At 58.2% G+C, this 56,996-nt stretch carries 48 protein-coding genes and 1 pseudogene (1 of these 49 running past the window's edge); 24 read left to right on the plus strand and 25 right to left on the minus strand.

Annotation, left to right across the window (positions count from 1 at the left end):
- The 4 genes and pseudogenes from ACQ4N7_RS22835 to ACQ4N7_RS22850 form a co-directional block, all read left to right on the plus strand.
- A pseudogene (locus tag ACQ4N7_RS22835) lies at window positions 1–143 on the plus strand (photosystem II q(b) protein); the annotation flags it as partial.
- Between the two features lie 119 nt (window positions 144–262).
- Entirely contained in the window at window positions 263–1,321 is a 1,059-nt protein-coding gene (locus tag ACQ4N7_RS22840; RefSeq protein ID WP_430713749.1) for a YgfZ/GcvT domain-containing protein, read from the plus strand.
- 92 nt (window positions 1,322–1,413) lie between these two features.
- On the plus strand, window positions 1,414–2,481 hold the full coding sequence (gmd, locus tag ACQ4N7_RS22845) for a GDP-mannose 4,6-dehydratase (protein ID WP_430713750.1): 1,068 nt from the start codon (window positions 1,414–1,416) through the stop codon (window positions 2,479–2,481).
- Between the two features lie 272 nt (window positions 2,482–2,753).
- Window positions 2,754–3,323: a DUF2996 domain-containing protein gene (locus ACQ4N7_RS22850; RefSeq protein WP_430713751.1), complete on the plus strand. Its 570-nt coding sequence runs from the start codon at window positions 2,754–2,756 to the stop codon at window positions 3,321–3,323.
- A 161-nt stretch (window positions 3,324–3,484) separates the two neighbouring features.
- Here the strand turns inward: ACQ4N7_RS22850 and ACQ4N7_RS22855 are convergent, their stop codons facing one another.
- A complete protein-coding gene (locus ACQ4N7_RS22855; RefSeq protein WP_430713752.1) occupies window positions 3,485–4,384 on the minus strand; it encodes an alpha/beta fold hydrolase in 900 nt (299 codons plus the stop codon).
- Window positions 4,385–4,492: 108 nt separating this feature from the next.
- On the opposite strand from ACQ4N7_RS22855, the gene ACQ4N7_RS22860 reads away from it, so the two are divergent.
- Window positions 4,493–5,716 (plus strand): DUF790 family protein, encoded by a 1,224-nt coding sequence (locus ACQ4N7_RS22860; protein WP_430713753.1) that lies wholly within the window; start codon window positions 4,493–4,495, stop codon window positions 5,714–5,716.
- Here the strand turns inward: ACQ4N7_RS22860 and recG are convergent.
- From recG to rpsB, 4 genes are all read right to left on the minus strand, one after another.
- Window positions 5,713–8,250, minus strand: coding sequence for an ATP-dependent DNA helicase RecG (gene recG, locus ACQ4N7_RS22865; RefSeq protein WP_430713754.1), 2,538 nt, complete (start codon window positions 8,248–8,250; stop codon window positions 5,713–5,715). The genes ACQ4N7_RS22860 and recG overlap by 4 nt on opposite strands.
- 143 nt (window positions 8,251–8,393) lie before the next feature.
- Window positions 8,394–9,596 (minus strand): hypothetical protein, encoded by a 1,203-nt coding sequence (locus ACQ4N7_RS22870; RefSeq protein WP_430713755.1) that lies wholly within the window; start codon window positions 9,594–9,596, stop codon window positions 8,394–8,396.
- A gap of 286 nt (window positions 9,597–9,882) precedes the next feature.
- Window positions 9,883–10,635 (minus strand): translation elongation factor Ts, encoded by a 753-nt coding sequence (gene tsf / locus ACQ4N7_RS22875; RefSeq protein ID WP_430713756.1) that lies wholly within the window; start codon window positions 10,633–10,635, stop codon window positions 9,883–9,885.
- Window positions 10,636–10,849: 214 nt separating this feature from the next.
- The gene (gene rpsB, locus ACQ4N7_RS22880) at window positions 10,850–11,629 is read right to left on the minus strand and encodes a 30S ribosomal protein S2 (protein ID WP_430713757.1); all 780 of its coding nucleotides are present in this window, start codon (window positions 11,627–11,629) and stop codon (window positions 10,850–10,852) included.
- 128 nt (window positions 11,630–11,757) lie between these two features.
- Between rpsB and ACQ4N7_RS22885 the strand changes: the two genes are divergently transcribed.
- Entirely contained in the window at window positions 11,758–12,645 is an 888-nt protein-coding gene (locus ACQ4N7_RS22885) for a UPF0104 family protein (RefSeq protein WP_430713758.1), read from the plus strand.
- Between the two features lie 12 nt (window positions 12,646–12,657).
- On the opposite strand, the gene ACQ4N7_RS22890 is transcribed toward ACQ4N7_RS22885, so the two are convergent.
- Window positions 12,658–14,085: an NADP-dependent isocitrate dehydrogenase gene (locus ACQ4N7_RS22890; protein WP_430713759.1), complete on the minus strand. Its 1,428-nt coding sequence runs from the start codon at window positions 14,083–14,085 to the stop codon at window positions 12,658–12,660.
- A 334-nt stretch (window positions 14,086–14,419) separates the two neighbouring features.
- On the opposite strand from ACQ4N7_RS22890, the gene ACQ4N7_RS22895 reads away from it, so the two are divergent.
- The 5 genes from ACQ4N7_RS22895 (at window position 14,420) to ACQ4N7_RS22915 (ending at window position 17,316) form a co-directional block, all read left to right on the plus strand.
- Window positions 14,420–15,055: a response regulator transcription factor gene (locus ACQ4N7_RS22895; protein WP_430713760.1), complete on the plus strand. Its 636-nt coding sequence runs from the start codon at window positions 14,420–14,422 to the stop codon at window positions 15,053–15,055.
- Window positions 15,056–15,122: 67 nt separating this feature from the next.
- Window positions 15,123–15,827: a GUN4 N-terminal ARM-like repeat domain-containing protein gene (locus tag ACQ4N7_RS22900; RefSeq protein ID WP_430713761.1), complete on the plus strand. Its 705-nt coding sequence runs from the start codon at window positions 15,123–15,125 to the stop codon at window positions 15,825–15,827.
- Window positions 15,828–15,968: a DUF2256 domain-containing protein gene (locus tag ACQ4N7_RS22905; RefSeq protein ID WP_106868355.1), complete on the plus strand. Its 141-nt coding sequence runs from the start codon at window positions 15,828–15,830 to the stop codon at window positions 15,966–15,968.
- 248 nt (window positions 15,969–16,216) lie between these two features.
- On the plus strand, window positions 16,217–17,170 hold the full coding sequence (locus tag ACQ4N7_RS22910; protein WP_430713762.1) for an isoaspartyl peptidase/L-asparaginase: 954 nt from the start codon (window positions 16,217–16,219) through the stop codon (window positions 17,168–17,170).
- A 5-nt stretch (window positions 17,171–17,175) separates the two neighbouring features.
- Window positions 17,176–17,316 carry a hypothetical protein gene (locus tag ACQ4N7_RS22915; RefSeq protein WP_430713763.1) on the plus strand — a complete coding sequence of 47 codons (141 nt, stop codon included), beginning with the start codon at window positions 17,176–17,178 and terminating at the stop codon, window positions 17,314–17,316.
- Window positions 17,317–17,491: 175 nt separating this feature from the next.
- Here ACQ4N7_RS22915 and ACQ4N7_RS22920 read toward each other — a convergent pair whose 3' ends face one another.
- The 3 genes from ACQ4N7_RS22920 to gndA form a co-directional block, all read right to left on the minus strand.
- A complete protein-coding gene (locus tag ACQ4N7_RS22920) occupies window positions 17,492–19,009 on the minus strand; it encodes an amidohydrolase family protein (RefSeq protein ID WP_430713764.1) in 1,518 nt (505 codons plus the stop codon).
- Between the two features lie 49 nt (window positions 19,010–19,058).
- Window positions 19,059–20,066 (minus strand): glutathione S-transferase family protein, encoded by a 1,008-nt coding sequence (locus ACQ4N7_RS22925; RefSeq protein ID WP_430713765.1) that lies wholly within the window; start codon window positions 20,064–20,066, stop codon window positions 19,059–19,061.
- Window positions 20,067–20,633: 567 nt separating this feature from the next.
- Complete coding sequence (gene gndA / locus ACQ4N7_RS22930; RefSeq protein WP_430713766.1) at window positions 20,634–22,058, minus strand: NADP-dependent phosphogluconate dehydrogenase; 1,425 nt, start codon at window positions 22,056–22,058, stop codon at window positions 20,634–20,636.
- 573 nt (window positions 22,059–22,631) lie between these two features.
- On the opposite strand from gndA, the gene ACQ4N7_RS22935 reads away from it, so the two are divergent.
- From ACQ4N7_RS22935 to ACQ4N7_RS22945, 3 genes are all read left to right on the plus strand, one after another.
- Window positions 22,632–23,018, plus strand: coding sequence for an ArsR/SmtB family transcription factor (locus ACQ4N7_RS22935; protein WP_430713767.1), 387 nt, complete (start codon window positions 22,632–22,634; stop codon window positions 23,016–23,018).
- Window positions 23,019–23,119: 101 nt separating this feature from the next.
- The gene (locus ACQ4N7_RS22940; protein ID WP_430713768.1) at window positions 23,120–25,117 is read left to right on the plus strand and encodes a heavy metal translocating P-type ATPase; all 1,998 of its coding nucleotides are present in this window, start codon (window positions 23,120–23,122) and stop codon (window positions 25,115–25,117) included.
- A 322-nt stretch (window positions 25,118–25,439) separates the two neighbouring features.
- Window positions 25,440–25,832 (plus strand): hypothetical protein, encoded by a 393-nt coding sequence (locus tag ACQ4N7_RS22945; RefSeq protein ID WP_430713769.1) that lies wholly within the window; start codon window positions 25,440–25,442, stop codon window positions 25,830–25,832.
- A 73-nt stretch (window positions 25,833–25,905) separates the two neighbouring features.
- On the opposite strand, the gene ACQ4N7_RS22950 is transcribed toward ACQ4N7_RS22945, so the two are convergent.
- Window positions 25,906–26,496 carry a TetR/AcrR family transcriptional regulator gene (locus tag ACQ4N7_RS22950; RefSeq protein WP_430713770.1) on the minus strand — a complete coding sequence of 197 codons (591 nt, stop codon included), beginning with the start codon at window positions 26,494–26,496 and terminating at the stop codon, window positions 25,906–25,908.
- Window positions 26,497–26,596: 100 nt separating this feature from the next.
- On the opposite strand from ACQ4N7_RS22950, the gene ACQ4N7_RS22955 reads away from it, so the two are divergent.
- Window positions 26,597–28,078, plus strand: a complete 1,482-nt coding sequence (locus ACQ4N7_RS22955; RefSeq protein WP_430713771.1) for an amidase — start codon at window positions 26,597–26,599, stop codon at window positions 28,076–28,078.
- 38 nt (window positions 28,079–28,116) lie between these two features.
- Here the strand turns inward: ACQ4N7_RS22955 and cutA are convergent, their stop codons facing one another.
- Window positions 28,117–28,443 (minus strand): divalent-cation tolerance protein CutA, encoded by a 327-nt coding sequence (gene cutA, locus ACQ4N7_RS22960; protein ID WP_430713772.1) that lies wholly within the window; start codon window positions 28,441–28,443, stop codon window positions 28,117–28,119.
- Entirely contained in the window at window positions 28,443–29,435 is a 993-nt protein-coding gene (locus ACQ4N7_RS22965; RefSeq protein WP_430713773.1) for a pentapeptide repeat-containing protein, read from the minus strand. Before ACQ4N7_RS22965 ends, cutA begins: the two co-directional genes overlap by 1 nt.
- A 265-nt stretch (window positions 29,436–29,700) precedes the next feature.
- Between ACQ4N7_RS22965 and ACQ4N7_RS22970 the strand changes: the two genes are divergently transcribed.
- Window positions 29,701–30,360 (plus strand): DUF2834 domain-containing protein, encoded by a 660-nt coding sequence (locus ACQ4N7_RS22970; protein WP_430713774.1) that lies wholly within the window; start codon window positions 29,701–29,703, stop codon window positions 30,358–30,360.
- Window positions 30,361–30,435: 75 nt separating this feature from the next.
- Here the strand turns inward: ACQ4N7_RS22970 and ACQ4N7_RS22975 are convergent, their stop codons facing one another.
- A complete protein-coding gene (locus ACQ4N7_RS22975; protein WP_430713775.1) occupies window positions 30,436–32,787 on the minus strand; it encodes a tetratricopeptide repeat protein in 2,352 nt (783 codons plus the stop codon).
- Window positions 32,788–33,267: 480 nt separating this feature from the next.
- Here ACQ4N7_RS22975 and ACQ4N7_RS22980 point away from each other — a divergent pair, with 480 nt between their 5' ends.
- Together ACQ4N7_RS22980 and ACQ4N7_RS22985 are read left to right on the plus strand one after the other, a co-directional pair.
- Window positions 33,268–35,121, plus strand: a complete 1,854-nt coding sequence (locus ACQ4N7_RS22980) for an NAD(P)H-quinone oxidoreductase subunit F (protein ID WP_430713776.1) — start codon at window positions 33,268–33,270, stop codon at window positions 35,119–35,121.
- Window positions 35,122–35,226: 105 nt separating this feature from the next.
- Entirely contained in the window at window positions 35,227–36,792 is a 1,566-nt protein-coding gene (locus ACQ4N7_RS22985; RefSeq protein WP_430713777.1) for an NADH-quinone oxidoreductase subunit M, read from the plus strand.
- A gap of 163 nt (window positions 36,793–36,955) precedes the next feature.
- On the opposite strand, the gene ACQ4N7_RS22990 is transcribed toward ACQ4N7_RS22985, so the two are convergent.
- Window positions 36,956–37,384 carry an NUDIX hydrolase gene (locus tag ACQ4N7_RS22990; protein ID WP_430713778.1) on the minus strand — a complete coding sequence of 143 codons (429 nt, stop codon included), beginning with the start codon at window positions 37,382–37,384 and terminating at the stop codon, window positions 36,956–36,958.
- A gap of 143 nt (window positions 37,385–37,527) precedes the next feature.
- Between ACQ4N7_RS22990 and ACQ4N7_RS22995 the strand changes: the two genes are divergently transcribed.
- Together ACQ4N7_RS22995 and ACQ4N7_RS23000 are read left to right on the plus strand one after the other, a co-directional pair.
- On the plus strand, window positions 37,528–38,823 hold the full coding sequence (locus ACQ4N7_RS22995) for a CO2 hydration protein (RefSeq protein WP_430713779.1): 1,296 nt from the start codon (window positions 37,528–37,530) through the stop codon (window positions 38,821–38,823).
- Window positions 38,824–38,983: 160 nt separating this feature from the next.
- Window positions 38,984–39,385, plus strand: coding sequence for a fasciclin domain-containing protein (locus ACQ4N7_RS23000; RefSeq protein WP_106903506.1), 402 nt, complete (start codon window positions 38,984–38,986; stop codon window positions 39,383–39,385).
- Between the two features lie 37 nt (window positions 39,386–39,422).
- On the opposite strand, the gene ACQ4N7_RS23005 is transcribed toward ACQ4N7_RS23000, so the two are convergent.
- The 4 genes from ACQ4N7_RS23005 to ACQ4N7_RS23020 all read right to left on the minus strand — a co-directional run bounded on the left by ACQ4N7_RS23005 (window position 39,423) and on the right by ACQ4N7_RS23020 (window position 42,658).
- Window positions 39,423–40,802: an FAD-containing oxidoreductase gene (locus ACQ4N7_RS23005; protein ID WP_430713780.1), complete on the minus strand. Its 1,380-nt coding sequence runs from the start codon at window positions 40,800–40,802 to the stop codon at window positions 39,423–39,425.
- Complete coding sequence (locus ACQ4N7_RS23010) at window positions 40,799–41,260, minus strand: DUF4126 domain-containing protein (RefSeq protein WP_430713781.1); 462 nt, start codon at window positions 41,258–41,260, stop codon at window positions 40,799–40,801. Before ACQ4N7_RS23010 ends, ACQ4N7_RS23005 begins: the two co-directional genes overlap by 4 nt.
- Window positions 41,261–41,615: 355 nt before the next feature.
- A complete protein-coding gene (locus ACQ4N7_RS23015; RefSeq protein ID WP_430713782.1) occupies window positions 41,616–42,074 on the minus strand; it encodes a hypothetical protein in 459 nt (152 codons plus the stop codon).
- A gap of 23 nt (window positions 42,075–42,097) precedes the next feature.
- Window positions 42,098–42,658 (minus strand): hypothetical protein, encoded by a 561-nt coding sequence (locus ACQ4N7_RS23020; RefSeq protein ID WP_430713783.1) that lies wholly within the window; start codon window positions 42,656–42,658, stop codon window positions 42,098–42,100.
- 503 nt (window positions 42,659–43,161) lie between these two features.
- Between ACQ4N7_RS23020 and ACQ4N7_RS23025 the strand changes: the two genes are divergently transcribed.
- Window positions 43,162–43,452 carry a hypothetical protein gene (locus tag ACQ4N7_RS23025; protein ID WP_430713784.1) on the plus strand — a complete coding sequence of 97 codons (291 nt, stop codon included), beginning with the start codon at window positions 43,162–43,164 and terminating at the stop codon, window positions 43,450–43,452.
- An 81-nt stretch (window positions 43,453–43,533) separates the two neighbouring features.
- Here ACQ4N7_RS23025 and ACQ4N7_RS23030 read toward each other — a convergent pair whose 3' ends face one another.
- The 3 genes from ACQ4N7_RS23030 to htpG form a co-directional block, all read right to left on the minus strand.
- The gene (locus ACQ4N7_RS23030) at window positions 43,534–43,827 is read right to left on the minus strand and encodes a DNA-binding protein (RefSeq protein WP_430713785.1); all 294 of its coding nucleotides are present in this window, start codon (window positions 43,825–43,827) and stop codon (window positions 43,534–43,536) included.
- A 3-nt stretch (window positions 43,828–43,830) separates the two neighbouring features.
- Window positions 43,831–44,169 carry a type II toxin-antitoxin system RelE/ParE family toxin gene (locus ACQ4N7_RS23035; RefSeq protein ID WP_430713786.1) on the minus strand — a complete coding sequence of 113 codons (339 nt, stop codon included), beginning with the start codon at window positions 44,167–44,169 and terminating at the stop codon, window positions 43,831–43,833.
- A 78-nt stretch (window positions 44,170–44,247) separates the two neighbouring features.
- The gene (gene htpG, locus ACQ4N7_RS23040) at window positions 44,248–46,227 is read right to left on the minus strand and encodes a molecular chaperone HtpG (protein ID WP_430713787.1); all 1,980 of its coding nucleotides are present in this window, start codon (window positions 46,225–46,227) and stop codon (window positions 44,248–44,250) included.
- A 321-nt stretch (window positions 46,228–46,548) separates the two neighbouring features.
- Here htpG and ACQ4N7_RS23045 point away from each other — a divergent pair, with 321 nt between their 5' ends.
- On the plus strand, window positions 46,549–48,153 hold the full coding sequence (locus ACQ4N7_RS23045) for an alanine/glycine:cation symporter family protein (protein ID WP_430713788.1): 1,605 nt from the start codon (window positions 46,549–46,551) through the stop codon (window positions 48,151–48,153).
- A 122-nt stretch (window positions 48,154–48,275) separates the two neighbouring features.
- Here ACQ4N7_RS23045 and ACQ4N7_RS23050 read toward each other — a convergent pair whose 3' ends face one another.
- Window positions 48,276–48,509 carry a hypothetical protein gene (locus tag ACQ4N7_RS23050; protein ID WP_430713789.1) on the minus strand — a complete coding sequence of 78 codons (234 nt, stop codon included), beginning with the start codon at window positions 48,507–48,509 and terminating at the stop codon, window positions 48,276–48,278.
- Between the two features lie 179 nt (window positions 48,510–48,688).
- A complete protein-coding gene (locus ACQ4N7_RS23055) occupies window positions 48,689–49,117 on the minus strand; it encodes a universal stress protein (protein ID WP_430713790.1) in 429 nt (142 codons plus the stop codon).
- Window positions 49,118–49,699: 582 nt separating this feature from the next.
- Here ACQ4N7_RS23055 and ACQ4N7_RS23060 point away from each other — a divergent pair.
- Together ACQ4N7_RS23060 and ACQ4N7_RS23065 are read left to right on the plus strand one after the other, a co-directional pair.
- Window positions 49,700–52,789, plus strand: coding sequence for an ATP-binding protein (locus ACQ4N7_RS23060; protein ID WP_430713791.1), 3,090 nt, complete (start codon window positions 49,700–49,702; stop codon window positions 52,787–52,789).
- On the plus strand, window positions 52,767–54,962 hold the full coding sequence (locus ACQ4N7_RS23065; RefSeq protein ID WP_430713792.1) for a two-component system response regulator: 2,196 nt from the start codon (window positions 52,767–52,769) through the stop codon (window positions 54,960–54,962). The genes ACQ4N7_RS23060 and ACQ4N7_RS23065 overlap by 23 nt, the downstream gene beginning before the upstream one ends.
- Here ACQ4N7_RS23065 and ACQ4N7_RS23070 read toward each other — a convergent pair.
- Window positions 54,959–55,552, minus strand: coding sequence for a YdeI/OmpD-associated family protein (locus ACQ4N7_RS23070; RefSeq protein WP_430713793.1), 594 nt, complete (start codon window positions 55,550–55,552; stop codon window positions 54,959–54,961). The two genes, ACQ4N7_RS23065 and ACQ4N7_RS23070, sit on opposite strands and share 4 nt — an antisense overlap.
- Before the next feature lie 141 nt (window positions 55,553–55,693).
- Window positions 55,694–56,996: the 3' portion of a chromosomal replication initiator protein DnaA gene (gene dnaA, locus ACQ4N7_RS23075; protein WP_430713794.1), read on the minus strand. Its footprint extends 113 nt past the window's final position; the window shows 1,303 of its 1,416 coding nt (coding positions 114–1,416); its start codon lies off the right edge, out of view — the gene reads right to left on this strand; it ends in the stop codon at window positions 55,694–55,696.

Genomic DNA, 56,996 nt, shown 5'->3' on the forward strand with positions numbered 1-56,996 from the left:
TGGATTCTCAGGGACGAGTGATTGGCACCTGGGCTGACGTCATCAACCGGGCGAACCTGGGTATGGAAGTGATGCACGAGCGCAATGCTCACAACTTCCCCCTGGACCTGGCCACTGCTGAGGCTCCCGAAATCATCGGCTAGGCTTTGCTAGTCCATTGATTGAGTAACGAAAAAAGCGCTCCCGACCGGGAGCGCTTTTTTCGTTTGGCACTGGCTACCGCTTTAGAATGGGGCTTAACAGAAAAGACTTAGACAGACACATGATGCAAGCACTTCGGGATTTACAGCAGACCCAGGGAGCCACCCTAACTAGTGACGGGGTTCCCATGTCGTTTGGGCAAGATACTGCTGCTCTAAAAGCGTTATCTACGGGTGCTGTTGTGGTCGATCGCAGCCACTGGGGGGTGATTGAGATGACTGGGCGCGATCGCCTCCGCTTCATCCATAACCAAACCACTAACACCTTTACCCAACGTCAGCCGGGGGAAGGCTGCGACACCGTATTCGTTACCTCTACTGCGCGCACCATTGACCTGACTACGGTCTACGTCACAGAAGAAGCGTTGCTGCTAATAACCTCTCCTGGCCAAGACCAGCGCCTGATCGACTGGATGGACCGCTACATCTTCCCAGCCGACCAGGTATCGCTAGCGAACCTGACCCAGGAGATAGCTGTATTTTCGCTGCTTGGGCCTGGCGGCGCTGGCATCCTAGAGAAATTAGGGATTGAGGTAAAGTCTGACCTGTCCTACGGTCACAATCGGGTTGTTGACTTTCAGAACGCGCCCGTGCGCTTGGCAGTCGGTAGTGGCCTGGGTCTGCCTGGGTATACCCTGCTGGTACCGACTGAGGCCGCAGCCCAGGTGTGGCAGTCGCTCACTGACACCGAAGCAATACCCATAGGAGAAACCCTGTGGCAACAGCTCAGGGTACAGCAGGGCCGTCCCGCTCCAAACCATGAGCTTACCGAGGACTACAACCCGCTTGAAGCAGGGCTGTGGCAGGCTATTTCCTTTGACAAGGGTTGCTACATTGGGCAGGAGACCATCGCTCGACTAAATACCTACCAGGGCGTTAAACAGCAGCTTTGGGGGATTCAGCTTAATGGCACGGCCAGATCTGGAGAACCCATCTGGAGTGGAGATGAAAAAGTGGGTTTGCTGACCAGCGTTGTCGAGGGCACGAATGGGTCTTTGGGGTTAGGCTACATTCGGACCAAAGCCGGTGGGGCTGGCCTAGAGATCACCGCAGGAGACGCTAAGGGGTTAGTTATTGACGTGCCTTTTTTGGCGCGAGGATATTTAACAGCGGGCAGTTGAACCATTGAGGGCATAGGCGGGTAGCCTAAGTGGACGTGCTGATTCTATGTAAACTTGGTAAGTCGAGTATTGCCGTACAAGATTAAATCCCTATGAGTCAACCCAAACGAGCCCTAATCACTGGTATTACCGGCCAGGATGGATCTTACTTAGCAGAGTTGCTTTTAGATAAAGGCTACGAGGTGCATGGCATCATTCGCCGCACCTCTACCTTTAATACCGATCGCATCGATCACGTCTATGTCGATCCTCACAGTGCTGAAGCTCGGTTGTTTTTGCACTACGGCGATTTGACCGACGGCACCATGCTGCGGCGCATTCTAGAGCAGGTGCAGCCTCAGGAGGTTTATAACCTGGGGGCACAGTCCCACGTGCGGGTGAGCTTTGATTCGCCCGAGTATACGGCTGACGCGGTAGGGATGGGTACGCTGCGAATTCTGGAAGCGATTCGCGACTATCAACACCGCACTGGACTAGAGGTGCGCTTCTACCAGGCCGGATCTTCAGAGATGTTCGGCAAGGTGCAAGAGATTCCGCAGAAGGAGACTACCCCCTTCTACCCTCGCAGCCCCTACGCCTGCGCCAAGGTCTTTGCCCATTGGCAAACCATCAACTACCGCGAATCGTACGACCTATTTGCCTGCAACGGCATTTTGTTTAATCACGAATCACCCCGGCGCGGCGAAACCTTTGTGACTCGCAAGATCACCAGAGCCGTGGCGCGCATTGTGGCAGGCCAGCAGAAGAAGATTTATCTGGGCAATCTCGACTCTAAGCGCGACTGGGGCTACGCCAAAGACTATGTGCGGGCCATGTGGCTGATGCTACAGCAAGACCAGCCCGATGACTACGTAGTAGCCACCAATGAAACCCACGCGATCAGCGAGTTTTTAGACATTGCCTTTAACCACGTCAACCTTGACTGGCACGACTATGTTGAGTTTGACCCTCGCTACCTGCGGCCTGCCGAGGTAGATCTGCTGATTGGCGATGCCACTAAGGCCAAGCAAAAACTCGGCTGGGAGCCCAGCGTTACCTTTGAGGAACTGGTGCACCTGATGGTTGAGAGCGACCTGGAGGCCGTGGGCATTTCCCACGGCAATGGGACTAACTCTGATACGGCCACCATTCGCAAAGCGCTGCTTAACCTAGCGCCTTAGAACTAAGCGATCGCCTCTAAGCAGGGGCTGTGCCAGGGCTGCTGACAACGGCTCAGGCGGCTAGTTTGAGCAGAACGAGGTGACACACCAGCACTATACGCTCAAGCGGGTTGTCAAACGCAAGACGGTATCTTCTCCAAGAGTAGGTACCGTTTTTTGTCGGTCAGGCCATGCGTTTTAGAAGCCTTTCCTCTACTATGAGAAAGAACAATTAGGCGTGTGGCTCAGCTCGCTGAGTTCTATCACTTGTTGCTGTTTTAGGTTTTCGGTTTATGGCGGACGAGAAGATGGCTGACGACAAAACTCCTTCGGCAGAGTCTGCTCCGGCAGAGGGCGCGCCTGCCTCAGCAGAGAAATCAGAGGCAGCGGCATCAACGCCTAAGGCGGCTGAAGCAAAGGCTGCCCCTAAGAGCCCTAAGGCAGACGCTGGGGCCGCACCCAAGGCGGCTAAGAAAGAAAAGCCTCCGGCGCTAGAAGACAAGCCGTTTACTGAGTTTATTGAGCAGCATTTTATTCCGTCTTTGGAAACAGCCCTCAAAGAAAAGGGGCTGGACGATATTCAGCTCACGCTTGATCAGCAGCCTCTGGGCGTGTTTGGCGTTAGCGATGGGGAAAGCTACTGGCACGTCAAGGGCAAATGGCGACGGGGCGATCGCCAGTTTAATATTGCCTTCACCAAAGACGACATCTCTAGCCCCAAGCTGTTCTACTTTGCCGACAAAGGCTCCCAGCCCAGCACGATCGAGCAATTCATGGGTGATGAGCGCAAGATTACCCTAGACTTGCTGGTGCTGTTTACCCTGCGGCGGCTCAACGGCCAGAAGTGGCTAGCGCGGAACTGAGTAGGCGGGTGAATGGGTAGACGGGTGAATGAGTGGATGGGTAGGTGAGTGAGCGGACTCGCCTGAGACACCGATTTTCACAGTTTGGACCTGGGTTGTATAGCGGCTTGTATCTAGCGCTTTGAGCATGTGCTGAATGGCCTAATTGCTCTGGCGGTGACTTAGCTGCTGTAGGTGACGAGGAACTGACGGAGCAGCCCGGTGACAACGGCGGGGTGCTCAACGTGCGGCAGCACGCCAGAGTCAGGGACTTCGATGACCTGCCGTACGGCTTTAGGGTTGAGGCTGGCCAGCCGCTTGACCATGGCCGGGGCCGAAAATCGTGACCCGGCCCCCAGAACAAATGTTGTGGGGGTTTGCAGCTGAGTGATGTAGCGCGATAGGTCAAAGCTAATGTCGCCACTGAGGGAAGCCAGGGCAGCGTATTCGGCATTGGGCTGTTGAGTACAGGCCAGGTAAGCCTGCACAATATCTGGGGTAATGCGGCGAGGGTCGGCAAACAGAAACGTCGAGAGAAACGATCGCACCGCCAGTTCATTCGCCGCCCCGACCTGATACAGCAGTTTGTCTACCCCAGGGGTGCTGGCTAAGATGGCGGGCAGGCTGGCTTTGTAGTCGCGGCCAAAGTCGCTGTTGCCGGAAGGTGAGACCAAAAACAGGCCCTTGAACAAATCGGGGCGCAGACCCGCCAGGCGAATGACGACTCCGGCCGTCAGGGAGGTAGCTGCGACCAAAGCTGGGGGTTCAGCGATCGCCTCCAGCAAGTGAGTGAGCATGCCAAAATAATCGTCCACCGAGTAGGTGCGAGCGGGGTGGGTCGACTGGCCCCAGCCGATCAGGTCGGGGGCGATGACTCGGTGGGTAGCGCCAAAGGCCGCATAGACCTTTGACCATTCAAAAGCAGAGGAGCCGCCTCCCAGACTGTGCAAAAACACCAGGGGCGGACGGGTAGTATCATCGTCTCGCTGCCAGGGCCAGCCGCCGGGCGTGTAGTAGGCCATCACCCCCAGGTCGGTGGCTAGGGCCTGCTGAATAAAGCCCAGGGGCTGGAAGTTGAGCATGGTCATATCCGGTAAGATTCAGGGCGACGGGGCAAGACGTAACGATTCTACAACCTGTCTCTGTGGTTCAATCTTAGGGCTATCTGCCCGCTCGAAGTAGTTTAGGGGGTGAGACTCACGTTACCGAGCGATTTACTAATTCATCGATTTCAAGGGGAGGGATTGCAGCCCAAGCGGCTGGCGCTGGATGGGGCCAATCGGGCGATCGCAGCCGATCTGATCCAGCTCTTTCAGCAGCAGGTGGGCCAAACCCAGGGCGACCTCAACCGCCAGCTTCAAGACCTGGAGGGCGAAGACACCAACTACCGCATCAAGCGCGGGCTGGCCCACATTTTGCGCAATAGCTTTGCCACCTTTGACGTCGTTAGCCCCCTGGAACCAATTGAGCTACGGCGGCGGGTGTTTGCGCTGGCGGCCCAGGGTGTTCCGTCTGCTGCTGCCACCCAGGCCACCCTGACAACCCTGGGACAACAACTCTCTGAGGAACTGGATCGCGAGGTATCAGTGGCTGACCTGCGCCAGGGGCTCTACGCCGATCGCCAGGACAATCACATTCTGATCGAGTTCGACGCTCCCACGCCCGACGCTCTAATTCACCGCTACAACCTGTCGCAGACCCAGGGGGTGTTTTACAAAGCCAGCGACCTGGTCATGCACCTGTACCGCAACGACCCCGGCCAGTACAAGCTCATGTTTCGCTACCTGAAGCTGTTTCGGCTGATGACCTATATCGAGGGCGACGCCGATCAGGGTTTTACCATCACCATCGATGGCCCCGCCAGCCTGTTTAAGCCCAGCACGCGCTACGGAGTCGACATTGCCAAGCTGATTCCTGCTATTCTGCACGTCAGCAAGTGGCGACTGACGGCGACCCTGCAAATGAAGGACAGCTACACCCAGCAGGTAAAGCCGCGCCAGTTTAGCCTCGATAGCGACTGCGGCCTGGTCACCCATTACCCGCCGGGCAAAACCTACGACAGCATGATTGAAGAGTCATTCGTGAGCCGCTGGCCCGCCAAAACCCCCTGGCGGCTAGAGCGGGAAGTTGACCTGGTGCCCCTGCCCGGCAGCGTCATGATCCCTGACTTTCGCGTGGTGCACCCCGACGGGCGCGAGTACTTGCTGGAGATTGTTGGCTACTGGCGGCCTGAGTATCTGCGCAAAAAGTTTGCCCAGGTGCGCAAGTCGGGGTGCGATAACCTGATTTTGGCGGTGTCAGAACGGCTCAACCTGGAGAATGCTGGGGTGGATATGGCCAACGTCCCGGCTCAGGTGGTGTGGTTTAAGACCAAGCTTCAGCCCAAGGTAGTGCTAGAGGTGCTAGGAGATTAGGTCATGATGGTGCCGCCCATCAGTTTTTCGTAGCGGCGCTGAAGTTCTTTGGCGAGTTTGGGCCAGCGGGCCAGTTCCGGATCTTCCTTCAGCAAGGCTTCCGCTGCCTCACGGGCCAGCATCAGCACGTCTTGGTCTTCAATCAAACTCGCCAGGGCAAAATCGGGCAGGCCCGACTGACGGGTGCCCAGCACTTCCCCAGGGCCGCGAAAGCGCAGGTCCATCTCGGCGATAAAGAAGCCGTCTTGGGATTGCTCTAGCACCTTGAGCCGTTGCAGGGCCTGTTCGCTGCGACTGCTGCTGAGCAGGAGGCAAAAGGATTGCGCTGCCCCTCGCCCCACCCGGCCCCGCAGCTGGTGCAGTTGAGACAGGCCAAACCGTTCGGCATGCTCGATCAACATGACTGAGGCATTGGGCACGTCTACCCCGACTTCCACCACCGTTGTAGAGACTAAAATGTGCGATTCCTGGTTGCGGAAAGCGGTGATAGCGTCATCTTTCTCAGCGGAAGACATCCGTCCGTGGAGCAGGCCAACGGTAAACTCAGGAAAAATGACCTCCGCCAGCCGCTGGTGCTCCTCCACGGCAGATTTGAGATCCAGCTTTTCGGACTCCTCGACCAGGGGCAGCACCACGTATACCTGGCGGCCCTGGGCGATCTCGCGCTTGATCAGGTCGTAGGCGTGGGGGCGTTCTTTGCTGGTCAGCAGCGTGGTTTGAATGGCTTTACGCCCAGGCGGTAGTTCATCAATTTGGCTGACATCCAAATCGCCGTGCATGGTTAGCGTCAGCGTGCGGGGAATGGGGGTAGCGGTGAGGGTGAGCACATGGGGGTTGGTGCCTTTTTGGGTTAACCTAGCCCGCTGCTGCACGCCAAAGCGGTGCTGTTCGTCGATTACCACCAGGCCGAGGTCGCGGAACTGGACTGGGTCTTCGATCAGGGCGTGGGTGCCGACGAGGATAGGGAGTTCTCCGGTCGCTAGCTCGCCCAGCATTTTGCGGCGCTTGGCGGCGCGGGTGGAGCCGGTGAGCAGTTCGACCGGCAGGTGCAGCTGATTGAACCACTCCACCAGCTTGCGGTAGTGCTGTTCGGCCAGCACCTCGGTGGGAGCCATAATGGCGGCTTGATAGCCAGACTGAATGGCGGCGAGGGTGGCGACAACAGCGACAACGGTTTTACCAGAGCCGACATCTCCCTGCACCAGGCGGTTCATAGGGATGGGTTTTTGCAGATCGGCGAGAATGTCGTTGACGACCCGCTGCTGCGCCCCGGTGAGACTAAAGGGAATAATGCCGTAGAAACTGTCGATCAGCGCCCCGGTGGGGGCCAGGCTGATGGCGGTCTGCTGGGCCTGCTGCTGCTGGCGGCGGCGCAGCAACCCGAGCTGGAGGTAGAGAAATTCGTCGAACACCAGGCGGCGGCGGGCCTGGGCCAGGGTTTCTTCGTCGTTGGGAAAATGGATTTGAGCGATCGCATCCCCCACCTTAATCAGCTCATACTTCTGCCGCAGATCCGCAGGCAGGGGATCTTGCAGCTCTGGCACCGCCGGTAGGGCGGCGGCGACGGCTTTGCGCACCAGGTCGGCGGGAACGCCTTCGGTGAGGGCATACACCGGCACCATGCGGCCAATGGTGAGCGACTCAATGCGATCGCTCATACTGTCCAAAACCTCCAGGTGCGGATCTTCGAGCGTGACCCCAAATTTGCCGTCTTTGACCAAGCCCGAAGCGGCCACGATCGCCCCCTGGGGGTACTGGCGCTTTTGCTGCTGCTGCCAGCTCGGGGTGGCGTAGCGGTTGCCGGGGTAAAAGCGGTTGAGCTTGAGGGTGCCGCTGCCGTCCGAGAGCTGTAGCTCAAAAATGGTCAGCTTTTTGTTGCGGGGGCTGGTGAAGCAGTTGACCCGCTTGACGGTGCCGACGATGGTGACGGTTTCGCCCGCTTCGAGATCGCGAATTTTGACCTGCTGAGCGTAGTTGATGTGGTCGCGGGGGTAGTAATAGAGCACATCCTGCACGGTGAACAGGCCCAGCTTGGCGAGGCGATCGCTGTTCTTGGGGCCAATGCCCTTCAGGTAAGTGACCGGCTGATCGAGGCCAAAGCGAAAGCTGCCCGTACCAGTCGCCTCCGCTAGCTGAGTCGTTTTAGGGGTAGCTTTAGAGGACTTAGAGACCTTGGACGCAGCAGATTTTTGACCGTCTGCAGCGCTACCTTCCCGAGCCCGCAGAGATTTAGTCTCGGCAAACTTTTCCAGCAGGCGCTGGGTGCTGTGCAAAAAACGGCGGGTTTCGGCCACCAGGTGCTGGCGCTGGGCAAAGCTGAGATCGCTGTAGCCGTCGTACTTTTGGGCCAGGTTTTGCCAGGCCTGCTGCTGGTCAGCGGCAAGAATTCCAGGGGGCTGTTGCAGACTGTCGCGCAGAAACTCGCTAAAGCTCTGCTGCTTGCCCACCAGATTGTTGAACCCGGTATCGGCCTCAACCGAGAGCGCCCGCTGAAGGCGCACCCAGTCAGCCGGAGGAGATTGTGTCTCGGTCATGCGTTCTTCCCCAGCCCTAGGGTGTTTCATCAATTCCGGCCAGGATATTTAGGATACCAGCGCTGCCCCGCCCGACGACAAAACTTGGCTAGGGACGGTAACGGCTGATCCTTAGACTGCCAACGGTTGATTAATGACAGCCTCTAGCGGGAATTGTCGTCGTACCAAACCGATCGCCAGGCTTGTTCAGCTTGAGCGATCGCCAGCTCCCGCTCGGCCTGCTGGTACTGCTTGCCCAGCTTGCGCAGGCGGCCAACCGCCGTTCGCAGTTTGCTGCGCCAGAGAGCCGACTGCACGTCGCTAAACTCGATATCGCCCAGACGCAGGTGAACAGCGGCCAGGTGAGTCATGGTGCCTTCGAGGGCCTCTTCGTCCTCCTCAGAAATTTCTGTGATTTCGGCCTCGGCCTCCTCGCCGTCTTGCTCAGCGCGCTCCAGCTCCGAGGCCACATCGCTCGCCATCGCCACCAGCACGTTCAGCACGTTGGGCACCGATCGCCCTTTAGGAGCCGCTACATCAGCATCTGAAGCGACCTCTAGCACCGATTCGGGCAGGTCGGGAATAACTTTGGCCTTTCTCAACAAGTTATTGGCCTTTTTAGACACTCGCTCCAGCACGGCGCGAATCATCTGCTCCAGAATGAGGTGGTGCTTGGCCACCAGAGCGGGCGTCAGCGGATCGCCCGTAAAGGGGCGATCGCTAAAAGTCTCCTCAATCTCGTTGGCCATTGCGGCCATAATTACCGACTGCATCAGCGCTTTGGGATCAATTCCGGCGGCTGGCTCAGTCTCGCTATCGGCTTTGTCGCGGCCCGATTCTGGCAAAGTGTCCTCTAGGGGCAGCGGAGAAGGATCTGAAGCGGCGGGAGCGGCTTCAGCTGCGCTCCCAACAGCCCTGCTCTCATCACCCTCATCACCCTCATCACCCTCACCGCCCCCAACCCCAGGCTCTGCCGAAGCCTCACCCGCCCCTGACGGCTGGGCCATAGAAACCAGAGCAGCCTCTAAACGGTTGAGATCCTCAGGGTTGAGGCGCTGGGTAAGGTCAATCTCCGCAGCCGTTTGACCAGGTTCCATGAGCTGCTCTAGCCAGCCCTGGGCTTTGTGCCCCAGGTTTTGCATCGCCTGCTGCAGACGAGTGCGATCGCTCACGGTCAGCGCCAAAAAATCTTCAGGATAAACCTGGGTACAGAGGTGGTAGGTAGCCATAATCACCTGCTGCCGCATGGCCTGGCCCAGCACCGACAGATAGGTCGAGTAAAGTTGGCTAAACTCTGCGGCTAGCGTGGCGGTAGCACCCTCTAGCGTGCTGAGATCTTTGCGAATGCTTTCAACTGGCCTTACCATGCCTCTCTACCCATGCCATACCTGATTATAGGAATATTCCAAGTCCCGCTTAGGATTTGTAGGTTTCCATTGGCAAAACTCTACCTCTGGACTTGAATTTGGTCTATAGCCATCGCCACAGCGGTTAGGGCCTCTCGTATCCTTCTAAAGCGATGGCTATACGCCATGGCGCTGTCCCAGTTTTGGCCGTGGTAGGGGCCACGTTCTGAGTGCCACGGCCAGAGCTATCTACAAAAACGGGGGCGCAATAACAGCACCCCCGTCCCCTAGCCTACGAAGGCTGTACTTACTTTTTCTTCTTCTTTTTTGCCGGTTCTTTGGCGGGTTCTTTGGCCGCTTCTGGAGCGGCGGGTTCAGGGGCGGGCTCTGGTGCAGCTTCCTTCTTCATGCCAGTCTGGGCAGCAACTTCATCGGCAAAGTTGGTCTCTTCTTTTTCGATGCCCTCACCCAGCACAAACCGAGAGAAGCGGCGCACCTGAATATTTTCGCCCAGCTTAGAGATTGCCTGCTTAATCAGCTCTTCCACCGAGATATTTTGATCTTTGATGAACGGCTGATCCATCAGAGACAGCTCTTTTAACCGCTTTTGAATGCGGCCTTCGACAATCTTTTCCTGCATGGCGGCAGGCTTATTGGCGATATCGTCGCGGCCCATTTCAATGGATTTTTCTTTCTCAGCCACATCAGCGGGAATGTCGCTGACGCGCACGTACTCCACGTTGGGGCAGGCGGCAATCTGCATGGCCACATCGCGCACCAGAGTTTTGAATTCGTCGCGGCGGGCGACGAAGTCGGTTTCGCAGTTCATCTCTACCAGCACACCGACCCGGCCACCAGTGTGAATGTAGCTGTCAACTAGCCCCTCAGCAGCAACTCGGCCCTCTTTCTTAGAGGCAGACGCAATACCTTTTTGACGGAGCCATTCAACGGCTTTTTCAATGTCGCCGTCATTTTCTTTGAGGGCTTTTTTACAGTCCATCATGCCTGCGCCGGTCTTATCGCGCAGGTCTTTAACGAGCTTTGCAGAAATTTCTGCCATGGTGATTTAACGTCCTAACGCGCTGTCGTCGAACTCAATACAAACAAAGGGGAAATACCTTAGTTCAGCTTAAACCCCTGAGGCCCCTTTCGGAGGATGCTTCGTAGTAACCCTACCCCCCTTGAACCAGGGGGGTATTGGGGAACCCGCTGAGCAATAGGATGGCGAGAATAGCCTTCTCTTCAGGCCAAAATAGAGCCGAAGATACTAAGCCCTAATCTTCGTCGCTATCGGCCGCAGGAGCATCGTAGCCGTACTCGTCATCTTCGGCACCATCGTAGTCGTAGTCGTCGTCATCGCCGCTCGACTGACCGCCGTGGGAGCCCTCGTAGATGGCGTCGGCCAGCTTACCGAGGATCAGCTTAATCGAGCGAATGGCGTCGTCGTTACCAGGGATGGGCACATCCACCAGGTCGGGGTCGCAGTTGGTATCTAGCAGCGAAATGATGGGAATGCCGAGCTTGTGGCATTCTGAGACGGCGTTGTATTCGCGCTTGATGTCGACAATGATGGCGACATCGGGCACCTTACGCATGGTTTTAATGCCACCCAGGTACTTTTGCAGCTTCTCCAGTTCACGGCGCAGCACGGCGGCTTCTTTTTTGGGGCGCAGGTCAATGGCACCCATCTCTTCCATGCGCTCCAGCTCTTTCAGGCGGTTGGCGCGAGATTTAATCGTCTCCCAGTTGGTCAACATGCCGCCCAGCCAGCGCTGGTTGACGTAGTGAGACCCGCAGCGGCTAGACTCCTGGGCCACAATACCGGCTGCCTGGCGCTTGGTGCCAATAAACAGAAACTTTTGGCCCTGCTCAGCGGCGCTGCGGACAAAGCTGTACGCCTCTTCCATCAGCTTGGCCGTTTGCACCAGGTCAATGATGTGAACCCCATTGCGGGCGGTGAAGATGTACTGATCCATCTTCGGGTTCCAGCGGCGGGTTTGGTGGCCGAAGTGAACCCCAGACTCAAGTAGCTCGGGTAGAGTAATAACGGGCATTTGGTTTTGACTCCTTTCGGGTTAATCCTCCATTCGAACGTGCTTTCCCAGCGGGAAAGACCCGAAAATTCGAATGTGCGATTTTGACAACTTTACTAGGTTATCACAGTGGGAGCGCGGTTGTAGCCTTGCTGAAACGTTATCTGCGCTGGGTGATTGTGGCTGCCGCGATCGCATTTCTAGCCCACACCTTGGCCAGTCATTGGAGCGAGGTCACCGCCATTCGTCTCCGCACCAACGGCTTTGCCCTGCTGTCGTCGGCCCTGGGGGTTACGCTGTTAGCTCATTGCTGGTCGGGCTGGGTCTGGAGCTGGATTTTGCAGGCGTTGCAGCAGCCGGTGTCGGGCACCTGGAGCACACCGGTCTACCTCAAAACCAACTTACTGAAGTACCTGCCCGGTAATGTCTGGCACTTCTATGGCCGGGTACGTGCGCTGGGAGAAATCGGCGTGGCTCGGGGGCCAGCGATTGTCGGCGTAGCGCTAGAGCCACTGCTGATGGCCGCCGCCGCCCTGCTGCTAGGGTTGGCTAGCCCCACCCGCTACTGGCCAGGACAGATTGCGGTGCTGGGCTTTGTACTGGCAGCGGTTCACCCCCGCTGGCTCAACCCAGTTATGAATCGTCTGGGTCAGGCCAAGGTCAAGGATCAGAACCCGGAACCGCTTCCCCCCGCCGCACTGCACCGCTATCCCTTCAAACCTTTGGTGGGCGAACTGGGCTTTGTACTGCTGCGGGGACTGGGGTTCGCACTGGTGGTAAACGCAATCAGTCCGCTACCGCAGACCATGTGGCTCCTGGTTGTGAGCCAGTTTAGCCTGGCCTGGCTGGCGGGGCTGGTGATCCCCGGTGCACCGGGGGGGCTGGGGGTGTTTGAGGCGATCGCCGTCACCCTGTTGCAAGATGCTCTATCAACGGGGGTTATTCTCAGCGCAGTGGCGCTGTACCGCCTAGTGGGCACCCTGGCCGAGGCCCTGGGGGCAGGGCTGGCCGTGGTAGGCGATCGCGTGAAACTGTAGGGTAACCTGTTCTCAATCCTCGAAGTGACGGACGATCGCCTCGGCAAACTCCGAACACTTCAGCGGCGGGTTGACCGGCGGCTCCATCAGGCGGGCCAGGTCATAGGTGACTTCGCGGGAGGCGATCGCGCCCCCAATCCCCTTCTTAATCAAATCAGCCGCTTCCTGCCAACCCATGTACTCCAGCATCATGACGCCGGAGAGAATTACCGAGCCGGGGTTGATGCGATCGAGGCCAGCGTGCTTGGGGGCGGTGCCGTGGGTGGCCTCAAAAATGGCGCAGGTGTCGCCAATGTTGGCCCCTGGCCCCATGCCCAGCCCGCCGACGATCGCCGCTGCCGCATCCGATAGATAATCGCCATTCAGGTTCATAGTGGCCAAAATGGAATACTCATCGGGCCGGGTCTGGATCTGCTGGAAGATGCTGTCGGCAATGCGATCATTGACCATGATTTTGTCCTTCCACTGGCCGTTGCCGTGGGTGTCCCAGATGGCGGCGAGAGTGCCCTCGACTTCGGCATGGATGGCCGCTTTTTTCTCAGGGGTGAGGGCGTCGTAGCCGGGCTCAATCTGGCGGGCGTTGTCTTCGGTAGAGAGGTCAGGGTTGGCCTCTTTGTTGCCCAAAATCCACGACTCGCGCTCGGTCACGCAGTCGGCTCGAAACTCGCTGGTGGCTAGCTCGTAGCCCCAGTCGCGGAAAGCCCCCTCGGTATATTTCATGATGTTGCCTTTGTGCACCAGGGTGACCTGCTGCTTGGCTTTGGGCAGGCGCAGGGCGTGCTTCATGGCGCGGCGCACCAGACGCTGGCTGCCGGTTTTGCTGATCGGTTTAATGCCAATACCCGAGTCGAGGGGAATCTGCTTTTTGCCGTGTTCAGGAGTGGCTGGGATCAGCTCAGTATTAAGGTATTTGATGAGCTGGTCGCCGAGCGGGTCACCTTGCTTCCACTCGATGCCCAGGTAAATATCTTCGGTGTTTTCTCTATAGACAATGACGTCGAGCTTTTCGGGGTTGCGGTGGGGAGAAGGGGTGCCAGCATAGTACTTGCAGGGGCGCACGCAGGCGTAGAGGTCGTTAATTTGCCGCAGGGCCACGTTGAGCGATCGAATGCCGCCCCCCACAGGCGTTGTCAGCGGGCCTTTAATGGCCACGCCATACTCTTGAATCGCCTTCAGCGTGTCGTCGGGCAGGTACTGGTAGGTGCCGTACTGTTCACAGGCTTCGTCGCCAGCATAGACTCTGAACCAAACAATCTCGCGTTTGCCGCCGTAGGCTGCGGCCACTGCCGCATCAAACACCCGCTGCGCCGCAGGCCAAATGTCTACCCCCGTTCCATCGCCACGGATGTAGGGAATGATAGGCATGTCTGGTACAACAGGTTCGCCATCTTTGAAGGTGATGCGTTCGCCTACTGCCGGGGGAGTGATCCGTTCGTACATCGCAAATTGCCCGCAAACGACAAAACAAACCATAGTCTAATGCGCTTTAACCCATATTTTTGCGCGTTGAACAACGAATTAGGTCTGGGCCTAAAATCCCTGAGCTGCGATGGGTCTATCACTCAGCCTGAACAGTGGATTGTAGCGAGTTTGACTCGGGTGCCTTCTATTGCGGTGATTCCCCCGGCCCTCCTTTGAGAGCCGTTATAGCGGCGCGGTGCTGTGTCCTCTCAGCTCAGGAGCTTTCGGTTTCGGATAGCCGGTTGTCCCTCTCGGTGGTTTTGCCTGCCCCCTTCTACTTCGCTGTCTTGTGTACCTATAGGGTTCTAGATCCATGAGCACTGTTCTAGTTGTTGACGATGACGCCACCATGCAGCTGGCCCTGACCCGACGCCTGCAAGATCAGGGCTTTGATGTGGTAAATGCGACCTCCGGGGAGGAGGCGCTAGAGCTGTTTACAACCAGGGTGGCCGATGTTGTGGTGTCAGACGTGATGATGCCGGGCATGAATGGGTTTGAATTTTGCCACCTGCTGCGCTCCAAACCCGAGGGCGAGATGGTGCCGTTTATCTTTCTCTCTAGTTTGGGAGAGTTGACCAATCGGGTGCAGGGCCACCTGCTGGGGGCCGACGACTACCTGGTGAAGCCATTCTCAGCCCAGGAATTAATTGCCAAGGTGAAGGGGGCGATCGCGCGATCGCAGCGTCTTCACAGCGCCCTTGAGCGCATGGTCGAAAAAACGAGCAAACCCGCTCCCCTACCCCTTACCCCCGCCGAAGAGCGCGTTTTTTGGGAAGTGGTGCAGGGCTTTACCAACAAGCAGATTGGTGAACGCCTCTTTCTCAGCCCTCGCACGGTACAGACCCACCTCAGCAACATGCTGACTAAACTCAACCTGGACAATCGATCGCAGATTGTGCGCTTTGCCTTTGAGCAGGGCTATCGCATGCCGGAGGGGGAAGGGGAGTAGGTGAGGGCCGCCACTGATGCCATATCATGGGTAAAGGGCACTCCTATGACTGACGTTAGCGGTATCTATGGTTTCGGACAGCGACACACTGGTGGATTTGCGCGATCGGTTGCGGGGCGATTCGCTTAAGAAGCAGCTTTCGGCGGTGCACGAACTGCTGGCCCTGGGGCAGGACGGTCTTGAGGTGTTGACCGCTACCCTGCTGGAGCGCAGAGATGAGCCAGCTACCATTTTAGACGGCAAGATTTTTCAGATGCTCTACGCTACAGAGCAGGAAAATCTACGCGGGTTGCTCACCCAGCACTGGCCCCAGGGACGGCTAGAGATGCCGTCGGAGCAGAGCATCGACTATAAACCGCTGCAAGATTTACTGATTAAGCAAGACTTTGAGGAAGCCGATCGCCTCACCCTGGCGAAGCTGTGTGAACTGGCAGGGCCGACGGCGATGAAGCGCAAGTGGGTCTACTTTACTGAGGTCGAGCAGTTTCCGACCGTCGATTTGCAGACCATCGATCGCCTGTGGCTGGTCTACTCCGAGGGCAAGTTTGGCTTCTCGGTGCAGCGGCGCATCTGGCTCAGCCTGGGCCAAAACTGGGACAAACTCTGGCCCCGGCTGGCCTGGAAAGACGACAACATTTGGACCCGCTACCCCGGCGGCTTTGTGTGGGATTTGAGCGCTCCCGATGGTCACCTACCGCTCTCTAATCAGCTGCGGGGCGTACGAATGATGGCTTCGCTGCTAGCCCACCCCGCCTGGACGGAGGAGGCGTAGGTGGCGAAACAGCGGGCCAAGGCCGACTTACCCACCAAGGTGTGCCCAGTGTGCCAGCGCCCCTTTACCTGGCGCAAAAAATGGGCCGACTGCTGGGATGAGGTGAAGTACTGTAGCGATCGCTGTCGCCGCCGCCGCTAGCCTAAAATTAAGCCATTCTCGCCAGGCTGAACCATGTCTACTAACAGCCTCTATGACACTGATTTTTATGCTTGGATGGTGGAGCAAGCTAACCTTCTGGGCGATCGCCACTGGGACAAACCAAGTTTTGGCTGAAGCTTTTTATTCGGGAGACCCCAGCCAGCTAGACTAGCCGCGCGATCGCCTACGCTACAGTCCTACAGCGACCAACCCCTTAAAATTAAAATGCATTTCAAGGGGCAGATACCATGACGCAGACGTTACCAAAGGTCATTATCCACGGGGGGGCTGGCAGCGCCCACGGCCACAGGGAGCGACTGGTAGCGCTGCGCGAAGATTTGTACAGCATTGTCAATCAGGTCTACAGCAAAGCTGAGGCTGGGGCTAGCGCCCGCGATTGTGTAGTGCTGGGCTGCCAGCTGATGGAAGATTCGCCCCATTTCAACGCGGGCTACGGCTCGGTGCTGCAATCCGATGGCCAGGTGCGCATGAGTGCGGGGCTGATGGATGGCGAGGCCCAGCGGTTTAGCGGCATTATCAACGTGTCGCGGGTGCGGCACCCAATTGACCTAGCGGCCTACCTGCAGCCCTTCCCCGATCGCGTGCTGTCTGATTTGGGGGCGGCTGAGCTAGCCCGCGAGATGGCGATCGCGCCCTTTGACCCGATCACCGACCTGCGCCTGAAAGAATGGATGCAGGAGCGGGCCAACAACTTTCAAAGTCCGATGGCCGGGGTGGTCGCGGAGGCCGTCGAAGTACCCGCGACCTCTGAGAGCCGACGGGGCACGATCGGAGTGGTGGTACTCGATATGGAGGGCCGGCTGGCGGCGGGCACCTCCACCGGAGGCAAAGGCCTGGAGCGACTGGGCCGCGTCAGTGACTCGGCCACCCCGGCAGGCAACTACGCCACGGGCGCGGCAGCAGTGAGCTGCACGGGCATTGGCGAAGACATTCTCGATGAGTGCCTGGCGGCCCGTATTGTCGTGCGGGTAACCGACGGCATGGAGATTGGCGCGGCCTTTGCCAAATCGTTTGCGGAGGCGGCGGAGCGGGGGCGAGATTTTGGCGCGATCGCCCTTAGCCATCAGGGAGAGATTGCCTGGGGCAAAACCAGCGAGGTACTGATCGCGGCCTACCATACGGGCGAGGGCATCGGCGATACCCTAGAGTTAGACTCAGGTACCCTAACTGGAGTGGTGTAACCGCTATGGCTGACCCCAATTCTCCCAAACGCAATCCGGCGGCGGCTGAGAAAAACGTGCTCAAAATCGACGTGCCGACCCTGATGGTCATTTTGACCGCGCTGATTTTGCTGCCTCTGCTGGCAACAGGGTTTATTTCCCAGTAGCTTTTCCCCAAGATCGGGTCAGTTCCCCCCCCCCATCCGGGTGCCCTAGCTCGGCCTGGCACCCTAGTTTTGGGGCTTTGCCGCTCATTTCTGCTGCTCAATTAAAGATGCAGCTCAGCCGAACAATCCAGTGCAGAGCCTTGAAACGAGGGGCAGCGAATATTGAACCAGCGTTCTAGGTGCGGGAGTTAAAGGCCATATAGGGCGTCAGAGGCGGTATTTCCCAGCGGCTATACCAGTTGGCCAGGTAGGGTTTTAGCTCGGTCACCAGGGCGCGGCGCTGATGCGGGGCGGACTGGGCCTCAAGCTCAGCTGCGATCGCCTCTCCGACCGCCTGCAAATCAAACCCCGTCGGCAACCCCGATCGCAGCACCACTTTACCCCCCACCAGCACTGTGTCCACATCCATCGCTTTAGCCCGCGTCAGCAGCAGGGAGAGCGGGTCAACATCGGGGGCCACCCAGGGCCAGGTGAGGCGATCGCAGTTGACCAGCACCACATCGGCCTGGTAGCCGGGGGCCAGCTTGCCAATGCGATCGGCTTGCCCCATTAGCTTGGCCCCGCCCGTAGTCGCCATTGCGAAAATATCCCGGTAGCTGGGGGCAGGGTGGCCCAGCTGTGGCTGGCGGTGCAGCCGAGCCGCCAGCCGCATTTCGGCAAACATATCCTCGTCGTCACCCAGGGTGTTGCCGTCCATCCCCAGACCCACCGTTACGCCAGCGGCCAGCATGGCGTTGAGGGGGGCAATTCCGGCCCGCAGCCGGAGGTTGGAGCTGGGGTTGTGGCTGACGGCGGCCCCGGTGGCGGCCATGATTTCAATATCGGCTTCGGTGAGCCAGGTGCCGTGGGCGATCGAAAATCGGGGGCTGAGCACGCCCAGCTCTTTCAGGTGAGCAATCAGCGACTGGCCGTAGAAGCGGGGGCCAATCAGCTTTTCGGGCAAGGACTCCAGAGCGTGGGTCTGCACCTGAGTTCCCAATCGTTCTGCCGCCTCGACAATGTGCACCAGCAGCGCGTCGCCCACCCACTGCGGCCCCGGCGGTCCAAACCAGACGTCAATGTGGGAATGAGCCTGGTAGCGCTTCACCAAATCGGTGATCAGCGCCAGATAATCTGCCGGGGCCAGAGTCTGAGTCATGGGCACCAGTTCTGTCAGCTGCTGCCGCAGTCCACTGGGCAGAGTCGCCAAAAATGCCTGATCTTCTTCGTGCACCAGGTAGCTCTGGTAGTTAGCGCCAGGATTCAGCGCTACCCGCATCCCGGCCTGCTCGTAGGCCTTGAGCCGAGCGGCTAAATCGTCAAAGCAGGCCTCAGCATCGCCCGAAATCCGCGATACGTCTACCACCGTTGTCACGCCGCTTTGCAGGAGCTGGGCAATGCTGAGCAGCGTTTTAAGCTGGGTATCCTGGTTCCTCAACCCCAGGTTGGCCAATAGCCACAGCTCTAAAAAGTCGTCGTCAATACCCTGGAGCGAATTGGGCACGCCATTGCTGTGGTGGTGGGCGTTAACTAGCCCCGGCATGAGCGCAAACCGCTCCGACCCCAGCACCTCGGCCTGGGGATACTGGGCGCTCAGCGCATCCCAAGTGCCAACGCTCAAGATCTTGTCGGCCTGAATAGCGATCGCAGCGTCAGTCAAAACGCTCTCGCCCGTCAGCACCCAGCGGCCTCGAATCAAGCGGATATCGGTCATCGGAGTAAGTTATCCCTGTTTGGGGTGAACTGCGTGGATGGGCGATCGCTCACAACGTCGGTAGCGCGTCAACCGGAGCCTTCAAATACGCCAAATCTGGCCCAGCGGGAATGATCCCGCCGGGGTTGAGCGGAAACAGGTTGCCGTAGTAGTCGCGCTTAACCGCCTCAATATCGCAGGTTTCCGCCACCCCCGGCAGCTGGTACAGACGCCGCAAATAAGGCCCCAGGTGGGTGTAGTCTTGAATGCGGCGGCGGTTGCACTTAAACAAACTGTAGTAGACCACATCAAAACGAAACAGCGTTGTAAACAGCCGCACATCCGCCAGCGTCACCCTGTCGCCACAGAGGTAAGGGCGATTCCCCGCAGGGGACGCTGCGCGATCGCCCAGCGCCCGTTCGATTGCATCCAGCTCGTCAAACAGCTCGCCCACAGCGCGATCGTAAGCCGCCTGAGTTTGAGCAAAACCGCAGCGATACACGCCATTGTTCACCGCCGAGTAGATGCGATCGTTCCACCGATCAATCTCTGTACTGAGGTGTTCTGGATAGAGATCTACCTCAGGGTGCGTCGCCCACTCGTCAAACGCCTCATTCAAAATCACGATGATCTCAGCGCTCTCATTGTTGACGATGCTCGCCGTCCGCGTATCCCACAGCACCGGCACCGTCGCCCGTCCGCCGTACCCCGGCTGCGCCTGACGATACAGCTCCGGCAGCGTGCGGCAGCCGCGAAACGACCTCTCAAACACCCAGCAGCCCTCATCGGGCGACGGACTGACCGGGATGATCGCGATCGCCCCCTCCAACCCCTTCAGCGCCCGCGTCACCAACGTTCGGTGCGCCCACGGACACCCCATCCCCACAATCAAACTGTAGCGATTGACCTCCGGCGGATACCCACCTCCCGGTTCGATCCGCTGGCGAAACTCACTCTCCGGCCGCTGATAGTCACCTCCCTTACTGCTCGGAGCCATCTGCCCCATCATTGTCTGCCACAGCGTCGTCCAGACCTGCTTAGCAGCACGAATCAGCAAACCCGGCGGAAGACCAGCCATAGCACTCTTGCGGTAGGGGATGTTTTTACTATAAAGAAGTTCGAGCGGTGCATCGCTGCGCGGATGCACCCTACAAAAGGCCCAAGCCTCTCAATCAACCTCAGCCACCAAAAGGTCAATGGGCAGAACAGACGTTTAAACCGATGACAGGTCCGTCCTTTCCGTGAGGTGAAGGACGGCGGAACGTCCTTCTCGTAGGCCGAAGGACGCGCGAAGCTGGGGGTCTGGGGCCAGCGAAATGGCCCCGGCAGTAGATCTGGCTTTTAGACCAGATTGTGCGCCGCGATGGTCAAAGACCCGCCCCAAAGGGCGATCGCCAACCCACGCTATCCGGCAAGTCCCTCCACAAAGCGTATTTCAGTAGGCGTGTTGCGGTGTCGAAAAGCCGTAATTTTGTGGTGGGCAGTGCCCACCCTACGCTGGATTTAAGCCAGAGATATTGCATTGGGCGAACACCCATATGCCTCGGGCATGGCTACGCCAACGCCCCTACGGCAAAAAATGCCGCCGACCCAAAAGGGATCGACGGCAACACTGTGAAGTGAGCGATTACCTACAGATAACGCCCTAAACCCGCGCCGGAGCCTTCGTCCATTCCGTATGGAACGTACCCTCCTTATCAACCCGCTGGTACGTGTGAGCCCCAAAGTAATCGCGCTGGGCCTGGGTCAAATTCTGCGGCAGGCGATCGCGCCGGTAGCTGTCGAAGTAATCCAGTGACGCGCTAAACGCCGGCACCGGAATCCCAAACGTCGCCGCCATCGCGATGACCTCACGCCAGGCCGACTGGCGATCGAGAATCGTCTGCTTAAACTCAGGGGCCAGCAGCAGGTTCGGCAGGCTGGGGTTCTCATCGTAAGCGTGCTTGATCTTGTTCAAAAAGCGCGCCCGAATAATGCAGCCCCCCTTCCAAATCCGAGCCGTCTCACCCAGGTTGACATCGTACTCATAGGCCTTAGACGCCGCCCCAATCAGCGCCATACCCTGGGCGTAGGAGCAAATCTTCGAGCAGTACAGCGCATCGCGAATTTTATTGATCATCGCCTTGGTATCGCCGTCAAAACTCGCCGAGGGGCCGCTCAGCTCCTTCGAAGCCGCCACCCGCTCTTCTTTAATCGACGACATAATCCGCGCATTCACCGCCGCCGTAATCGTCGGAATGCCCACCCCCAGCTCTAGGGCGCTCATCACCGTCCAGCGCCCGGTGCCCTTCTGGCCCGCCGCATCCATAATCAGCTCGACCAGGGGCTTGTTTGTATCGGGGTCGATATTGGTGAAAATATCGGCGGTAATTTCAATCAAAAAAGAATCCAGCTCTTCGGTGAGATTCCACTCGGCAAACACGTCAAAGAGCTGCTTGTGGTCGAGGCCCAGCACGTTCTTCATCAGGTCGTAGGCTTCGGCAATCAGCTGCATGTCGCCGTACTCGATGCCGTTGTGCACCATTTTGACGTAGTGGCCAGCGCCGCGAGGGCCAATGTAGGTGACGCAGGGGCCATCATCGACCTGGGCGGCAATTTTTTTGACAATCGGCTCGATCGAGTCGTAGGCCGCGCGGGTGCCGCCGGGCATCAGGCTGGGGCCGAGCAGCGCCCCCTCTTCACCACCGCTGACCCCCATGCCGATAAACCGCAGGCCGGTGGACTCCAGATCCTTGGTGCGGCGCTCGGTGTCTTCGTAGAGGGAGTTGCCGCCGTCCATAATCATGTCGCCGTCATCCAGCAGGGGGCGCAGCTGGTCAATCACGGCATCGACCGGGGCACCCGCCTTTACCATGACCAGAATGCGCCGGGGCCGCTCCAGCGACTGCACAAACTCTTCCAGGCTGTAGGTCGCCTTCACGTTTTTGCCCTGGGCTCGCTTTTCCATAAAGCGCTCGGTCACCGCAGCGGTGCGGTTGTACACCGCCACCGGAAAGCCCTTGCTCTCAACGTTGAGCGCCAGGTTCTCACCCATAACGGCGAGGCCAATTACACCAAAACTCTGTGCCATATCAATCTCTCGGTAACAGTTCGGTCAAACGTCGGAAACGGGTGTCTACGGAAAACTATGGAGGGTCTGGATGAATAGAACATTAATGGGACGCCGATAGCCCGTCGGGCCGGTTTACTCCCTTGGGGGCGGCTAAGCCAACGACCATCGCATCAAATCTGTCAACAGACTAAACAACTTTTTCCAGATGGCCATGCACTCAAAGGTTTTCTTTAGGTGTGAGGCCGAAAAGCCAGGAATCTCTGACCTTTGAGGGAATTTAAGTAACCTTAAGACGAAGAACTTCAGACCTTTGGCACCCGTCTATGATCTGTCCACAGGACGATGTGTGATTGCGTAGCCGAGCTTAGCTGCGCCCAGCCTAGGCGTAGCCTCGCCTACCGACCATCAAATCGTGTCTTCTAAAATACTGATTGATCGCTTGGGCGTAATCTCTCTTTTGAGCCAGGTCTAGCCCTGTCGAGGTTATTTCGGCGATCGCCCCTCCCAGGCCCTGACCTCCGACCATCCAGACAAATACTCGACCGTAACGATTGTCAGTACCCTAGAGATGGTGCTGTTATGGGTATTTGAGTGGCTAATTCGTATTCTTCAAAACCATACTCCCCGGATGCGCCCGCCTGCGCCGAGTCGCTGGTGCATTTAGACAACGTGCGCCAGGTGCAGCCCGAAGTGCTGAGCACCGAAAAGGCGCAGCGAATGGCGGAATTTTTTAGCGCCCTCTCTGACCCCCACCGGCTCAAGCTGCTGTCGGCTCTGGCCCAGCAGGAGCTGTGCGTCTGCGACCTGGCGGCAGCGGTCAAAATGGGCGAGTCGGCGGTGTCGCACCAGCTGCGGGTGCTGCGATCGCAGCGTTTAGTCAAGTACCGCCGCCAGGGCCGCAATGTCTATTACAGCCTGGCCGACGGCCACATTGCGGCTCTTTACCGCGAAGTGGCTGAGCACCTGGAGGAGAGTTAGCCAGGCCGAGGCTATCCATTTTTTGAATGGAATGCCGCCTGGAGATCATGTATCATCTGAATAATCGTTCAGATATTCAGAAGTTCTCGACAGGTATTTCTATGGCAGAGCCCAACGCCAAATCCAGCGCTCCGCGCGCCCACGGCTGCTGTGCCGACGACCACGGCACCAGCCAGAGCCCACCCCCTGTCGAGACCCACGACGACTGCTGCGGCCACGACCACGGCTCTGATGAGTTCAACCTGCGGCGCGAGCTGACCCCGATCGCGATCGCGGCGGTGCTGCTGGCGATCGGGCTAGGGTTCCACGAGGCATTGCACAATACCCCCTGGGCGATCGCCGAGTACGCCGTGCTGCTGCCCGCCTACCTGATCAGCGGCTGGGGCGTGCTGACCACGGCGGGGCGCAACATTCTGCGGGGCCGCATCTTTGACGAAAACTTTTTGATGACCATTGCCACCCTGGGGGCGATCGCCATTCACGAAATTCCTGAGGCGGTGGCGGTGATGCTGTTCTTTCAGGTGGGGGAGCTGTTTCAGGGCTACTCGGTGGGGCGATCGCGCCGCTCGATCAAAGCCCTGCTGGCGGTGCAGCCCGATACCGCCAACCTCAAGGTCGATGGCGACATTCGCCAGGTGACGCCCGATACGGTCAGGGTCGGCGACCTGATCTTGGTGCGCCCCGGCGAAAAAGTGCCCTTAGATGGCGAGGTTCTAGAGGGGTCGTCGCTGGTGGATGCCTCGGCCCTGACCGGAGAATCGGTGCCCTACACCGTCGCCCCCGGCGAGACCGTGCTGGCGGGAATGATCAACCAGTCAGGGTCGCTGACCGTGCGGGTGAGCAGGCCCTTCACCGAGTCATCGATCGCCAAAATCCTGGATCTGGTCGAAAACGCCAGCAGCAAAAAAGCCGACACCGAAAAATTCATTACCCAGTTTGCCCGCTACTACACCCCGGTGGTGGTGTTCCTGTCGCTGGCGGTGGCGCTGCTGCCGCCGCTGCTGATTCCTGGGGCCACCCGAGGCGAGTGGGTCTACCGCGCCCTGGTGCTGCTGGTGATCTCCTGCCCCTGCGGCCTGGTAATCAGCATTCCGCTGGGCTATTTTGGCGGCGTAGGGGGGGCGGCCCGGCGCGGCATTTTGGTCAAAGGCTCGACCTACCTCGACACCCTGGCTCAGGTCAAAACCGTCGTTTTCGACAAGACCGGCACCCTCACCCAGGGCAACTTTCGCGTCACCGACATCGTCACCCACAACGGCTTGAGCTCTGCCCAGCTGCTGAAGCTAGCCGCCCAGGCCGAAGCCCAGTCTAACCATCCGGTGGCCCAGTCCATTCGCCAGGCCTACGGCGAGCGCATTGACGAATCTGGCATTCAGGACTACGAAGAAATTCCTGGCCACGGCGTTCGGGCTCAGGTAAACGGGCGCACCGTGCTGGCGGGCAGCGATCGCCTCCTGCACCGCGAAGCCATTCCCCACGATGTTTGCGTAGTTGAGGGCACCGTCGCCCACCTGGCCGTCGATGGCGAGTACAGCGGCCACATTCTGATTGCCGACGAGCTGAAAGCTGACGCCGTCGCCGCCATTGGCGCTCTCCACGCCCAGGGCATCGCCACCGCCATGCTGACCGGCGACAGCCAGTCGGTCGCCGATCGCATTGCCCGCCAGCTGGGCCTCGACCAGTACCGGGCCGAACTGCTGCCCGAAGATAAGGTGGCGGCCCTGGAAGAATTTTTGCATCGCGCCCATCAAACCAGCGACAAAGTGGCGTTTGTGGGCGACGGCATTAACGACGCCCCGGTGATTGCTCGGGCCGACGTAGGCATGGCCATGGGCGGACTGGGGTCGGATGCGGCGATCGAAACCGCCGACGTGGTGATCATGACCGACGCGCCTTCTAAGGTGGCCGAAGCGATTCAAATTGCCCACCGCACCCGGCGGATTGTCTGGCAGAACATTGGGTTTGCGCTGGGGGTGAAGGCGCTGTTTATTGCCCTGGGCGCGATCGGCATCGCCACCCTCTGGGAAGCGGTATTTGCCGATGTCGGCGTGGCCCTGCTCGCCATTCTGAATGCCGGGCGCGTGCTCAGGCAGAGCTAAAAGAAGGCGGATGGTTTTTGGAGAGCAGTGTTGGCTGACCCAAATCACACAACCCGATTCCAATCAGGCGGCCTACCTGGGGGATAGGCGCAGCCAAAGCCAACGGCTTTACGGTGTTGGCCCAACCCAACCGGGGTCAATTAAGGCAGATTCGGCACCAGAGGATAGGGTTTGGCTACTACCCCAACGTTCTACCCTTGGGTAGATACTCTGCCGGTCTGGTCAGTTTTCTCCAGATTCTGTAGCCTTTGCAGCTGTCAGATCAGATGAGTACCGCAACAATAGCCCTACGTTGTGACGTTCTCTCTCTCTCAATTTGGCTATGAACCTCCTCTCTCGGTCTGCACTGGTGGCATCTGTGGCGGCGGCTGGTCTACTGGCTGTTTCTGCTGTGCCCGGCAATGGCGCAATGGGCTGTCCGTTCTCCAAGTTCGATGCGCCCCAGACCATGACTTGCGGCGATTTGCCGGGTGGGTGGTGGGCGTCATCTCCAGACGGCAACGTCCTGGGGGCGACGCTAGGTGGTTTGGCGGCAATGGTGGCTCTGCTGACGGGCGGCACTGTGCTCATGCGACAGCGCTGGCTGGCCCAGTCTGCCGCCGCTAATGACGCCGACCTAGACGCGGAGGCTGATTTGAGTCTAGTGACCGAAACCGTTTTGGTATCTGAGCCAGCCGAAATTGAGAGCGAGGTGGCCCTGGCCTACCGTCGTTAGAGCGTGATCGTGGTTAAAAATCTCCTTGAGTAGCTGAACAGAGGCTGGCCGTTGGTCAGCCTTTTTTTTGAGACTACGCAGAGCTTTGAATGTGCTCGATCGCAACGATCAGCCCCTCCAGCATGACGTCATAGCTCTGGTCAGTAGATTGCTCCAGGGTCATCAGACCGGCTTGCTCCAGGGCAATAAAGCCGTAGATAGCGGCATTGAGCATTCGCATGACGTCAACCAGCTGAGTACGGCTGAGGTCGTAGCCCTGGAGAGCCTGGTGCAAAAAGGCCAGCAGCTGCTGAATGATGTTCGCCGCCGCCGGATCGCTGGGCTGAAGCTGCACCTGCATCATCACCTGATAGCGGGCCGGATGGGTTTTGGCAAAAGTGCGGGTAAAGTGCCCCAGCTGTTTGAGCAGGTCGGTAGTGACCAAGCGTCCGTCAATCGCCTGCTGGCACTGAATAACGTACTGCTGCCAGAGGGCGATCGCGGTGGTCCGGCGCAGATCGGCACTGTTTTCCAAATGTTTATAGATGGCGGGAGGCTTGATGCCCAGCTGCCGCGCCACCCGGCTGACCCCCAAAGCGGCGGCCCCCTCAGTGTCGATACAGTCGATAGCGGCGGCTACCACAGCCTGACGAGACAGCGATTTTTCTTTTGGCGGGCGACCCATGGCTATAAATAGTTAATGCTTTTAACTAAAAGTGAATACAATTAACTTTATCAAGCTGCGGAGTTTACCGCCCTGAAGCCGTACTGGAGGAGATGGCTCGATGAGTGACCTGGTTTTTCGCCCCGCCCGCCAGCTGGCTCAAATGATTCGCGATCGCGAGGTTTCTGCTGTTGAAGTGCTGGAGGCCCACCTGGCCCAAATTGACAGCCACAACGCCAGCCTCAATGCCCTCTGCACTCTGGATGCTGACCAGGCCCGCGCCACCGCCCGCCGGGCCGATGCGGCCCTGGCCCAGGGCGAAGCCTGGGGAGCCCTGCACGGCGTGCCCGTTACGATCAAAGACATCTTTGAAACCGCCGGGCTGCGCACTACGGCGGGCTACATTCCGCTCAAAGACTATATTCCAGCTCAGGATGCTACTGTGGTAGCCCGCCTGCGGCAGGCGGGGGCCATAGTTATGGGCAAAACCAACCTGGCTGAGCTGGCGGGCGATTACCAGAGCACCAATTCTCTGTTTCCTCGGGTCAACAATCCCTGGAACTTGGACTATACCCCCGGCGGCAGTTCGGGGGGGAGTGCCGCTGCGATCGCCGCCGGGCTGTCGCCCTTCGATTTGGGCAACGATATTGCCGGCTCCATTCGTCAACCCGCGCACTTCTGCGGCATCTATGGGCTCAAACCCACCGATCGCCGCGTCTCTACCGCCGGGCAAATTCCTGAGGTGCCGGGTATGCCGCTGTGCCTGCGCCACATGATTACGGTGGGCTGCTTTGCCCGCTCCCTCGACGATCTGCGCCTGGGGTTTGAGCTGATTGCCAGGGCCGATAGGCGGCGGCCAGAGGTACCGCCAGTGCCGCTAGATGTGCCCTCCGGCAGGGCGCTGGCGAGCCTCAAGATCGCCTGGATTGACCAGTGGGAGGCCGTGCCGGTCGCCACCGAGATTCGCAGCGCCCTACAGTCGGTGGCCCAGCAGCTGAGCGATGCCGGTGCCCAGGTAGAAGCCTGGATGCCCAGAGACTTTGATTTGAGCAAGATTTTGCATCAGTACGGACGGCTGGCCGCCTACCTGAATATTTATGCTCAGCCGGTCGATCGCTATAACCTGCGCCGCAGCGTTGCCCAAATTTTTCGCACCGCTACCCAGGGCGATCGCGACCTGCGCCGGCTGGGCGATTTTAGCCGCCTATTGCCCGAACTCTTAAACCCCAGTTTGAAAGGCTACTTTGAGGCTCTGACTGAGCGCGACGTCTTTACCGCTCAGCTCGACGAGGCGCTGGAGCCGTGGGATGTGTGGCTAACGCCGGTAGCGGCCACAGCGGCCTTTACCCACCGCCCGGCCTGGAGCGCTGTCGACGTAGACGGCAGGCCCTATCCCCATGCGGTGGCCAACGGGGCCTACACCATGCCCTTCAACCTGAGCGGGCATCCGGCGGTGGTAATCCCGATCGGGCTGACGCAGCAGGGATTGCCCATTGGCCTGCAAATTGTCGGCCAGCGCTGGCGTGAGCTAGAGCTGCTGGCGATCGCCCAGGAGATCGAACGCGTGGTGGGCAGGTTTCACCATCCACCGGGCTACAGCTAGCGCCAAGAAATGCGCTGAGACCCTTAACTACAGACGGTTTAAGGCTCCTGCACCTGGGCCTGGAGCCAGCTCAGGTAGGCGGGCAGCCCCTCTACAATCGGCAGCGCAATCACCTCAGGCACCTCGTAGCTGTGGTGCAGGGCGATCGCCGCACTCAGCGCCTCAAACTGACTGAGATCGGTTTTGACAATTAGCTGCCACTCGGCCTCGCTCTGCACCTCGCCCTGCCAGCGGTAGAGCGATCGCACCGGCAACACGCTGACGCAGGCGGCCAGCCGCGAGTCTACCAGGTGGCGGGCCAGGCGATCGGCCTCGGCCTCGGAGCCAGCGGTGACCAGCACAACACCTAGGGATGGGGGCGACATTACTGCTGGGGAATGCGATCGACAAACTGCGACTGGTTCAGGGTTTCGCGGGCAGAGCGATGGGTCCAGCGGGTTTCCCCCTGCACCGTCTCGTAGAGGTAGGCGCGGGCTTCGGCGGGCAGCACCGACTCGGTAAACTCAGTGCCCACCACCACCGCCGCCTTCAGCGACGCCTCACCCAGGTGGGCGCGGGTGAGGTCGGCCCGCGACAGATTTACCCCATCTAGAATGCCGTTCCACAGCACGGCCCCGGTCAGGTCAGAGCCGCTGAGGTTGGCCCCTACCAGACTGACGCCGCGCATGGTAGTGCGGGCCAAATTGGCCGAGCTGAGGTTGGCGTGGTCGAGGTTGGCCCCGTTGAGCTTGGCCTCTTTAAGATTTACCCCGGCCAGGTTCATGCCGTGCAGGTCTAGCCCGTTGAGCCAGGCTCCTTCCAGGTTGGTCGCATCCATGCGGGTGCGCTCCAGATCGGCCCCGCTGAGCCGCGCCCCGGTCAGGTGCGCCCACGACAGGTTAGCGCCGCTGAGATTGGCTCCCCGCAGGTTAGCGCCGCTGAGGTTGGCCCCGCAGAGGTTAGCGCCCCGCAGGTCGGCCTGGCGCAGGTTAGCATGACACAGGTCGGCCCCGCTAAGCTTGGCGCGGCGCAGGTCAGTGCGCACCAAAAAAGCGCCTCGCAGGTTGGCTTTGGTCAAATCGGCCTGCACCAGCCGAGTTTCGCTCATTTTGGCGAAGCTCAGGTTGGCCCAGTTGAGGTCGGCGTGGTCGAGATTGGCCTGGGTCAGGAAGGAGCGGCTGAAGCTGGCCCCCCTGAGGCTGGCGCGGCTGAGATCAACATCGACCAGAATGTGGTGGCTGAAGTCGGCACCGGCCAGGCTAACGCCCGTGAAGTCGCGGTAACCGGCCTCGTATAGCTCCAGAAAGTACTGAATATGCATAATGCTTCGATGGTGAGCCGGAGAACTGGCGGACTCACGGGGGGCAGCTAAAGACACGGTGGGTTCCCTAATCGGGGCATATGAGCTGTGAGAAGGTATAAAAAACGACTTTAAATCGGAGATTTATGAGTGAAGTTAACGCTTCTTTAACTAAGATTCAGGAACATAAAGTTACAGTTCAAAATGTAGTTAATTATTTTTTAACAATTGCCTCTTTTGCAGGCTGAGTGGCTTGAATAAAGCTTATTTGCTTTTTTTGGGCCTGAGCGTCTTCGTTGCTTTTGTTTGATAATTTGGTGAGAAACTTAGCACTTGAGCGAGCATGAACCGATTCATTTTCTGGGGTCTTTGGCTGGGGCTTATTTTGTATGCATTTATACTTGCGCCACCCGATCGCCCCGATACGGCCGATCTCATTCTTCGCCTCTCCACGGGTGATTGGGCGGGCATTAATCCAATCGTTATAGCGCTATTCAACGCCATGGGAATCTGGCCCATGGTCTACGCCGCCCTGGCCCTGGTCGATGGTCATGGTCAACCGCTGCGCGCCTGGCCCTTTGTGCTGGTGTCGTTTGCGGTGGGGGCCTTTGCGCTGCTGCCCTATCTGGCCCTGAGGCAGCCCAGCTCCGGCTTTGATGGTTCCAAGAGCCCGTTGCTGCGGCGGCTGGAGTCGCGCTGGCTGGGCGGGGTGCTGGCGGCGGGGGCGATCGCCCTGGCGGCCTTTGCCTTACTTAAAGGAGATTGGCCCGATTTCTGGCAGCAGTGGCAGACTGGCCGCTTTATTCACGTTATGTCGCTCGATTTTTGCGCCCTGTGGCTGCTGTTGCCGGTGCTGCTGAAGGATGACATGGCCCGGAGAGGGCTGAATCAACCCTGGATCACGGCGGCGGTGCTAGCGCTGCCGCTGGTGGGGGCCTGCCTATATCTGGCGCTGAGGCCAGCTATGGAGGAGGAGGTGAGGCGTGAGGAAGCGATGGGGTAAGCGAAAGGCAAAATTCAAAAGGCAAAATTTTGAACTTTGAATTTTGAACTCCCCACTCCCCCACGCTCCACCTCCCTACGCCGTCATGCTCTGCAACCGACTCAGGGTGCGCTGCACCGACGACAGCGCTTGGCTGTCGCCCTGGGCCTCCAGGTAGGCGCTGGCCCGCTCCAGGTCGGCGATCGCCCGCGCCTGATCGCCCTGGCTCTGGTAGGCGGCGCTGCGGTAGCAGTAGGGCAGCGCAATCGGGTCGCCGCAGGCGATCGCGTCGCTGTAGTCGCGCACGGCCCCTTTCAGGTCGCCCAGCTTTTGCAGGGCGCTGCCCCGGTACACGTAGGCCATCGGCAGGTGGGGCTTGAGGGCGATCGCCTGGGTAAAGTCGGCGATCGCGGCGGCGTAGCGGCGCTGCTCCAGGCGCAGCCAGCCCCGGTTGCAGTGGGGGGCAAACAGCTTATTGTTTTGCAAGATTGCTTCACTAAGGTCGGCCTCGGCGGCCTCGGCCTGGTTGAGTTCGAGCTGGGCCACCCCCCGGTTGTTGAGGGCGATCGCGTGGTCGGGCTGTAGCTGAATCACCTGACTATAGTCGCTAATGGCACCGGGCTGATCGCGCAGATCGTGGCGGGTGGTGCCCCGGTTAAAGAAGGCCACCGCATCGCCGGGCGGAATCACCGGGTCGTGGAAGCGCTGCATCAGCGCCTGCACCACGGCGGGTTCGCTGGTGCGCAGCTTGGCCTCCAGGTCGGGGATGACGGCGCTCAGGGTGGGCAGCGCCTTGAGGCTAACGATGGCGTAGGTATGCCCAATGGCGTTTTCAGAGGGGGCGCTGCTGCCGCTGTCGCAGACCAGGTAGCTCTCGGCGGTGCCCATAATTCTAAACTTGAAGCGATCGGGGTAGTTTTCGCGCAGGGGCAAGAGCTGGTTGAGGGCCGCCTTGAGCAGCTGCAGCTGGCTCGACTCGGTGCCCCAGCGCTGGCTGATGCGCCAGGCCAGGCGACCATCGTGCTGGTCGCCCCGGTGGCACCAGCCAATTTCAAGCTGGCCGCCCCGCTCTAGCAGCTGGCTAAACCGCTGGAGCAGATTTTCATCAATGGTGACGTAGCTGGCCCAGGGCCAGACCAGCAGCACTCGCCGGGTGGCGGTTTCCAGCGCGGCTTCTAGAGCCTGGCGGCTGGGCATGACCTGGGGTTCGCTGGCGGTGTGTACCGGCAGGTCGATAATCCAGTCGGGCTGGGCCAGCGGATGACGGCTCGCTGGAGCCGCCTGAGCCGGAGAATCGTGGCGGGAGGTTTTGAGGTTGGCCTCCGTCTGCTGCACCCGGCGCGCTAGCTGAATCAGGGCTTTACGGTTGGCGGTGTCGGCAGGGGCCGTAACCATCTGGCTGGTGAGCTGCTGCTGCCGTTCGGAGAGCGATCGCGTTACCCCCTCCAGCTGGGCCACCTGGGCCTTGACCTGGCCCAGGTACTGCGACACCACCTGCTGCACCTGCTCCTGGGTGTGGCCTGCCGTTTCCTGACGGCTGACCTGCTGCTGGAGCTGCCGCACCTCGGCGGTCAGCCGCTCTAGCTCGGCGATGCTGGGGGCCGCCGGAGTTGAAGCCCCGCCCACGGGACCCACCGGAATTTTGGTCAGGGCCTGCTCCAGGCGAGTTTGCTGGCGGGTGAGATCTTTGACGTGGTCCACCAGCTGGCTAAATTCTGACTGGGGCACCAGCGCGGCCATCGCCTTCACCACTTCCCCCATTTCAGCTCGGTACTGGCCAGGGTTGCTGGTTTGGGGATACTCGTGCCAGCGGCGATCGATCTGCCCCAGGGCATCTTGCAGGTTGCTTACCAGGGTGCGGGTTTCTGAGCGCAGGTTTTCGAGGCTCACGCGGGTCTGCATGAGGTCGGTTTTGACCTGGGAGAGCTTGTTTTCGGCGGCTTCTACCCGAGGGGCCGTGGCCAGCCGCTGCATGTAGGTGTTGAGGTTTTCAAAGCTGACCTGGGCGGTTGCGGCCTGCTCTTGCAGCTGGGCAATCTGCTGATCAATGCCGGTCAGATCGGGGGTGGGTAGCGTTTCTAGCCGCTGGTTGAGGTGGGCTTTGAGGTCTTTAATTTCTCTTGAAAAACGAATAAACGAGTGGTTGTTGCGATCCATCACCGCGCGCTGAAAATTGGTCAGCGCCTCGGGGGAGGGCATGGCCGTCACCTGCTTGCTCAGGTTGGTCAGGCGGTGGCCGGTTTGACGATGCTGGCGGGCGAGTTTTTCCTGGGCTTCTTCGAGCTGCCGCTCGACTCGGGTGCGGTTGAGCAGGCCAACGGCAGCTAGCACCGTCAGCGGCGCTGACGCCAGAGCGATATTTTGAGCCGCAACCGATGCGACGGCACCGACACCAGACCCCACCACTAGAGCCCGTTCGGCCCGAGTCAACCAATGATTATCAGCCACGTTAATGTCCCCTGATGATTTTGCAGAAGCTTGGCTTTGCGGTAATGACTGAGGGGGCGTCAGGGGGGCTTTACCGCTGCTGATCTACTCTTCGCGGGGCGATCGCGTCATCAGGATAATTTTTGCTGAAAGGACTGAGCTAGGGACGACAAGGGGAACTTACACTGTTGCTCAGTGGGATTGCTCAGTGGGATTCAGCGGAGTGACGAGGCTGTTAGCCAGGCTTCCTGGAGAAGGCAGGGAATGCATTATTGAAGTTAATCAATCAGGAATAAAAAACAAATTGCATTTAATCAATTTACCCCTTCCTTTTTAGACCAAGCATTGGCTAAACTCTATTTCAAATAGGTCTAACTCTATCTAGCCCGTCTATAGATTGATCTAAGTCAATCCTCCCTTGAGACTGGAACTAACGGGTTAGGTTCTGCTTCTGCCCCGCCTGGCACCCTTTACCGTCCTTACTTGCCCAAGGTTTCGACTATGACCCCGATTCTGGCTCAAACCAGCTGGCTGATTCCCCTATATCCGCTGATGGGAGCGCTGCTGACAATTCCCTGGTCGCCAGCAATGATTAGCCGCACCGGCCCGCGTCCGGCGGGCTACATCAATATTGTGATGACGGCTCTGGCCCTGACCCACAGCCTGCTGGCGTTTCTAGCCTTTTGGGGCAAGTCGTCGCCCCAGTTTTTCTTTGCCCCCTGGCTGAACGTGGCCGGGCTCAATTTGACCATTCCCCTAGAGGCGTCAGCGATTACCCTGGGGGCCTGCGTGCTGATTACCACGCTGAATCTGCTGGCTCAGCTGTACGCCGTGGGCTACTTAGAAATGGACTGGGGCTGGGGCCGATTTTTCGCCATGATGGCCCTGTTTGAGGCCGGCCTCTGTGCCCTGGTGCTGTGTAACTCCCTGCTGTTTGCCTACATGCTGCTGGAGATTTTGACCCTGGGCACCTACCTGCTGGTGGGCTTCTGGTACAACCAGTCGCTGGTGGTCACCGGGGCGCGGGACGCCTTTTTGACCAAGCGGGTGGGCGACCTGGTGCTGCTGATGGGAGTGCTGGCGATTTATCCCCTTGCCCACACCTGGGACTTTCGCGAGCTGGCGGCCTGGGCACAGACGGCGAATGTGGATCCTGGTTTAATCACCCTAATCAGCATTGGCCTGATCGCCGGGCCGATGAGCAAGTGCGCCCAGTTTCCGCTGCACCTGTGGCTAGATGAGGCGATGGAAGGCCCGCTGCCCAGCACCATTCTGCGAAATGCGGTGGTGGTGATCACCGGAGTGTGGGTGCTGGTGGAGCTGGAGCCTGTGATTGCGCTATCTTCGACGGCCTCGGCCTTTGCGATCGCCGTCGGTACCGTCACCGCGATCGGCGCGACGCTGATCTCTGCCGCCCAAATCGACGTTAAGCGGGTGCTGTCGTACCTGAGCAGTGCCTACATGGGCCTGATGTTTATCGCGGTGGGGGCTCACCAGCCCGGTGCTGCCCTGCTGCTGGCCCTGGTTTACGCCCTGGGCATGGCAACCCTGGTGATGGGGGCAGGCTCGATCATTGTCAATGTCACCACTCAAGATTTGACCCAAATGGGTGGGCTGTGGGGCCGCCGGCCCGTCACCGCCATGGCGATGATGGCCGGGGCGGCTGGGCTGGTGGCGCTGCCGCCCCTGGGCGGGTTTTGGGCCATGCTGTCGCTGGTTTCGGGGCTGTGGAACGATCAGCGGGGGCTGCTGGTGGCGATCGTGCTGCTGGTCAACTGGCTCACTGCCTTTAGCCTGGCGCGTTTAATTGGCCTCATTTTTGCGGGCAAAACCCAGCAGATGACCATTCGCGCCCCCGAGCCGCTCTGGCTGATTGTGCTGCCGATGGCGATCGCAGCGGGCTTTACCCTCCACCTGCCCCTGGTGATGGGCCAGCTCCACCTGCTGCCCGCCTGGGCTGAGATCAGCCAGGACATGGCTCTGCTGCTGACCTGGTCGAGCATTCTTGGAGCTGTCATCGGCACGCTGCTCTATGTCAACCGCGTGGTTGAAGACCCCAGCAAGCTGATTCAAAAGCCCCTGCAAAACCTGCTAGCCTACGACTTTTACACCCCCAAGCTCTACCGCAACACCTTTGTGCTCGGCGTCGATATGCTGTCGCGCCTGACCGACTGGCTCGATCGCTACGTGGTCGATGGTCTGGTCAACGCGGTTGGTCTGGCCTCGCTGTTTAGCGGTGAAACCCTCAAGTACGGCAACACCGGCCAGCTACAGTTCTACGTGCTAACAATCTCCCTCGGCGTAGCGCTGCTTGGGGTGTTGATGAACTGGCATGCCCTATCGGCGCTGTTTTGAGTCTGAAATTCCAAAGTTCAAAACTCAAACCTGGCTTCCTGTTTTGCACTTTGAATTTTGCATTTTGAATTTCTCTCTGTCTCTCCATCCACTCAACCCACTGTCATGCTCACTCCACTCCTACTGATTCCGTTAATCGGCGCGATCGCGATCGGCTTCTGGCCTGGCCTGACCGGCAAGCAGGCCCGCACGGGTGCCCTGGTGGTTTCAGCCCTGCCCCTGCTGTGGACGATCGGGCTATTTACCCAGTTTGATCTGTCCTTTGGCGGCTTTCAGTTCCACGAGTTTTTGCCCTGGCTGCCCGCCCTCGGCCTCAACTACGAACTCAGCCTCGACGGGCTATCGCTGCTGATGGTGGCCCTCAACAGCCTGATCACCTGGATTGCGATCTGGAGTAGCGCCCCCGACATTGAGCGGCCCCGACTGTTCTATAGCCTGCTGCTGCTGGTGAGTGCGGGGGTGGCCGGAGCCTTTGTGGCCCAAAACCTGATGCTGTTCTTCCTGCTGTACGAAATTGAGCTGGTGCCCTTATACCTGCTGATTGCGATCTGGGGCGGTGAGAAAAAGGCCTATTCGGCCACTAAGTTCTTGCTCTACACGGCCCTGTCGGGGGCGCTGATGCTGGCTGGGTTTCTCGGTACCGTATGGCTAACCGGTGCGAAAGATTTTACCTACTACAGCGTGATGGGCCACGAACTGCCGATGGTGTGGCAGGTGGTGCTGCTGGGGCTGCTGCTGGTCGCCTTTGGCATCAAAATTCCGCTGGTGCCCTTTCACACCTGGCTGCCCGATACCTACGTGTCGGCCTCGACTCCGGTGGCGATGATGCTGGGCGGCGTGCTGGCCAAGCTGGGCACCTACGGCCTGTTTCGCTTTGGCCTGGGCCTGTTTCCCGACGCCTGGGCTGAGCTATCGCCCTATCTAGCGGTGTGGGCCGCGATCAGCGTGCTCTACGGGGCGATTACGGCGATCGCGCAAAAAGACATCAAGCGCATGGTGGCCTACAGCTCGATTGGCCACATGGGCTACGTGCTGCTGGGCGGTGCCGCCATGACTGACCTGGCCCTGACCGGGGCCGTCAGCCAGATGGTCTCCCACGGCATTATTTTGGCCATTCTGTTCCACCTGGTCGGCGTGATTGAGAGCAAGGTCGGCACCCGCGAGCTGGATGTGCTCAACGGGCTGATGAACCCGGTGCGCGGTCTGCCCATGGTCAGCGCCCTGCTGGTGCTGGGGGGCATGGCCAGCGCCGGTATTCCCGGCCTGGTCGGGTTTGTGACCGAGTTTCTGGTGTTTCAGGGCAGCTATGCGACCTACCCGGTGCAAACCCTGCTGGGGGTGATCGGTACCGGCCTGACGGCGGTGTACTTCGTGATTTTGCTCAACCGCACCTGCTTTGGCAAGCTGGACAACGCGATCGCCTACTTCCCCAAGGTCACCTTCTCTGAGAAGCTGCCCGCCTACGTGCTGGCCGGGCTGATTTTGTTCCTCGGCATTCAGCCCAACTGGCTGGTGAAGTGGGGCGAACCCACCGCCAGCGGCATGCTGGCGGCGATACCCATCGTCTCAGATGAGGTGGTGGCCGATGAGGTGATCGAAGCACTGCCCGTGGACGTGATGCCAGACGAAGTGATTTCCCTCCCCATCGCTACCCTGCCCACCCGGCCCTGAGCGATCGCCCCGTAGGGTGCATTAGCGTAGCAATGCACCGCCCTACCCCGCACCCGTCCACCACCCAAATTCTCGCAATGGTGCATTACGGCCAGGGCAGAAGGGAACGGCACAAGCACGGGGGATCTACGGCCTAATGCACCCTACGGGCGATCGGTTAGGGTCAGAGAAATTGCCAAATTTCCTCAGGTACCAGATAGTAGGGGCCATCGCGGAGTTCCGCAGGCGATCGCCATACCGCCTCAAACTGCCGCTTCCCCTCCATCGCCACCAAACTCTCCCGTTCGTACAGCGACCCATCCACAAACCGCCCGTCGTAGACAAACACGATCTCGTGTCCCGGCTCTCCCTCGTAGACGAAGATGTTCTCCACGATGCCCAGTAGCTTTACTTCGGTAACGTCCGCCCCCAGTTCCTCTTTGATCTCACGAATCGCCGCCTCGGCGCTGGTTTCGCCGAAGTCAATGCCGCCCCCCAAAGGCCGCGCAAAGCCCCGCTCCTTCACCGAGTCGTAGCTCTCATGCACCAAAATCTCCTCCCCCCGCCGCAGCAGACAAATCGAAATTGCCCGAATCCGCGCCTTTTTGCCCATGAATAGCCTCCTAAATCGCCCGTCTCAGCATAGAGAGAATTGAGAATTCAAAATGAACAATTCAAAGTTCAAAATGGCCAGTCAACTTTGAATTTTGAACTTCCCATTCACCCACCCACCCACTTTCCTACCCATCCACTCCCATGCCTACCCTCACCGAAACCAAAACCCTCATCCCCCCCTCGACGCATCCCCATGCCGATGTCATTCACCGGCTGGAGGCGGGCGGCTCGATGCTGCCCGATACGCCCGAAAACCTGATGCAGATCATCGGCATCTACAAGGCCTACGCCGTGCCGATGGATTTCTACTGGCGCGACCTGCTCTACATTGCCGAGCGGGTATTTCTCAACCCCGTGCCCGCCTTTAAGTACTTTTTGCCCCAGGAATACCTCGACCTGCACAACCACTACGCGGGCGACACCGCCGATCTGCGGATCTGGCGCGGCGAGGCCACGGCCCACCCCGAGCTGCTGGAGTTTATGGCCAAAGGGGAAACCAAGCGCAAGCTGCCCAAGCTGTTTCTGCACCTGTGGCACGATCGCGTCAACATGGAGTTTGCCGAGGCCTGCATGAAGGCCATGCTCTGGCACCAGGACATGGGCGGTCGGTTCAACGACTACCTGTACACCGATGAGTACAAGCAAGCGTGCGATCGCGCCATTGCCGCCTACTTCAAGGGCAACCCCGTCATGCTGGGGCTGCACAAAGCCTTCCCCGAGATGTTCTACGAAAAGTGCCGCGAACTCTCCTACTATTCCAACCTGGGCCTGTTCTGGGAAGTGATGGCCCCCGTCTTCTTTGAGATGAGCGACATCTATGACGAAGGCGGTTTCGCGGGCGTGCCCGACGCCATGGATTTCCTGGTCAACGGCATTTTTGCGGTCGCTGGTCGCCCTATCTACCACCACGTCTACGTCGGCGACGAGTGCTTTGAGCTAATCCCCAAGTCCTGCGGCTTTACCTGGCTCTATGAGGCGGCTCTGCCCTACGTCGAAGCCGTGTTCTACCGCACCGCGCCCTTCCGGGGCACCAAATCCTACAACGCCCAGGCTGGGCAGGTGCCCCAGGACCAGAACAACTTCCACTACGGCATTCTCTACGCCGATGTCTTCCCGGTCGGCAGCGCCGGTATTCCCCCCACCCTGCTGATGCAGGACATGCTGCACTTTTTGCCGCCGTATCTGCAGGAATACTACGACAAACACTGCCGGGGCGAAGACGACATCCTGATTCAGCTGGGGATTACCTTCCAGCGATCGATGTACAACGTCACCTCAGCGGTCATTCAGGCCCTGCGCACCGCGCTGCTGTATCCGCTAGATGACCAGAACCCTCGCCACCTGATGGCCAACCGCAAGTTCTTTGAAGCTCAGATGGATCGCTTTGTGCGCCCCGAAGCCCGCCTGCGCGACATTCAGCGCCAGGAATACCGGTAGATGGGTGGATAAGCAAGGGTTGGGAATGCAAAATTCAAAATGCAGAGTTCAAAATGAATTTCCTTTCTGAATTTCGCATCGATCATTTTGTATTTCTCCCGCCATAGGATCTTCACCCTCTACCCCCCTTACCCACCTACCCCCTTACCTATCCACCCCTATGCCTACCATCGTCGATATCGCCGTCAATAACGAAGGCTTCTCTACCCTGGTTGCCGCCGTTCAGGCTGCTGGCTTGGTCGAAGCGCTGCAAAGCCCTGGCCCGTTTACCGTGTTTGCGCCGAATGATGACGCCTTTGCCAAGCTGCCCCCCGGCACGGTGCAAACCCTGGTGCAAAACCCGCCCCAGCTGGGCCGCATTCTCAAGTTTCATGTGGTGTCTGGCAAGTACACCAAAGACGAGCTAATCAAGCTGGGTACGGTGGAATCGCTGGAGGGTGCGCCAATTCCGATCGACGGGACCGAGGGCTTTGAGGTCAAAAATGCCACGGTGCTCGCCGCAGACATTGAGGCCGACAACGGCATCATTCACGTGCTGGATAACGTGATTTTGATGGGGTGAGGGGGCCAATTCAGCCAAGCCAGACTAGTTGGCCTGGCTAGGGTGCTGGCTGCATGCCGCTTACAACCGTTGGCAGCAGCTCCGATACAGTGGGATGAATCGGGACCGCCCACTGCAGCGTGGTGTAGGGCTGATCGGCATTCATGAGATCGAGAATGCCGTGGATGGCTTCATCGCCGCCCGTACCCAAAATTGCCGCCCCCAGAATGCGCTGAGTTTCGGCATCGGCCACAATTTTCATTAGGCCCTGGGTCTCGCCTTTCTCGACGGCCCGACTCACCTGCGTCATCGGCCTGGTGCCGATCACCAAGGGTCGGCCCGAAGCACGGGCCTGGGTCTCGGTCATGCCGACGCGCCCGAGGGGTGGGTCGGTGTAGAGTGCATAGCCGAGAATGCGATCGCTCACCCGCCGCTCAGCCCCGTCGAGCAGATTGGCAGCCACAATCTCAAAATCGTTGTAGGAGGTATGGGTGAACGCGCCGCGGCCATTGCAGTCGCCCAAGGCCCAAATGCCCGGTACAGTGGTGCGGAGCTGATCGTCAACCGTGATGTAGCCGTGCTGGTCTGTGGCTACACCAGCGCGATCGAGGCCCAGATCGTCGGTATTGGGTTGCCGCCCCACCGCCAACAGCACGTGACTCCCTATGACTTCCGGCTCTCCCTCGGTGCAGTCAACCTGCACGACCACCCCTTCGGCATGGGGAGCAAAGGCAATGCACTCGGCTCCAGTGCGCACCTGCACACCCTCGGCTTCAAGCATGGCTCGAATCGCAGTGGATATGTCCTCGTCCTCGCGGGAAACCAGGCGCGGGCCTTTTTCGACAACCGTTACTGCGGCCCCAAAGCGGCGGTAAATCTGGGCAAACTCTAGCCCGATGTAGCTACCGCCCACCACCACCAAATGCCGGGGCAGGCTGTCGAGTGCCAGCATAGAAGTGTTGGTTAGATAGTCAATCTCGCCTACACCGGGCATCTCAGGCACCCGCGCCCGACCGCCCACGTTAATAAAAATTTGCGGCGCGCTCAGGAGTTCGTCGCCGACCCGCAGCGTGTTCGCGCTTTCAAACCGGGCCTGACCATGGAAAAGCGTCAGACGCTCCATACTGCCGAGCCAGTTCTCAAGGCCGCTGCGAGAATTTGCCACCACGGCCCTAGTCCGGGCCTTGACCTGAGCCATATCGACCGCGATCGCGCCCGAGATCACCACGCCATAGTCGGCGGCGCGGCGCGCCAGGTGGGCGGCGTAGGCGCTGGCGACCAGGGTTTTGGTCGGCGTGCAGCCGGTGTTAACGCAGGTGCCGCCCAGCAAATTTCGCTCAATCAGCGCTACGGTCATGCCCGCTGCGGTCAGTCGTCCGGCCAGCGGTGGCCCGGCCTGACCAGCCCCAATAATTACCGCATCAAAAGATTGAGTCATGACAGCAGCCCCACGACTAAAACGGCACCAACAATGGCGATCGCATCTTCGATCAGCGCCGCCGGTAGGTCACGGCCCAGGGCGGTCGCAAGCCGCGATCGCGCTGCCGCACCGCCCAATGTACCAATTACCGCACCCACCGCGCCCGCGATCAGCCCGCCCACCCAGGTGCCAACCGGTAGGGCGATCGCCGCCCCTGCGATCGCCCCACTGACAATGCGAGCGCCAAACTGGGCTGGCACCTTGCGACTGGGCGTAAAGGGCAGTTGATCGGTAACAAATTCGCCCAGCGCCAGCGCTGACAAGATCCAGGGGGTGAAGCGGTAGCCCAAAAAGGCGAGCCAGCTGCCGTCGAGGTTGAGGTAGCCCAGGTAGGCGGCCCAGCTAACGGCAGCGATCGCGGTCATGGTGCGTAGACCGGCAATGATGCCAATCAGCAGCGCCAGCAAGTAAACCATAGGGCAGTCTCACCTCTTGCATCCAGTTACATTTGCTTGACCACTGAGCGATTGCGCCCAAAACTCACCGACAGAACGGCGCTATCGATATAGCTATTGTCTATACCGCGTTTGTGAGAATTCTATTAGTCGAAGGTTAAAAGTCGGTTGGTCATCGCGGGTGCTGCGATGGCGAAATCATTGCATACATAGTTAGTGGCGTCAACGACTCCTACAGGGGAAGCCCAAAAAGTATGCTGCTGAGCGTTTAATTGTAGAGAATAGGCCGCTTCAGGTATCGAGGCGGCTGGGCGACGGCGACCTGGCGACCTGACCAAAGAATGTCGCTTAACGGGCTCGCCGCCGCTTTAAATTTTTAGCTGATAGACAGTTCTAGCGGGTTGTACTCGATTTCGACCCTGCTTCCATACTGGATATTTGGAATCGGCGGCGCAATGATTTCAAGGATGGATGGGTTTTGAAAGTTGCGTTCCTTGGTCTCTGGGTGGGGGTAGTAGATCCAGCTGTCGTAGGCTGAGCCTTGAAGCAAAAGCCGACAGCGCGAGAAGGAGAAATCTTCGGGAGGATGGCGATCGGTCCACTCGACCTGGCGAAAGGTGAATTCAGGATTCGTGAGCTGAAAAGTGCTGGGGCTAATAGAAATATTGAGCGTTCCTGGGAAATAGCCTGACAGGTCTAAGCCCAAAGCTCTGAAGAAAGGCGTTTGCATTTCAATGCTTCCAGCTGGATATGGGCCATCGAGAGCGGCCCCAGAGGCTACCTGATGCCCCTGCTGAATGATGCCGTTTACCTTTTGCCAAATGCGATCGTTCATCTGAAGAACTCATCCTTCCGTTTTTATGCTGTTGGTGTCGTAGAGTATTGATTTTCTGTCATTTTAATCCTTCTTACAAAGTTTCTTTCAGTAGCGATGCAGCTGTTTAACCGATTCAATATTTTTTCACGCACGTTGTATTCAATTCGATATTTCCGTTCCTTGTGTTTAAATATGGATATTTTGTCATTAAAAATAGTAGCTACTGCGTATACAAACTTTAAATCATGCAAGGATTCCACATTAGTGATTTGGATGGCCAGAAGCCTAAGCTGCCGAGCAAGTTCATGCGCTTGCTCCTCTGTCAGTCCATGATCTTGATAGTAAAAAATAATAACAGTGGCTAGCCATTGAGCATGTTTAGCCGCATCCTGAATTTCATATTGTGCTTTTTCAACAGGCGAAAGCAAACGGTCAAACAATAACTGCCTTGCGTACTCATCCTTCAAGCTTGAACTTTCGATAAGTTGCAACTCTTTCATTCGACGCTCGTGCTCACGCCTATCTTTTGCTCCAAGCTCATCAATAATAGAATCTAAAAGTCCTGCAATGACTGAGGCTGACATATTAAAATCTGCAACCATTTTTAGGACTCTCCATCGGCTTCAAAGTTACATTAAATAAAGTTCCCAATAGTTCGATGCTATTAACACTCTGCGCAGACGTCAATATTTTTTCTGGTTAAATTACTTTGGCTGACATCAGAAAGAGAGCTTTGTGAAGATACGTTTAGCAATGCTGATCGCGATTGCAGTACTGATTTTAAGCACCTATGGGTACAGAATGTAGAATCATCCAAGTATTCTTTTGAAGAAAACATATCCGCTAGATACAGCCCAGTAATCTTTCAGAACTAACAGGTATTCCTACAACCAAAAAAGGTGATGAATGCATCCATGATGTGACTATACCCATTCCATGGAAGTACTGTTCCTATGACCAGAGTATATTTATCTGGTGGGTGATTCCATTTCATAGTGATAACCATGAAGTGGAATTACCCTTCTAACCACTCACAAAACTCAAAGCCCAGTCCTTGGGCCTGGAAAACTTCAGGACTGGGCGACTCACTATGGAGCTAAAACCTATGATGACAGAGACAAGACAAAGCGATCGCCTACTTACCCCAGATCTAGCCGCCTTTCTGCCCGGCCCCGAGCCGCAGCAGCCCTTGATCGATCTGCGAGACCAGCCCTCACCCGACATATTGCGACTGCTGGCGATCGGCTCTCTCCCCGTGGTCAACGGCTGCGTGATCACTCTGTATCGCTTAGGCTACGCCCGCCCCGAAGAATGGTCGCGGCCATTGCCCACCGTCAACCCCAACGAAGTTATGCGCATACTGACCAAACGCATAACCCTGTTTGAGCAAGGGTAAGAATAGCTAAGGTCTAGCCTGTAGAAGCCAAAAGAACCCCGATTTCTTAGAGAAATCGGGGTTCTCTCTACTCAAACACACTCAAGCGGGCTTAAAGTCGATAGTCAACCCTACAGCGCTGAGTACAGCCACAAAAGTTTCGAGAGTGGGGTTTTCTCCCTCTGCCAAGACCCGTTGCAGGGGCTTGCCAGGGGCATCAGCACTGCTCTCTTGCGTAACCTGCCTGGCTTCGACCACGTTTCTTAGAGCCAACACAAAAGCTTCCCTATTGCCATCCTTCAGAGTTTCATCTAAAGCCGTCTTGAGGTATAAGGCCGCATAGTCTGGGTTAGACAGCCTCACCAGTAAGTCAGTTCGATAATCTTTAACTGGCATCATTCACATCTCCCGCTGTTCGTCTTGGTACATCGCCCAGAGCCGTTGCGCCATCTGAATGTCTTTATTCTGGCCTTTCTTATCGCCGCCAACCAGCAACAGCACAACCCGCATACCCGCTAAACCATAGTAGACCCGATAGCCTGGGCCAAAAAAGAACCGTAGCTCGTAAACCCCTGCGCCAATGCTTTTGCGATCGCCAAAATTTCCCAAACTTACCCGGTCAAGCCGAGCATCAATTCTGGCCTGGGTTTGGGCATCAAGATTTGCAAACCACTCGTCAAAGGGGCAAACTCCCTGCGAAGTCACATATTTTTGGAGTTTCCACTGCCCCTGACTCATAGATGCCCTAGTTCTTTCCCAATACAAAGATTCCCGATTTCTTTAAGAAACCGGGAATCTAACTACAGAAGGAGTTTTCTACCGCTCCGTTAATTTGGTCAGCAGTTTGTTCGATCGCTCCACATAGGCCTTCATGCCGTTGGCATCAAAGCCCTTTTGGGCCATCAGCGCCGTGTCGTAGATCTGGTTGCAGATCATCGTCGCCATATCGCCTGCTGGGGAGCTGCCGCCATCGGCCCCGATAATCGTGCTCTGGCTCAGGCCCAGCAGGTTTTGAATCAGCGGGTGGGCGGTATTCACCATCAGCACGTGGTCGTCGGGGAACTGCATTTCCTGCTGCTGAATCATCGCCATGGTTTCCTGCATGCGGCGGGCTTCTTCGGGCAGCAGCACCATCGCCGGGGGTGCATTTTCACCCTTCAGCGCCTGGGGTTTGACATTGACGCGGGGGCGGTTGATCGCCTTCTCAAACATTTCCTTGACCTGGTCGTCGCGAGTTTTGTTGGTGGCCGGGTCAACAATTTCACTCTGCTTTTCTTTGTCGAGCAGGGTGTCGTCGAGATCTGCATCCACCCGCACGAATTTCACATCCGAATACTCGCGCTCCAGGGTGGGGATAAAGTGGGTGTCAATGAACGAATCCATGAACAGCAGCTCCAGGCCCTGGCTCTTGAACAGCTCGATATAGGTCGCCTGGGAGACTTCGTCGGTGGCGTAGAAGACGCGGTTTTCGTGCTTGTCTTTGTTGCGCTCCAGGTACTCCTGTAGGGTGGTGTAGAAGTTGCCCTTGGCATCGGTGGCGGGCTTGGCGGTCTCAGAGACTTCGGCCCAGGCGTCGCCCTCGTCGGTTTGCACTTCCACTTTGGGGGCTTCTTCCGCCTCGCCCAGCTTAGCGGTGGTGCGGAAGATCAGAATGTCTTTGACCTGCTCTTTGAACTTGTCGTCGTTGAGGGAGCCAAACTTGACGAAGTTGCCCAGATCTTGCCAGCTGGCGATGTACTTGGCGGGGTCGTCGCGGTACAGGGCTTTGAGGCTATCGCCAACTTTTTTGGCGATGTAGTCGGCGATGCGGCGCACGGTGCGATCGCCCTGCAAGAAGCTCCGGCTCACGTTGAGCGGAATGTCAGTGCTGTCGATGACGCCGCGCAGGGGCAGCAGGAAGCGGGGCACCACCTCTTCGCAGTTGTCGGTGACAAAGACCTGGTTGCTGTAGAGCTTAATGCTGCTCTTGGTGATGTCGATATCGGGCTTGAGCTTGGGGAAGTAGAGAATGCCGTTGACCACAAAGGGGTAGTCGGTGTTGAGGTGAATCCACAGCAGCGGGTCTTCCTGGAAGGGGTAGAGGTAGCGGTAGAACTCCAGGTAGTCTTCATCGGTGAGGCTGCTGGGCGACTGCTTCCAGGGGGCTTCGTGCTTGTTGACCACCTCGCCGTCAATCTTGATCGGCACCGGCATGAAGTCGCAGTAGGTCTTGATCAACTGCCGAATCCGGGCGGGCTCCAGGTACTCTTCTTCGCCCTCCATCAGGTGCAGGGTGATGGTGGTGCCGACGCTGCTGCGCTCGGAGGCGCTGAGTTCAAACTGGGTGGTACCGTCGCAGCTCCAGTGAACGGCTTCGGCCCCCTCTCGGTAAGAAAGCGTGTCGATTTCGACCGTGGAAGCCACCATAAACGAGGAGTAAAAGCCCAAACCAAAGTGACCGATGATCGGGTCTTCGGCGGCGCTGTCTTTGTACTTGGTGATGAATTCTTCGGCGCTGGAGAAAGCTACCTGGTTGATGTACTTCTTGATTTCGTCAGTGGTCATGCCGATGCCGGTATCGGAGACGCTGAGGGTTTTCTTATCTTTATCAAGCTTAATTTCAATTTCGGGGCTGCTGATATCGCCAGCATATTCTCCCGAGCGAGAGACCATCGAGAGCTTCTTAATCGCGTCTACAGCGTTGGAAACCAGCTCGCGCAGAAAAATCTCGTGCTCAGAGTAGAGCGCTTTTTTGATAATCGGAAAAATATTCTCGGTATGGATCGAGATATTGCCCTGTTCCAAAATCGTTGTCATGGCGGTGCGGTAGTGGTTCGGATAATGGTTCTCTTATCAGCAATCTTTGACGCTGCTGGCAAAATTTACAAGCGGCAATTTCTCGACTGAGAGGTTCGGTTGACCCTACTGAGGCCTCTGCTGAGCGACGGCAGAGAGTGTCTGAAGTAACAGTAAGAGGCTGAAAAAATTGCTATCTGTACCTGGGAAAGATAAGAATTTTGTGCTCATGTTGCGGCCTGTTGGCGTCTAACCCCTATACTGACTCCCGATCGCCCGCAGATCTCAAACACTGCTGCGGCCAGACTTCTGCCCTCAAATGTCCTTCTACCATTCAACGTTATGAGTCATCCCAAGCGTATGTCGCCCCCTAAGTCTCCTTGGCCGGTGTGGGCTGTCCACCGCTGGCGAGACTTAAAGCAGCACCGCTCCTGGGTGGGGCTGGGGTTGGTGGCGCTGCTGCTGGTCAGCATTGTGCCGCCCGCCTGGGGGCAGGAGGGAGCCACCACTGGGGTTGACGCCATTTTTGAGCCGATCGTCAACGTGATGGCGCTGCTGCTCTTTTTCCCCGTTGGCGGCGAGAACGGCTTTCCGTTTATTGTGCTGTGGCTGTTTGTCGCGGCGCTGTTTTTTACCGTGCGGATGGGGTTTATCAACCTGCGGGGCTTCAGGCATGCCATTGAGGTAGTGCAGGGCAAGTACGACGACCCCCATGACGAGGGCGAGGTGTCGCACTTTCAGGCGCTGGCGACGGCGGTGTCGGGCACAGTTGGTCTGGGGAATATTGCCGGGGTGGCGATCGCCATTCAGCTCGGCGGGCCGGGGGCGATGGTTTGGCTCACCCTGGCGGGCTTTTTGGGCATGGTGACCAAGTTTGTCGAGTGCTCGCTGGCGGTCAAGTACCGCCGCATCGACAACGACGGCACGGTGCTGGGCGGTCCCATGTATTACTTGACCCGCGGCCTAGCGCCCAAAGGGATGCGGCCGCTGGGCCAGGGGCTGGCGGTGCTGTTCTGCATTCTGTGCCTGGGCGGCAGCCTGGGCGGGGCCAATATGTTTCAGTCAAACCAGGCCTACGCGGCGATTTCTAGCCTGATTCCAGGGCTGCCCGCCTGGGTGTTTGGCCTAATTTTGGCCTCCCTGGCGGCCTTTGTGATCATCGGCGGCATTCGCCGGATTGGGGCGGTAGCCGAGAAGCTGGTGCCCGCCATGGCGCTGATCTACGCGATCGCCTGCATTTTTGTGATTGTGGCCAATATTGGTCAGGTGCCCGCCGCCATTGGCACCATCTTTAGCGAGGCCTTTGCTCCTACCGCAGCGGTGGGCGGCCTGGTTGGGGTCATCGTGCAGGGCATTCGCCGCAGCTCGTTCTCTAACGAAGCCGGGGTAGGGTCGGCCCCCATTGCCCACGCCGCCGCTCGCACCGACGAGCACATTCGCGAGGGCATTGTGGCCCTGCTAGAGCCTTTCATCGACACCATCGTGATCTGCAACATGACGGCGATCGCGATCGTGCTGACCGGCGTTTACCAAGACACCGGGGCCGAGCTGAGCGGCGTCGCCATGACCGCCAACGCCTTCGCCTCGGTAATCGGCTGGTTCCCGATTGTGCTGAGCATTGCGGTCTGCCTGTTTGCTTTCTCCACCATTATTTCCTGGAGCTACTACGGCATTCAGGCCTGGGCCTACCTGTTTGGCGAGCGCACCACCATTGTGTTCAAAGTCATCTACGTGGTCTGCACCTTTTTGGGCACCCTGACCAGCCTGGGGCTAATTATCGACTTCAGCGACCTGATGCTGCTGGGCATGGCCTTCCCCAACCTGATCGGCTGCTATATTCTCTCCAATGAAATCGCTGGCGACTTAAAAGACTACTGGCAGCGCTTGAGCACTGGCGAGATGCAAACCTACAGCCCAGTTGCCGTTAGCTCGTCAGACGAGTCTTAGGAGCTGTCATCAATTAGCTGCTGGATGCCTGAAAATCAAGGACTACAGCCCCTAGCCTTTTTTTGGGTAGGGCGTGGCCAAGCTTGTAATACAGCGCTTCTGGCCAGAATTGATGACACGCCCTAGGACTGTTGGGGTAGGTCAGCACAGCGGTCTACCCCATTTTGCCCCGACTCATTTTTACGAGCCTGCTCCAAACTAATAATGAACTGACGCCGCAAGCGCGGCGGTGTAGCCTGATAGTCACCGTATAGCTTGCAAAATCGCCAGAACTTTTCTACCGTTGCCCAGGGGCGGCTGTCAGGCGCGATCGGGTCTAGTGCTTCTGAGGTTTGAACCATAGAAAGCCAAAGCATAATTACCTCCAGTCCTAAGGCTTGCTGTTTTCTCTAGCTGCCCTAAGCCTAAAGTGCCCCCGATTGAACAGCAAAGTATACCCTCGATAGCAACTATGCAAAAACACGATAGTGCCATCAGCCTAATCTGATGGCACTATCGTTTGAAGCTATGTTGTTGGGCTGCTGGCAGCGCAGAACTAGTGACGCAAAACCAAAACGGGGCAGCGAGCAAACCGTACCACCCGCTCCGCTACAGACCCTAGAAAAAATCTAGATAATCCCGTTCGTCCCCGGGAGGGAATGACGATTAAATCAACAGCATTGTCCTCGGCATAATCGATAATTTCAGAGCTTGGGTTGCCAATTTTTACCGTAAATTTGATGTTCTCATAGGCCTGCCCAGAAAATTTTTCGTGGAATAGCGCTTTAATGTGGTCAATGCGAGTTTGATCATCCACCGTTTGCCATACCATACCCGGTTGAGTTGGCTCTAGCGACGAAAGAACGTGAATGACGTGAATGTTAGTGGCGTTCTGAAAAAAGGCAAGGGTTTCGTTGAGGGCGTGACCGGCCTCTTCAGAAAAATCGATGGGAACTAGAACATTATCGCTAGCAAATAAAGTCATAGGGAAATCCTCTTACAGCTACAACGGCGGGCCTACTGGCGTCAGTGCGGAGCTTAAACGTCCTTGGGTTACAGTTGGTAACAGATTTTCTACACCGTGGTCAAAAAAACGGACCCAAGAACCTGGACTGATGGCCACAGTTTAAAACGAACTTAGACCGTGTCCTGTGTCATCTGTTTCGATTTGTCAACAAGTTTTTGCCGCTAGCAGCTAGTTGCCTCCCGGATAACCGACGGGTAAGGGGGCTTTGAATGACCGTAACCCAACCTTTTCTTAAAGGCTTAAACCCACTGCCAATCAAGGGTTTGCGGGAATCAGCCAAGAATTTTTTAGTCGCCAGATTTGGCCTTGAGACCTAATCTCTGGAGCGGTGTCAGAGCGGCCTTTCAATGTCCTGAATAGCCACGTAAGTTAACTTCTTTAATCAAAGTGGGTTTTATGACCCTGTGGGCACTTTAAAGTCAGGGTGTGGCTGGGCTAGGTTGCCGTAAATGCAGTCGCTACCACCCATTCAGACGGTTTGAGGTAATGACAACGACCCAGACCGCTTTGAGGTTGAATCGTTGTCAGTGGGGATAGCGTATGCAGCAGTCAGTGCCGGTGGAGAGAGCGTTGGAAAAGCTATCGCTACCGCAAAAAGCCTTAAAACATCGGCAGAGTAGCCTCGGGTTAGGCATTCTGCTGCTGCTGGGCGTGCTGGGCAACTACTTGCGCTGGTCGTTTTTCTTTAACATTGACTTTTTATTTGGCACCATTGCGGTTTGGCTGGTGCTTGGCTTTTACGGGGTGCGCTGGGGGGCGATCGCCGCTCTAATTGCCGCCAGCTGCACCTATTTTTTATGGAACCATCCCTACGCCATTGTCATTTTCTCGGCGGAGTTTTTGGTGGTAGCGAGTTTTGCCCTGCGTCGCCGCCAGCACAACCTGGTACTGCTCTGCGCCCTGTTTTGGGTGGTGCTGGGCATACCGCTGGTGTGGTTGTTCTATAACCAGGTGCTGGGGTTAGACCCCAACCAAACCCAAGTCATTGCGCTCAAGCAGGCAATTAACGGCATTTTTAATGCCCTAGTCGCCAGCCTGCTGCTGGCCTATACGCCCCTCTATCGCTGGCTGGGGCGGCCTCAGCCGACCAGTGCTCTATCGCTACAGCAGACGCTGTTTAACCTGCTGGTGGCCGCTGCCTTTTTTCCTACCCTACTATTAATGGCTATCAATAGCCACCGGGTCGTGGCTAATGTGGTGAGCGAAGAGCAAATTCACCTCAACCTTTTTTCTCAACCCCTGGCGGCCCGCATCGACAGCTGGTACGACCGCCATGCCAGCGCCACGACAGCCCTCGCCCAAATTGCCGCTGAGGCGGAGGTGACGTCTTCACCAACTCAAAAGACTGCTCTTGAGGCCCAGGCTGAAACCATTCAAGCGCTGATTCCCGATTTTCAGCACCTGGTTGTGACCAATGCTGCCAATCAGATTGTGGCCCAGACCGATAACAACCATGGCCCTAACCATACGCTTCGCATTCCCTTCGCCAGCCATACCGCCGTCAATGCTAAGCCAGTCCTCTCCTCCGATCGCCTGGGAATCGATACCCGTCAGGAAAACACCGTTTTGCTGAGCCAGTCGGTGCTCAATCGGGGGCGGGCTGAGGGGCGTGTTTGGGGCGAAATCAACCTCACCACCCTGCAAACGATGGTGGCAGAAACCGCCACTACGCTCAATTTTCAAATGGCCCTGGTCGATCGCGATCAACGGGTACTGATCAGTACCGACCCGGCACGGCCCTGGGGTACGGTGTTTGACCTGCGCCAAACCGGAGAAGTCGTTAGCCTCAGCGACGACACCTATCAGTGGTTGCCAACTTCGGGTAGCGACCTCAATGCCGTACGCTGGCGCAACTCTCTGTTTGTACAAGAGGTACCCCTGCCCGCGATCGCAGGCTGGACGTTAATCGTCGAGTTAGCGGCCCAGCCTCAGGTTTACCGGGTGCAGCAGGAGCACACCAAAAGCCTGCTCATTTTGATGGGGGTGACGGGGCTGGCGCTGGCGATTGCCACCTGGCTCAGCCAGCGGTTTGTTGACCCGCTCTTTGAACTGACCCAGGTGACGACCAACCTGCCTACCCAGGTGCAGGAACGGCGGGTCATTCAGTGGCCCAACAGCCCGGTACTAGAACTGCGATCGCTGGTGCAAAACTTTCAGCAGATGGCCGTTACCCTGACTCAAAAATTTCAGGAATTGCAGCAGGCTAAGCAAACGGCTGAGGTCGCCAACCAGGCCAAAAGCGAATTTTTAGCCAACATGAGCCACGAACTGCGCACCCCCCTCAACGCCGTGCTGGGCTTTACCAATCTGCTGCGCCGCCAGCCCGATCTAGCGCCGCACTACGGCGAGCTAGACCTGATTCACTCAAGCGGCGAACACCTGCTAGAGCTAATCAATGACGTACTCGACCTGGCCAAAATTGAAGCTGGGTGCGTCACCCTCAACGCTACCGCCTTCAGCCTGTCTGGCCTGATTGCCAACCTGGAGAGCATTTTCTCGCTGCGGGCCAAAGCCAAGTCAGTTCACTTCACCGTAGAGTGCGGCGCTGACCTGCCGCAGTTCATTCAAGCCGATGAGCGCAAGCTGCGCCAGGTGCTCATGAATCTGCTCAACAACGCGGTTAAATTCACCGAGGCAGGCCACGTCACTCTGCGGGTTTTGCCCATGACGGCCCCCAGCCCCCAGGGCTACAGGCTGCGGTTTGAGGTCATCGACTCTGGTCCTGGCATTGCCCCCGAGGAGCTAGGGCTGCTGTTTCAAGCTTTCTCACAAACCGAAGCTGGGCGGGTCAGCCACGAAGGCACTGGCCTGGGGCTGCGAATTAGCGATCAGTTTGTGCAGCTGATGGGAGGCAGTATTGAGGTGCACAGCCAGCTTGGACAGGGGTCACAATTTAGCGTAGTGGTGCCGGTGCAGCCGGCCACCGCGGCTCAACTGCCCCCGCTGCCTGTGCGTCAGGCCACCGGGCTGGCCCCTCACCAGTCGCCCTGTCGACTGCTGGTAGTCGATGACCAGTTCAGCAATCGTCGCTTGCTGAGGCAGTTTCTGCTCGATTTAGGGTTCGAGGTGCGCGAAGCCTGCAACGGCCAGGAGGCGATCGCCCAGTGGCAAACCTGGCGGCCCCACCTGATCTGGATGGACATGCGCATGCCTGTAATGGATGGCTTTGAGGCCACGCGCCAGATCAAAGCGCAGATGCAGGGGCAGGCCACCGCCATTATTGCGCTCACCGCCAGCGTCTTTGCTGAAGAAAAATCGCTGGTGCTCTCGGCGGGCTGCGACGACTTTATTCGCAAGCCCTTTCAGCCAGAGGTAATTGTCGGTAAGCTGAGGCAGCACCTGGGGGTGGAGTTTACCTACGCCCAGCCCGAACCCAGTGCAGCCGTAGAGGCTCCTGGGGTTGTTGACCTACCGAAGGGTAGCCTAAAGGATATGCCTGCGGCCTGGCGCGATCGCGTTTACCAAGCCGCCACCCAGGCCGACCAGCAAGCCCTACTGCGGCTGATAGAAGACCTGTCACCCGATCAAGCCGCCGTTCATCAAACCCTGCACCGCTGGATCAACAACTTCCAGTTTGACAAACTTATGACCCTCACCCTCGGGGACGATGAGCACCACTTGCAGCCCTAAACCCGTCATTTTAATTGTCGATGATATACCCGATAACCTGCATCTGCTGACGCGGGAGCTATCGGCCCAGGGCTACGAAACGCGGGCCGTGCTGACCGGCACCATGGCGCTAACGGTGGCCCGCTCTACCCCCATCGACCTCATCCTGCTCGACATCATGCTGCCCGATATGGATGGCTATACCGTCTGCCAAACCCTCAAAGCAGACCCGGCCACCGAGGCCATTCCGGTCATTTTTCTCAGCGCCCTCGACGAGGCCCTAGACAAGGTCAAGGCCTTCACGGTCGGCGGCGTAGACTACGTGACCAAGCCCTTCAAAACCATCGAGGTGATGGCCAGGGTCAGCACCCAGCTCAGCCTGAGGCAGGCCCAGCTGCAGCTACAGCAGTTTAACCAGGAGCTCGAAAACCAGGTGCAGCAGCGCACCCACGAACTGGGCACCGCCAACCGATCGCTGCAGGCCGAAATACAGGTGCGGCAGCAGGTCGAACAAGACCTGCGCCACAGCGAACTGCGCTACCGGCTGATTGCCGACCACATGGGCGATTTGGTCTGTCTGCACAACCCAGATGGGCAGTTTCTCTACGTCAGCCCGTCGGCTCAAACCCTGCTGGGCTATGCCCCTGAAGCGCTAATCGGCAAATCGATCGCCGACTTTTGCCATCCCGACGATCTCCAATACGTGCAGATTCACTTTAAAGCGCCCCTAGAATCTACTCAGGCGATGACCCTCTGCTATCGGTTTCGCCGCCAGTCGGGGCGCTATCTCTGGCTCGAAACCCTGACCAAACCAGTACTCGATGAGACGGGGCAGATGACAAGCACGGTCACCAGCTCCAGGGATGTGACCCGCCGAGTCAAAATTGAGAAGCAGCTGCGCTACGACTCGCTACACGATGCGCTCACCCACCTGCCCAACCGCGACTGGCTAGCCAAGCGCCTGGAGCTAGAAATTCTGCAGTGCCAGCGCTACAGCCAGACCTGCTTTGGCCTGCTGATGATCGACCTCGATCGCTTCAAAGCCGTCAACGACAGCCTGGGGCACCTGACCGGCGACAAACTGCTGATTGCCGTGAGCAGCCTGCTCAAGAGCTGCGTTCGCGATATCGATATGGTGTCGCGCTGGGGGGGCGATGAATTTGTGATTTTTCTGGACCGAATCACTGACCTAAAAGAAGCGATTCAGGTGGCAGAACGAATCAAAACCGTGCTGGAAAGTCCGATCGAAGTGGATGGCAAAATCATTTTCACCTCGGCAAGTATTGGTATCTTGATGGGCAACAGCGCCTACAAAACCAGCAACGAAATTTTTCGCGATGTCGATATCGCCCTGTACCGCGCCAAGGCCCTGGGCCGCAACCGCTACGAAATTTTTGGCCTCGAAATGTATCAGGAGGCGATCGCGCTGCTCAACCTGGAAAACGATCTGCGCCTGGCCATTCACCAGCAGCACTTTGTCACCTACTATCAGCCCATTGTTTCGCTATCCACCCAGGCTCTGCTGGGGTTTGAGGCCCTGGTGCGCTGGCAACACCCCGGCCGGGGGCTGGTGATGCCGGGCGATTTTATTGACCTGGCCGAAGACACCGGCTTAATTAAAGCGATCGGCAGCCAGGTTTTGCGCCAGGTTTGCCAAACCATCAAACAGTGGGAAAACGAGTATTCCCTCGACGACAATTTTCGGGTCAGCGTCAATGTCTCGGGGCAGCAGTTCCGCGATGCCACCTTTATCACTACCCTCGACCACATTCTGGCTGAAACCGGCGTACGGGGCGATCGCCTTAAGCTTGAAATTACCGAGCGCGTTTTGCTGGAGCAGTCAGACAGCATTGCCCAAACCCTGGCCGACATTACCGCCCGAGGCATGCAGCTTAGCATCGACGATTTTGGTACCGGCTACTCGTCGCTGCGCTACCTCAGCCAGTTTGCCGTCCAGACCCTCAAGATTGACCGCTCCTTTGTCAGCCAAATGCAGCCCCGCCGCCAGGGCATTGTGCAGGCCATTATTGACCTGGCCCACAACCTGGAGATGGACTGCATCGCCGAAGGAGTCGAGACCGCAGAGCAGCGATCGCAGCTGCTACAGCTCGGCTGCGAAGCCGCCCAGGGCTATCTCTTCTCTCGCCCCCTACCGCTGGCGGCGGCCAGCGAAGCGCTCCAGCACTGGCCCTAGCCGCGCCTGGGCCAGCTGTTGGCGCGAATGTTTTGCGCGGCCAAGTCTACCGTTTCGGTCACGCGGCGATCTCGAGTTTCGGCTCGCTTGGCGCTGGCGATCCACTCCAGAATGCCGCGCTTGGCCGATCGCGGAAACGCGTCAAAATTGGTCTGGGCCGTGGCGTTAGCCGCCAGGGCCGTCGCCAGATCCGCTGGTATCTCCAGCCGCTCGATCGCATCGAGCTTCTCCCACGAACCGTCCTGCCGGGCCGCCTCAAGCTTAGCTAGCCCAGGGGGCCTCATCAGCCCCGCCGTCGTCAGCGCCTCAATCCGTTTTTTGTTCAGCGCCGACCAGCCGGTACCGGGCTGGCGGGGGGCAAACCACAGCATGGTGCGCTCGTCGTCGAGCCGGTTGGGCTTGCTGTCAATCCAGCCAAAGCAGAGCGCTTCTTCAACCACGTCGTTATACGAAACGTAGGGCCTACCCGGCAATTTTTTGTAGGTAATTAACCAGATCCCCTGACTGCGGGCGTAATTTGCCGCCAGCCACTCGCGCCACTCGGCCCGGCTCTCAACCTGAACAGAATTTTTGGGTGTCTCCTTGTCCATAACAGCTCTGCAAGGGCGGACTGGGTTGATTTATATCCAGGGATGCGGCAACAGGGTGTGCAGGGTTATGTGACTTAGAACGGGCTTGGGTAACCAGGTCTTGATACATTATCGCCAGCGCCTATCTCCACATCGATTGATTTAGCGCCCGCGCTCGGCCATGCTGATGCGATCGCCCAGCTGCCGAATGGTCTGGGCCAGATCGAGGTCGCGCTTGAGCTGTTTTTCGATTTTAGAGCAGCTGTAAAGCACCGTCGTATGGTCTTTGCCGCCGAAGGCATCGCCAATTTTAGGCAAACTGAGGTCGGTATGCCGCCGCATCAGGTACATACCGATTTGGCGAGCCTGGCTGATCTCTCGTCGCCGCGAAGCGCCTTTGAGGTCGTCTATCGACACCCCAAACTGCTCGGATACCGCTGCGATCACCGCACCGGGGGAGGCCTCAATTTTGTCGGCGGGCGGGTTGAGCACGGCCATCAAATTTTCGACCGTCATCGGCAGGCCCGAAATCGACGTGTAGGCGATCGCGCGAATCAGAGCCCCCTCTAGCTCGCGAATGTTGGAGGTATAGCTGGCGGCAATGTACTCGATCGCCTCGCGGGGAATCTGCACCTGCTCATACTCCGCCTTCTTCTGCAGAATGGCGATCCGGGTTTCGTAGTCGGGGGCCTGAATGTCGGCAATCAGCCCCATCGAGAAGCGTGAGATCAGCCGGTCCTGCAGGCGCAAAATTTGGTTGGGGGGGCGGTCTGAGGCCAGCACAATCTGCTTGCCCGCCTCGTGCAGCGTATTAAAGGTATGAAAAAATTCCTCCTGGGTGTATTCCTTGCCCTCAATAAACTGAATATCATCCACCAGCAAAATATCCACATCCCGGTAGTGGGAGCGAAAGTGCTGCATGCTGTCGCGGCGAATGGCGGTAATCAGGTCGTTGGTGAACTGCTCAGTCGAGACGTAAGCCACCCGCGCCTGGGGGGCAATTTCCTGGCGGTAGTGACCAATGGACTGCATCAGGTGGGTTTTGCCCAGGCCCACCCCGCCGCACAAAAACAGCGGGTTAAACTCGCGCCCTGGGGCTTCGGCCACCGCTAGCGCCGCCGCGTGGGCCATCCGGTTGTTGGCCCCCACCACAAAGCGCGAAAACACCGCCTTGGGGTTGAGGTCGTTGTAGTTTTCCTGGGTGGGGGACGGTGGCTCTGCCAGAGCCTGGCGCGTCGGCGGCGCGGGTCGCGTCGGCAGGGCGGGAGTCTGGGTGGGCCAGCTGACCTCGGCCATGGGCAGCAGCGCGGCGGCGGCATTTTCTCCCTCCGGCACCACGGTCACCTGAAGCTCAATGGCCTTGCCCAAAATATTGTTGACCACCTGGGTAATGGTGCCCGCGTAGTGCTTCTGCACCCAGTTGCGGGCAAAGGGGTTGGGGGTCGAAATCACCAGGGCGCGATCG

The organism is Nodosilinea sp. AN01ver1, from assembly GCF_050565655.1.
In the GTDB taxonomy this organism is placed as follows: Bacteria; Cyanobacteriota; Cyanobacteriia; order Phormidesmidales; family Phormidesmidaceae; genus Nodosilinea.

Bases quoted from the DNA above. Each gene is read 5' to 3' on its own strand.
- ACQ4N7_RS22970 (WP_430713774.1), top strand. From the start codon at position 29,701: ATGAACCGATTCATTTTCTGGGGTCTTTGGCTGGGGCTTATTTTGTAT.
- recG (WP_430713754.1), bottom strand. From the start codon at position 8,250: ATGACCGAGACACAATCTCCTCCGGCTGACTGGGTGCGCCTTCAGCGG.
- ACQ4N7_RS23030 (WP_430713785.1), bottom strand. From the start codon at position 43,827: ATGCCAGTTAAAGATTATCGAACTGACTTACTGGTGAGGCTGTCTAAC.
- ACQ4N7_RS22920 (WP_430713764.1), bottom strand. From the start codon at position 19,009: ATGACCGATATCCGCTTGATTCGAGGCCGCTGGGTGCTGACGGGCGAG.
- ACQ4N7_RS22940 (WP_430713768.1), top strand. From the start codon at position 23,120: ATGGCAGAGCCCAACGCCAAATCCAGCGCTCCGCGCGCCCACGGCTGC.
- ACQ4N7_RS22925 (WP_430713765.1), bottom strand. From the start codon at position 20,066: ATGGCTGGTCTTCCGCCGGGTTTGCTGATTCGTGCTGCTAAGCAGGTC.
- ACQ4N7_RS23010 (WP_430713781.1), bottom strand. From the start codon at position 41,260: ATGGTTTACTTGCTGGCGCTGCTGATTGGCATCATTGCCGGTCTACGC.
- ACQ4N7_RS23060 (WP_430713791.1), top strand. From the start codon at position 49,700: ATGCAGCAGTCAGTGCCGGTGGAGAGAGCGTTGGAAAAGCTATCGCTA.
- ACQ4N7_RS22895 (WP_430713760.1), top strand. From the start codon at position 14,420: ATGAGCACTGTTCTAGTTGTTGACGATGACGCCACCATGCAGCTGGCC.
- ACQ4N7_RS22945 (WP_430713769.1), top strand. From the start codon at position 25,440: ATGAACCTCCTCTCTCGGTCTGCACTGGTGGCATCTGTGGCGGCGGCT.
- ACQ4N7_RS22840 (WP_430713749.1), top strand. From the start codon at position 263: ATGATGCAAGCACTTCGGGATTTACAGCAGACCCAGGGAGCCACCCTA.
- ACQ4N7_RS22915 (WP_430713763.1), top strand. From the start codon at position 17,176: ATGGCTGACCCCAATTCTCCCAAACGCAATCCGGCGGCGGCTGAGAAA.
- ACQ4N7_RS23055 (WP_430713790.1), bottom strand. From the start codon at position 49,117: ATGACTTTATTTGCTAGCGATAATGTTCTAGTTCCCATCGATTTTTCT.
- ACQ4N7_RS22870 (WP_430713755.1), bottom strand. From the start codon at position 9,596: ATGGTAAGGCCAGTTGAAAGCATTCGCAAAGATCTCAGCACGCTAGAG.
- ACQ4N7_RS22995 (WP_430713779.1), top strand. From the start codon at position 37,528: ATGCCTACCCTCACCGAAACCAAAACCCTCATCCCCCCCTCGACGCAT.
- ACQ4N7_RS23045 (WP_430713788.1), top strand. From the start codon at position 46,549: ATGAGTCATCCCAAGCGTATGTCGCCCCCTAAGTCTCCTTGGCCGGTG.
- ACQ4N7_RS23000 (WP_106903506.1), top strand. From the start codon at position 38,984: ATGCCTACCATCGTCGATATCGCCGTCAATAACGAAGGCTTCTCTACC.
- ACQ4N7_RS22955 (WP_430713771.1), top strand. From the start codon at position 26,597: ATGAGTGACCTGGTTTTTCGCCCCGCCCGCCAGCTGGCTCAAATGATT.
- ACQ4N7_RS23050 (WP_430713789.1), bottom strand. From the start codon at position 48,509: ATGCTTTGGCTTTCTATGGTTCAAACCTCAGAAGCACTAGACCCGATC.
- ACQ4N7_RS23070 (WP_430713793.1), bottom strand. From the start codon at position 55,552: ATGGACAAGGAGACACCCAAAAATTCTGTTCAGGTTGAGAGCCGGGCC.
- ACQ4N7_RS22890 (WP_430713759.1), bottom strand. From the start codon at position 14,085: ATGTACGAACGGATCACTCCCCCGGCAGTAGGCGAACGCATCACCTTC.
- ACQ4N7_RS23020 (WP_430713783.1), bottom strand. From the start codon at position 42,658: ATGGTTGCAGATTTTAATATGTCAGCCTCAGTCATTGCAGGACTTTTA.
- tsf (WP_430713756.1), bottom strand. From the start codon at position 10,635: ATGGCAGAAATTTCTGCAAAGCTCGTTAAAGACCTGCGCGATAAGACC.
- ACQ4N7_RS23015 (WP_430713782.1), bottom strand. From the start codon at position 42,074: ATGAACGATCGCATTTGGCAAAAGGTAAACGGCATCATTCAGCAGGGG.
- ACQ4N7_RS22850 (WP_430713751.1), top strand. From the start codon at position 2,754: ATGGCGGACGAGAAGATGGCTGACGACAAAACTCCTTCGGCAGAGTCT.
- cutA (WP_430713772.1), bottom strand. From the start codon at position 28,443: ATGTCGCCCCCATCCCTAGGTGTTGTGCTGGTCACCGCTGGCTCCGAG.
- ACQ4N7_RS22910 (WP_430713762.1), top strand. From the start codon at position 16,217: ATGACGCAGACGTTACCAAAGGTCATTATCCACGGGGGGGCTGGCAGC.
- ACQ4N7_RS22855 (WP_430713752.1), bottom strand. From the start codon at position 4,384: ATGCTCAACTTCCAGCCCCTGGGCTTTATTCAGCAGGCCCTAGCCACC.
- rpsB (WP_430713757.1), bottom strand. From the start codon at position 11,629: ATGCCCGTTATTACTCTACCCGAGCTACTTGAGTCTGGGGTTCACTTC.
- ACQ4N7_RS22980 (WP_430713776.1), top strand. From the start codon at position 33,268: ATGACCCCGATTCTGGCTCAAACCAGCTGGCTGATTCCCCTATATCCG.
- ACQ4N7_RS23035 (WP_430713786.1), bottom strand. From the start codon at position 44,169: ATGAGTCAGGGGCAGTGGAAACTCCAAAAATATGTGACTTCGCAGGGA.
- ACQ4N7_RS23065 (WP_430713792.1), top strand. From the start codon at position 52,767: ATGAGCACCACTTGCAGCCCTAAACCCGTCATTTTAATTGTCGATGAT.
- ACQ4N7_RS22990 (WP_430713778.1), bottom strand. From the start codon at position 37,384: ATGGGCAAAAAGGCGCGGATTCGGGCAATTTCGATTTGTCTGCTGCGG.
- htpG (WP_430713787.1), bottom strand. From the start codon at position 46,227: ATGACAACGATTTTGGAACAGGGCAATATCTCGATCCATACCGAGAAT.
- ACQ4N7_RS23025 (WP_430713784.1), top strand. From the start codon at position 43,162: ATGATGACAGAGACAAGACAAAGCGATCGCCTACTTACCCCAGATCTA.
- ACQ4N7_RS22900 (WP_430713761.1), top strand. From the start codon at position 15,123: ATGGTTTCGGACAGCGACACACTGGTGGATTTGCGCGATCGGTTGCGG.
- gndA (WP_430713766.1), bottom strand. From the start codon at position 22,058: ATGGCACAGAGTTTTGGTGTAATTGGCCTCGCCGTTATGGGTGAGAAC.
- ACQ4N7_RS22985 (WP_430713777.1), top strand. From the start codon at position 35,227: ATGCTCACTCCACTCCTACTGATTCCGTTAATCGGCGCGATCGCGATC.
- gmd (WP_430713750.1), top strand. From the start codon at position 1,414: ATGAGTCAACCCAAACGAGCCCTAATCACTGGTATTACCGGCCAGGAT.
- ACQ4N7_RS23005 (WP_430713780.1), bottom strand. From the start codon at position 40,802: ATGACTCAATCTTTTGATGCGGTAATTATTGGGGCTGGTCAGGCCGGG.
- ACQ4N7_RS22950 (WP_430713770.1), bottom strand. From the start codon at position 26,496: ATGGGTCGCCCGCCAAAAGAAAAATCGCTGTCTCGTCAGGCTGTGGTA.